We start from the raw sequence: 57,671 nt of genomic DNA on the forward strand, positions 1-57,671 counted from the left end.
TGCGTAGAGGCAATTAATTGCCTCTACTTTAAAAGCGGCAAGCATTTTCCCTTTCCCACCTGACACGGCCAGTTCATTGCCCCGCCACCGTGTTACCACCCTAACGCTTATCTAACACCTCTATCATGGCCTCAGCCACCGCCACTGAAGACAAATAGTTTTGTCCGGTGATCAATCTGCCGTCGATTTCAACAAATGGTTTGTTCCGTTCACCATGCAAAAACTCGCCTCCTCTGGCCTTTACTCGCTCACCGATAAAGAATGGGAACGCCTTAAGATACGGTGCGCCCTGTCGCTCAAAAGATTCCGGATAGCCACTAACACGTTTATTGGCCACCAAATACGCACCCGACTTCAGTTTTAAATTCACAATACCAGCGGTGCCATGACAGACCGCGGAAATAATGCCATTATTTTGCTCGTACACCGCCATCGCAATCGCCTGGATCTGAGGGTGCTCAGCAACTTCGTACATGGCATTACTTCCTCCAACATAATGCACAGCATGATATTGTGACGCATCGACCTGCTCCGGTGCCAGACTATGACCAATTGCATACATGAATTCAGGGTCGTACAAATACTGTTTGTGGATCGGCACAGACGTATTCACGTACGCCAGGCTCAATGCTCCCCCTCGAGTACTCATAAAATCCACCGTATATCCGGCTTTGATAAACGTGTCATAGGCGTACACAAGCTCAGAAAAGCTGGTTCCGGCCGGCAGTTCTGTGTCGCCGTGAAAGCTGGCACTCGATGCAATAAAGAGGATTTTTTTACTTTTATACTGAGTACTTTTATCCGTCGCAGTTTTGCTGACGATCTGCCATTTCCCGGCTATCTGCTTTAGCAGGATATGATCAACATAGGTCTTGTAAGGAGGCGCTACTGTGATTTTTAGCCGCGCCATGGCGATGTCACCATCAATTTTCAGCGAAAGTACTTTGCCCCGACGTTGTTTATCACTTTGACGATTAAACCAGTTTGCATACTGCTCGGCTGTCACCGTCCAGAACGGTTTAGTATCATGGGACAGCAACAGCTGGGCTTGCGAATGAAATGCGTTTTTGATGCGCGCAGGGTCACTCTCGCGTGTCCCCTGTAAGTAGTCATTTAAAGCTTGTAAGAGACCCGCTTTATCCGACGCCATACTATGTCCAGAGCTTATTAAACATAGCAAAATCAGGACGTATTTAAGACAGGTTTTCATGGTGTTTCTCCGGTTAACGAATTTCACCTCACCTTAAAACATAACCTTATAAAACAAGCTCCTGAATTATAATTTAGGTATTCAGCATGATAATTTGCGAGTCTGTTGCGCGCGAAACTGACTCGGGGTTTGACCTGCGTATTTCTTAAATGCGGTGTAAAATGTCGAGCTGGCATTGAAGCCACATAATTCTGCAAGGTGTTCCATCGTCAGGCTTTGCTCTTGCAGCAAAAGTGACTGAGCATGCTGTACCCTGTAACGATTAATAAATTGATTAAAGTTACAACCATAATGCTGATTTAAAAACTGTGACAACTTGGTGTGACTGACACCTAAACGTTTGGCCAATCTGGGTAATGACATACCTGGGTCGGTAAACAACAATTCTTCATCGAACAGTTGAGTTAATTTGGTTGATAGTTCATGGCTCTGCTGCGGTGATATCGTCTGCGCCGCGTACTTCTCTTTTGTTCGGCTTCCCCCCGAATAGACCACGATACTCAGATACAACACCATGGAAAATGACAGTGCCCCCATGATGTAAGACGTGTAAGCCGCAGTATAATAAGCAAACCAGATCAGCCAACCGCCACCCAACACAACAACGTGCAGATCGCGCCAGTTTGGCGTGTTTTGTCTTGACCATAAGTCGACCAATTTATGCCGATACAACCAACTTGCCGCTATTAAATACCCAAACCAGGCATAACCTGAACCTCTGTATATCCAGATTTGCCAAAGCTCCAGATTGCTATGATAAGGATAGACCGCACCAGTGAAGGCAACCACAAGCACCCAGCCTGCAAAATGCCATCGCAATATTGGGCTATTTTTGTTTGGGTTAAGATGACACGCACAAAAAGAAAACAAGCTTGGACCAATCAGGCAGCATGCACTGAGCCCCAGTTGTAAAATGTCTTTACTGAGTCCGGGGCTAAAATAAAAAGCAATCGATTTGCCAATGCGAATACTCAGCATCAGCAATAGCAGGGATAACCAGGGAGCCCCCGTTATCTCACGTCGCTTGTAATAAATCCATGCGGCAAGTAAAACCCCGTTAAATGCACCCAGCGAGGCAAAGAAGAACAAAAAGTAGCGTGAGAATTCCATTATTATGATTATTAGGCCACAGACCCTGCCACTATCGCATATCAACCAGACAACGCCAAGGATACACTTCTTTGAGTCACAACAATGCGTGCTCTAGACAGAGTCGTGTTCACGCTCAATAACCTGGATGGTTCTCTCTATAAACCGCTGATAGGCTTTTTGTGGCAAAAATGGCGATTTACCCGAGAGATTAAACCGCTCAACAAGGTCAATCACCTTTTTGTTTGTCATAATCTGCTCTACGCTTAGCCCTTGAATGCTCAGTAAACGGATGGTATCCACCCATTCGAGAGTGTTTTTTCTGAACTTTCGCAGCGAGGCTTTATCCTTAGCAGCCCCATGCCCTGGAACCACCAGGCTCTGCTCATCACCCATTCTTAAAACTGTGTCTATCGCATTGTTGAAGCCTGCAACACCGCCTGCATAAAAGGTAGGATGCCAGCTGGTATCGAACACATCGCCGACAAATATGGTATTGCTCGGCTTGTGATAGTAGATGTTATCTGTCGTGGTATGAGACTTCACGACTCGATGAGAAATCCCTTGTATACTGCTTTCGCCCACCACTAATTGAACGCCCTGGCTGGTAAAAAACGCATTACCACCGGAATGATCGTCATGAGCATGTGTATTTAGAATATGCGTGATCGGTTTGTGATGAATTTCCTTAATCACTTTTTCCAACTCAGCTAAATGTGCTTTGCCTGGCATAGGGTCGATTAAAACCAAACCATTGGGTGTCTCAACAAGGCCGATATTCGTACCGTAGTCTTTGCCTGATAGAATGTGTAAGTGCTGCGACACTGCTTGCACCTGAATGTTGGCACTCAGTGCAGCAGCACTCGTTAGGCTCAACACAAAAAGCCATAGGGCTTTTAATAAATTCAAAATCGCTCCTTTTTTGATGTTGTATTATAAAAAAGCAAAACACATTCACTTGAAAACTCGCTCATAGCTCCGCCTACCTCAGGCGAAACCTGATCTACTCTATGAGGCGCACGGGCCTCACTGTGTTTTACGCTGGCCCGACTGTGCTATCACCAAAGTGTCACCACGACTAACAACCTCAACAGAGGCGCCCTTCAGTATCACACCTATTGAATCTCCTTTTTCTGCGTAGGTTAGTAACTCCCTTGGGCGCTCTAAGCCAATAATTGTGACATCCAGCACAGCGCCACTTTTTGTAATCACCTGTGCAGAGTCACCATCGTTCACAGAACCGCTTGTCACCGTACCTGTAACATAGATCCCCCTGCCAATCAGGGTTGCGACACTTTCAATTGGTAATTCAAATGATGCGGCATACAACTTGTGACTAAAGCTGATTGTACTCAGTAACCCAATCAATAAAAACACTCTGGAAAACAAAGATAAACTCATCAATACCTCTGGTTGATTCAAAATAACGTGTAAGGCAAGCGTTTTAGTGTGTAATGCTTATAGCAAAACCTCTACACAACACCTTCAAGCTTATATAACCAACAAATACAAATTTTCACACACGCCTAATCTGAGGAGTTGATTCTACAACGCTTTGAACGTATCAAACAATGTACCTGTAAAATATTCCCCCCGTTGAGCAATTCTGCCCAGCGACATTATTTTTTTCACCTTTTTGATGCAAACTCCATATTACCTGCGTATATTGTTCTGTCCTGATTATTTGAAGTAAAGATCCTTATGCGCAGTTGCCTATTCTTAACCTTACTGGCCCCTTTTTTCGCAAACTCAGCCGCTATGCAGATCGAGTATTTAGATGAATTTATTGTTCCGGCTGATCTACGCGTCGACGGAGACAAAGTCGGTGGGTTATCTAGCATTGAATACACCAATGGACGCTATTTATTAATCGCCGATGATTCTAAAAAGCCACGCTATTTCCAGGCAAATATTGCGATTAAAGGTCAAAAAATTGAACAGGTTCAGTTCGAAAAATCCCTACCGCTGGTTAACAAACAAACCAACTCGGGTGTTGTTGATCCCGAAAGCCTTCGAATAGCGCCGAATGGCAAGGACATCATTTGGACCAGTGAAGGCAGCATTAAATATAAGCATGCACCGGCTATCTTCATGCAAACCGAACAAGGTCTGGTTGACTTTACACTGCCAAAAATGTTCGAGATCAGTAAGACAAGCGGGCCCAGACATAATGCCGTCTTTGAAGGACTCACTGTCGCACACTCAGGCAAAGGTATTTGGGTGTCTGCGGAAGGAGCACTCAAGCAAGATGGTGAAGAATCCAATATTGAGCACGGTAGCCTGGTCCGCATTTCCTATTTTGATTTTGCCTCAAAGAGTATGCAAAAACAGTTCGCCTACTACCTGGAACCTATGGTAAATCGCCCGGAGGCAAAACCCGATGCGTTTCGCACTACCGGCCTGGTCGAGATATTACAGGTAAATGAACATCAATTGCTCACCATGGAGCGTTCATACACGGCGGGTATATCAGACGGCGGGAACGACGTTAGCATCTACCTCGTTGATTTTAAAAATGTAACCGATACAAGCCAAGTGGCCTCGCTCAACCAGCAATCCGTTCGCCCTGCCCGTAAAACCTTGCTGTTAGACATGGCCAGCATTAAACAACAACTGGGCTCAAAACACATTGATAACCTGGAGGGCATGACTTTTGGCCCCCGGCTTGCCAATGGCAATATGAGCCTGCTCATGGTGTCTGATGATAATTTCAACGTACATGGCAAGCAGCTGAGTCAGATCCTGTTGTTCGAGGTTAAAACAGGTAAATAAAAGCGTCAGCAAAATAAATGCGCTAATCCTTGCCCTTTGAAAATCTGAGTATGACACGACTTTATGGGTAAAAAAGCCCCAGCAAACGGCACGGGGCTTTAATAGGGAATGTTCTTTATTAGCCAGAGGCACGCTTGCCTCTGGTCAAGTTTACAACCTTATTCGCCCTGCAGTTATTGAACAGAAGGCGCATAGCTCGGTGGCCTGTGCTCAGCAGCCCCTCCAAACGCTTTGTTAGGCGCTTCACTCAACGAAAAATCCAAAGTGACAGGCTGGTTAATATAGGTTTCATCAATCCAACTGTTCAGACTGGCTTTACCATTGACCTTAAGCGCATCAATATAAATATGCGTGTCTGATGCTTGCGGTGCGTTCAACGTCAGGTTGCCAATGCTAGCACGTTTAAACTGAGGACTGGACAAAACCAGATCGGCACGGCCCGGGTATTTAGGGTAAAGTCCCAGACTACTGAACACATACCAAGAAGACATCTGACCCAGATCGTCCTGACCTGGAATACCATCTGGCGCATCCAGCCATAACTGCTTCATGGTCTCGCGTACCGTTTGCTGTGTTTTATATGCCTCTGAGGTATGAAGATACATCCAGGGTGACAAAATGGATGGCTGATTTGAGACATCTGAAAACTCCGCTGAATCACGATACAACACCCAGGTACCATCTGGTTTGCGGAAATGGCTGTCCAGCCTTTGGACCATGGCTTTGTCACCGCCCAGGGTTTTTGCCAGTCCTGCCCCATCATGCGGGATCATCCATAAATACTGAGCCGGGCTGCCTTCGACAAATAGATGACCAGAAAACGGGTCAAACTCGTCTTTCCAGCTGCCATCTTTGTTACGCCCCTGAATATAGCCCAGCGACTCAGTGGCAGACGGGTTGTAGAGATTGCGCCAGTATCCTGCCTCATTCACAAAACGCGAAGCGTCATCATGCTTACCCAGGCGTACTGCCAGCTGAGACAAGGAGAAATAGCTTGATGCCTGTTCCAGTGTTTCCGATGCCCCTTCCCAGCTGTTAGATTGGTCTGAAATATATCCGAGTTGCTGCCATTGATCTAACGAAGGTTTTTGGCCACGACAAAATACCGGACAGCCAACCTCAGACAAATCGAACGCTGTAGGCTCTGTTGCGGCTTTGTACAATGAGTCATATGCACCGGTCACGTCAAAATCATCAGCACCAAATGCCACAAAATTTGCAATCGCGATTGTCGACGGATCACCGCTCATGACACCGGTTGCTCCCGCGTTGTGGGTCCATCGGTCCCATACGCCATTATACTGGCTCGCCTGATTAAACAATGACTGAGCAATATCGCTACCACGCTTTTTGTCTAACAAAGTAACGAGCTGCAGCTGAGAGCGGTATACGTCCCACCCCGAGAAGTTGGCATACTGATGCGTCTGGGTCCCTTCAACAGTATGAACCTGCTGATCAAACCCGACATATTGACCATTCACATCTGAATAGATGTTGGGATGATACAAGCTGTGGAACAGCGCCGTATAAAAAACTCTGAGTTTGCTGGTATCGTCAGACTCCACTTTCACTTTAGAAAGCGTGTTTTCCCAGGCTGTCTGAGCCTGCGCCCTAACCTGTGCAAAACTTTGCTCTGCCTGCTCTTTTTCAAGGTTCTCTCTGGCGTTATCAAGACTCACGTATGAAATGCCAACACGCATTTGTACGGTTTCACCCGCCTCCATATCCAGGTCAACCCAAACACCTGAACCTTTGCCTACATCCGGCCAACCATTATCACCGTAGCCCATTCCACCTTTGGCAGAGTCTTGCCCCGTAAATACCTCATCATCTTTCCAGCCACCCGAACCAGCAATGGCTTTATCCAGCTTGGCGACGAAATGCAGCGTGTAGTAGTCTCTTTGGTTGTGCTCGCCAAGATAACCACAAAAATTCCCTGAGGTTACATACCCCGTGACTTCGCCTTTTTGAGCGTCGACTTTGACATAAGCATCGCCGCTACCCAATTGTGAGTATGAGGTCCTGAAAAGTAGTTTGGCGTTGTCTGCCTGTTCAAAAGTAAAGTTTGCAATTCCCGTGCGGGTTGTTGCGGCAAGTTCAACATTCACACCATTGTCTAAGCCAACCTGATAATAACCGGGTGTGGCGGTTTCATTATCATGGCTAAAACCAGCGCTGTAGTAGGCATTGATTGGATCAGTTGCAGGGGAAAATGTTATGTCTTTGGTAAATGGCATCACAGGAATATCACCTGAGGCGCCTAAACAACCAGTTCCGGACAGGCGCGTAAAGGAAAACCCTTTTACACGACTAGCCTGATAATTGTAGCCCCCTGGGGATACAGGAACACGTTTCTTTTCCTGCAGTATTTTTTTTGAGATCCCTTCAGATTCTGCCAGCAGATCGTCAGTGTACGCATGCTCGGGACCAAAATTAAACATCCCAAATGGCACCAATGCACCCGGCGTCACATTACCGGCCTGTCTGTGGTTAAACGGCCCCTTTGTCCCAATCAGGGGATCCACATAGGATACAACGTCTATAACATAGTTAGAACTTGCTGATACTTGCGTGCCTGCGCTTTGACTGGGAGCCTGCCCACACGCAACCAAAATAGCGGATGATACTGATACTAAAGCCAGGTGCCTGACCACTTTGTTTTGTTTCATTACTGATTCCCACCCAAATGGATCGTTCCAATTTTTTAATATAGTAGTAGCGAATTGGCCATCACACTGCCATTTTTTACAGTATTTACACAAATTTAATGCGCCGATTTAAAGGTTATGAGCGATAACTTGCATTATCGAGGCGCGCGTGGTCGGCATTTTCACTTTGCATCAACCAATCACCCGCCACAGCGCTATCAAAGCCGAGATAGTCCAATATACCCATCAAGAAGCTGATTTTAAAAAACCAGAACCCACTCGAATTGTCATCAAGTAAAATGTGGTTTCGCTCAGAGCTTAAATGCTTTTGAACTACCGAGGCAGGAAAAAACCAGAGGAGTAGATGGCAGTGCACCTAATAAATTCGACACTCTTCACACTCTGAGGCAGTACAACACCACCTTCATTCTTCCATAACAAGCTCTGGTGTCGGGAGTCCGGTCCACTTTAATAATTTTCAAGCTCAAAACCGAGAAGTTGATATGCCTATGTATCCTTATATGGCACATTGGTAAAATATTTGTAAACACACACTCAGAGGTTAAAGATGAAAATCGGATTTATCTGTCTTTTGCTGTTTTGCACTACCGCACTTGCCAAAGAGCAGCTGCTCACTCCATTCACCTCATTTACCAAACATGGTGATCATACATTTGCCGTCGAACTGGCGAGTCAGAAGAATACTGGCCGACACTTACTTGAAATAGAACTCGGCTGTGCGAGTCAGGGCTGCAGCGACTGGGATTACACAGTGCGATTTGAATGGCAGAAAGACGGTACCAGTTATGAACTGGGCAGATTGATCACACCTTATGCGGGTTACATGCAACGCGCTATGCATGGTTTTGACCGCACCTGGCGGCGTACCTATACCTTTGATGTGTCGCACTTAATCCCTGTATTACAAGGGAAAGGACACTTTAATGTCCACTATGGCGGCTGGGGCGCCAAACAATCAGCATTCGGCATTTCAGCAAAACTATACTCTGACACCCAATTTAACAAACAAGAGGTTCTGAGGGCTATACCGCTGTATGAATCGGGCTCTGAAGGCTGGCCATATAAAACCTCAGAGTACTTTGATACCTTGCTAACGCAACGCGCCTTTCAATTTAAGGCCAATGAACAGCACGCCGAAATAAAAATGATCGTATCTTCCCACGGCCATGCTTTGTCATTCGATAACTCGCAAGGTGAGCCGGAGCTGTGTGGAGAATGGTGCGACCGCTTCTTTACCATTAAGCACAACAACGACACAATTGTAAAACAGCAACTATGGCGAAAAGATTGCGATATGAGTGCGACCTTTCCTCAGGGAGGCACCTATATTTTCGCCCGTTCCAACTGGTGTCCTGGTGAATCTGTTGCCCCATTCAGTTATGACATAGATACCGCGCACACAAACAACACGATTGATCTGGACTGGCAACGCTACAGCTGGCAACCCTCTCAGTATGGCAATACAGCACCTCGTTACATTGTTAATGCTGTGCTGGTTACCTATGCAAAGAAGCCAGCGACCACCGATATTGCGCTAACCCGTATTGTATCGCCCAATGCACAGACTCCTGAGCGATTTGGAATACAGTGCGGCGCCATTGAAGCTGAAATCAAGAACATGGGTAGCGCCAACATCCATGCAGTACGGTTTCACTACGGCATTGCCGGGCGACAGCGGCACTTTTACGACTGGCAGGGTAACCTCGAGCCCGGCGATAGTAAAATAGTGCGTATCCCTACCCGCTATCTTGGCCAGTTCGATACACAAACGGCCCGCATTAGCATCAGTGCAAAGGTGAAAGGAGACGAAAACATGGCGAATAATGATGCTAACGCCTTAATGCATATGCCGTTATCATTATTCAACACACCCAGGCTCAATATTCTGACCGGTAAAATCCCGGATGAAACCAAAGTGGAGTTACGTGACAGGCATCAAAATATCATACAGTCCTGGCATACCTTCAATGCACAGCAGTGGCATGAGTTGGCGCTTGAACAACCGGCGGGATGTTATGAGTTAGTTGTGTATGACGCTGCCAGAGATGGCCTGGCTTTTCCTTTTTTCAATAATCGTAAAGGCCAGGGCGCACTGAATCTGTCCTATGACTTAGACGGAAAAGCGGTCACCCATGAATTGCAACCAGACTTTGGCCGCAAGCTCTCTATCCCTTTCACGCTTGGATACAAATTTGGTGGATGCGCCGCGCAAGCATGGCAAAGCGACAAAGCCTACCGCAAAGGTGATGCGCCGGTAGCGTACAATGGCGTCATTTATCGAGCCAGACACTGGAGCTATGGATTTCAACCTGACAAATCGGGCCAATATGACGCCTGGCAGCCAGTGAGCTATTGTGACAGCAGTCCTTTAAACGAGTAGCTCAACAAAACGACATCAATGCAGGATACAAAAACTATTGAGTGATATGTCCTGCTGTTAAAAAGAACCGCGCCCGTACCAACTTTTTTGCTCTGGCGCGGTTCACCGGCGAAGCCAGAATTGACTTTCTGTCAGGATATAACCTTGCGTTAAGCTATTTTCATTTGATTTTATTAAGTATTTTCACTTTTACCTTCGCTTCAGCGTGCTGCTGGTTAAACCGGAGACTTATCCGCATAGCACCCTGTATCGATACATGTGAAATTTCTCTGGTGATCATGGATAACAGCCTACTCGCTCTTTCCATTCGACTCGGCCTAAATGCATTACCAGATTAAGTTCACTATCTCGGGCATTATGCTTGCAAACTTGAATGGGTGGCGGTAAAAATTGGGGGGAAAATCTACTGCAAAACAGTGCTAACCTTTCTGTTTTTCAATTGCTTCCCTTAACCTGTCTATTTTCTTTTCTAGCCGCTTATCTGAAAGTTCTAACTTGTTTTCCGACATTGACCTCTCCAGTTTTTTAAGTACAGATCTTTGATACTCTGTCAGCTCACGTGTGCTGATAAAGCGAAAAACCGTTAGCGCTTCGCGAGCAATCCTGACATCTATCAGGGCCTGTGAGCGCGTAGCACCGTCCGATATGATTGAGTCTCTCAGCTTCAACAACAACTCGAGCTTTTCAGCAGATAAAACATCTAAATGCTCGAAAAACTCTCTTTTCAATAGGGCTTCATATTCCAGAGTTATCGATTTTTCTTCTGGCGACAGAGCATTTTGATAGGCTTTAGACGGGGTCATTGGCTTACCGGCAAAACAAAAGAAACTCATCACCCCCAAAAAGATCATAAGACACTTCATGTTACATCGCCTTTATAAGAAAATTAGAAAACAGTAATGTAAAAAGAAAATTAAGAGTAACGGGCAAATCTTTTCCACTCATTAACCACCTCAAGAAACACCACTATCCTGCGCACCTCCGCCAAATTTATTACTATCAGGTTTAACCTCATCATCCTGGCTTTTATAAAAAGCCCACAAACCCATGGCAGCCACAACTGGGATTAGCCAAACGATGATTATCTGCGCGACTTTTTGAAACCTTTCCAGATCACGCCTTCTGCCAATAAAGACTGATACCAGCATGTTCAGTATTAAAACAATAGCGACAAAAGCATACCCGTAATTTATTTCCATAACCCGCTCCTTAGACATTTTAAAAATATCGCAGTAAGTAGAACAAAAATCGAAGTAGTCACATCTGGTTCGCCTGCCTAAATACCCACAGCATTGAAACTCAGGGACAAATAAATCAATAAAATGCACCTTAACATTAACGAAGCTCTTCACTTTGTAACGGGGTTAAAGCTACTTACCTCGCACTAACTTATTATTCTGTAGTATTAGCTTTACTCTAGTGTAGGTATCATAAGCCCTCGCGGAACCCATTTCTGATAATGACAGTAAAAAGTAATCAGGCGCACTATTGTCATCTATGTCTTTGTATCCAGAGAAAACACCTGCGTTTTTGACTTCGCTGCCATCGATAATGATGAGTACATGCCGATGCTCTGATGGTGGACTATTTCCACCCATATAAGCTTTATAGAAAAACTCTGTTTCACTGACTTTAATGACATTAGATACGTCTTTAATAAAGCGCTCATTAGCGATAAAGCTTTTTCTACCTGTCCCAATGTGTACAGCAAAAACATCATAGACAGGAAAAGGAAATAACTCATCATCGTCATTTTTCTTGGCGCATAAATAAAAAGATGCGTTTGAGTAGATTTTCTCACAATCACTCGCCTTCGCACTGACGCTTAGCAATAGCATGGAGAGTGCAATAAACAGGTACTTCATAAAGTCACGCTATCCCTAAAACCGATTGGCAGCTTGCAGGTATCGTACACGCCAGTCAACTATCCACATACCCATTTGACCAGTTTTTGGGCGTATTGTGCTGCTACTTCATTTATGTAAATTTGAAGGCTTTCAATATTATCGAAAATCATGTTTGATGGAAATTGATCTGGCTGAGCGTCTATTTTTCCGTTCCAGGTTAGGTGAATACAGTCAAATCTACCATCACCAAGTTGAACTATCACATCATCATTTGCCTCGGATTTAGCGATCACTGCTAACTCAAGTCGTTCATAACCAGAGCTAGAAGACGGACACAAAAGCCCTCATCAAAAGACCACGTACACATAAAAGGAACGGCTACTACAACCTCATAATCGCCTGCGACAAATTCTACCGTAGTTTTCAGAGGATGCCTGCCGCTCCTCTCTGGGTATCTTTATTTTCCACCTTACTTAAAGTAAAACACATTTAAAATACCCAATAAAGGGCCAAAATATCCAATTGCCCCCAAAAACCAACCACCTCAAAAAATTAAAAAATATAACTTTTCATTATCAAAAAACTTGGTTATTGTACAAACAGGCCCTGGCATATTGTTGAGAAAAAGTCAGCTTTAGTATCACATTTGGGGTTCATTTTATAAATTTAAAAATAAACAATCTAAAATAAGGAAATATAAAATGAAAGTACAACTAAAAAAGAAGAACCTAAAAACGCTTAATGAAAGCAATCAGCTTGCTAATCAAGCAACGCCACAAGTTGCAGGTGGTGCGGAGATTTCTGTCTACCCACAATGCAACCCATCAAACCCTGTTATTTGCTGGACAAATGGTGGCTGGCACGGCTGTGTAACTAAATAATACTAGTTGCCTTAACACAGGCTAAAGCCCAACCTGCTGCGCTTGTGGGAGATAGTTAGATGATTCTTCCAAGCGCAGTTTTAAACTAAATATCCCTATAACGAAAAAATCATATAGAATAAAATTCGCTAACTGATCATTGCTTAACATCGGTAAACTTGACAAGCAGTGAAACCTGAAACGTTTGGAGTCGCTCAGTTGTTTGTGTAAAGCGAATCAAAATGCAATCTTTGTATTTTACTACAGACCTCTCGTCACACTTTGTAATAATTGATTAGCAGAAGTAAGTCTCATTCAAGCTATAGAGAAAAATAAAAACTGAACGCTTCAACAGTTAAATGATCTCAAGCTATATACCCTGTGCTCAAAGGTTCGCCTGACATTCTCATAAATCTTCAACCACCCTCTCTCTGGTTATCTGCACTTGTCACTCATTACTAGCGTTTCCGTTTTTACCAATGAACTCTATTGAAAAGCCTTTACCGCCTTCTCCTGAGACAAACGCTGTAATCGTCTTGCTTTTGTTTAATTGATACTTAATTTTGTTGGGAAAATCATGCCGTGAATTCTCGAATACCGCGGAGTCAGCAGTGCAACTTGTTAATTTAAAGGCTGTCGGTAATGCATTACTGGCTACTTTGGCCAAATAAAAAACCTCTCCGGACATTTCAACCAACCGAAGCGTTTCGGCGCTCACAACTTTGTTCTTAACAATTGAATACGTTTGACCATAGCCCTCGAATGTTTTCTCACTGATCCGGCTCCATGATTCATTGAATGTCAATTTACTGTTTTCAGAATACCAATTGCCTATCAGCCAATTCAATGAGTTCAACGAATTACATACTTCCTCTTTGGCCGAGGATTGAAAAGCCAAACACAGTAGCACCAAACTCATCACTTTCATCATTACATTCAACTCCATTGATAACTAGATTTGCAAACGCAGTACGCGTAGTTCTGCATAGCATGGTTCACCACAGCCAGAACAAAGTGTAACTGTACTCTTATTAGACTTAATTTATGTTTGTTTAACAACATACAAAGATCTAGCCATTGCGATGCTAAATTTGCCTTACCGTTGTCATTAGCAACTTAACAGTCAATGCTGTATTTATTGCAAGCTGATATGTTGTGTTTGCACAGCTCTCGGACCGCAGGAACCACAAAGCAAAGGCTGTGACAGTAACACCTTTTCCCAGCTGCCCATAATCAGCAGACACTAAGCATTTCGCTCAGTAAACACCACTTTAAAACTCGCACCGCCCTGCTCATTTTTACAAGTAACGCTAAGTTTGGCGTCATGAAAATCAACGACTTCTTTGACGATAGACAGGCCCAGTCCGCTGCCGGTCAGGGTGGATTGCTCTTGTCGCCAGAAACGCTCAAACAGACGGTCGTAATACTGTGATTGGATCCCTGGGCCGTTGTCGCTTACTTCCAGCTCAGTAGTGGTCACTTTTACCTGAATTTTGGCGTTATCCTGCGAGTGTTTTAGGGCGTTTTCGACCAGGTTTTTGATCATAATGTGCACGGCGGCTTTATCAGCCAGGATCTGATCTGTGTCGGGGTCCGCATCCAGGCTTAGTTCTTTATCAAACTGCAGTGCCAATGGGGCAAGCATCATACACACTTCCTGCGCCAGTGCCGACAAACTCACCGGTACTTTGTTATACACCACAAAGTTTTGCGCACGAGACAGGTCCAGTAGCTGCTGCACCACCCGCGTCATGTACGCCACATCGTTGACGATTTCTTCACGGATCTGGGGCGCAATATCGGCCAGCTGAACCCGGGTGTTTAACACAGCCAGTGGCGTTTTAAGTTCGTGGGCCGCGTTTGCCACGAACCGCTTTTGCTCATCAAAACCGGCCTCTACCCGCTCCATTGCCTGGTTAAGTGAATTCACAATGGGCTGAATTTCATAGGGCAGGCCTTCATTACTGAGCCTGAAGCTCAGTTGCTCTGGTTTGATCTGCTTTAACTGGCCTGCCACGGTTTTTACCGGTTGCACCACTGAGCGCACAGACAAATACCCGACCAGCATAAACACCCCAAATGCCGCAAAAATGGTAATGGCGGTCACCCGGTTTAGTGCCGGTATCACAGCTTCGTTCGCCAGTTCGGTGATCAGATCATTGCGTGCCATATCCAGCAGCAGTGCCTGACCATTCAGTGTGAGTTCGGTGCGAAAACGATCGACCCCCGCCAAATGAGAGTATCCAACCGGAATAGTTTCGCTCAGCGCTTCAAGCGCAGCCGAGCCTTGCTCATTACTTACAGACTGAAGCAACACCTCGTTATTCGCAGCACGGATAACACGAAACGCAAAGTTATTATATAAGGCATCATAGCCCCATTTTTCAATCACGCTATCAGGAGCATATACCAGCTGCTGCTGTTCAAAACGCAGTGCGTCTGCTATATCTTCGCTCATCCCCTTCATACTGACTTCCAGCGCCAGGTTGGCATAGTTCATCGAAAACAAATGTAAGATCACACCAATGCCGGTAAATACGACAGAGCCAATTAGTATAAAGTGCAGGTAAATCTTGCGAGCAAGCGAGTTTTTTATGATTTTCATGCCAGTATATATCCTATGCCACGAAGCGTTTTGATAGTCACGCCAGCTTCTGCACCATCGAGCTTTTTGCGTATTCGGTGAACCGCGACTTGCAAAGCATTGTCAGTTACTTCAAACCCCATCGCATAAATAGCATCGTATAATGCGTCTTTGCCAACAGTCAGCCCGACATGGCGTAACAGATACTCCAAAATAGCCACTTCGGTTTTACCCATAGAAAGGTTTTCACCACCCACCGTCACTCTGCGAGATTTTGGGTCAAGGGCGAGATTGCCATGAGACAACAGAGTGCCTGTATACTGGCTTGGTCGACGCAGCAGAGCACGCATTCTTGCCAGTAATTCGCCAATGTCGAAGGGCTTGTTGATATAATCATCTGCGCCCAAATCCAGCCCAGCAATGCGGTCATCCACACTGCCACGCGCTGTTAAGATCAATACAGGCACCGGGTTTTCGGCTCCACGCAGTGCTGCTATCACATCCAGTCCGTCTTTGTCGGGCAGACCCAGATCCAGAATAATGGCGTCGTAGTGCCACAGGGCCATTTGATCATGTAATGCACCCGCACTGGTGGCAATATCGGCAGCATAGCCTTCCTTAGTCATGGCCTGCTGGATAAAGCTGGCCAGTTGCAGGTTATCCTCAGTGATCAAAATACGCATACTAGGTTCTCCATTGTCTGACTTGCAGTGCTTTTGCTCGTTATTCCGTGCATATATCAATCAGGCGTGGCACATCTATCGATGAGCGCTTACTATATTTAGGTAACAGCAATTGCAATAATACCGGGATGACCACCAGCACCAGTATTGTAGAGGTCACCAGCCCACCAATAACGGCCCATGCCAGCGGTGGCCACAAGGGGCTGCTGGCTGACGTTAGAGGCAGCATGCCCACTATGGTTGTAACCGAAGTTACTATAACAGGACGCACCCTGTTTTGTACCGATAACATGATAGCAGCCTGAGTATTCTGACCGGCTTGTACGTAAAGCAAAGTACCGTCGATCAATAAGATAGCATTATTTACTACGATCCCTGCTAATGCCAGAATACCCAATACTGACATAAACCCGAACGGAACCTGTGCCAGGCTCAGCATGGCAGGTGCACCTACAACGGCAAATGGAATACTCAACATCACCAGTAAGGTTAAACGCAGTGAGTTAAACTGGAGTACCAGGGCTATAAAAAGTAGCAATGCACCAACCGGCAGCGTTTTCACCAGCGCATTATTGGCCTCACCAGACTCAGCCATTTCGCCGCCAAACTCCAGTTCAAGGCCATAGCGCTGTGCAATGGCTGTTAGTGCTGGTGTCAGTTCAGTGAGCAGTTCAGTCTCATCCACACCGGGCGCCACTTCACTGATCAGTTTAACCACGGGCACACCGTTTCTGCGTTCCAGAAGCGCCGGCTGGCCAAACACCTGAATAGCTGCCAGCGCATGCATTGGTACGGGTTTGTCTATCAAAGACGTAAGTACACCAGTATTCATCATGTCCATGCTGTCATGGCTTGAATTCGGGTCGTACAATACCACCGCGGTTGGGTCATCGTTAAAACTCACTTGCGTGATCGTCAGCCCTGCACTGCGCCAGGCCAGATAGTCATTGAGTTGGCTTTCCGTCAGGCCAAACTGACTAAGGCGTTGCTGATCAAACGTCATCGTCAGCTGTGGGACGGGGACTGCGTAGTCTTTTCCCGGCGCTTCGAAGCGCGCATCTGCTTTGAGCATGGCAAATACCTCTTCACCGGCACGGCGAAGTACATTGTAATCCTCACCACTAAGCCACATCACCACAGTACTTTCTAATGGCGGTCCCTGGCCCAATTCACGGGCGCGCAACACGGCCTCTGGATACGCTTTTTGCAAGCTGGTGTTAAGCTGTTCAACCAACTGAGCCATATTTGTATTGGCTTGTGCAGTGAGCACCACACGGCCAATATGGCTTTCATCCGGCTTTTGCGCCAAATTGTAGTAAAACCTCGGGCCAGAAAAGCCATTGAACACCAAGGTACGCTGGACGCCCGCTCGGGCGCTAATGTCCTCAGCAATCTGGTTCAATATGCTGGCTGTATATAGTTTATGACTGCCCATCGGCAGCTCTACATCCACTATGGCCTGATTACGGTTGGTTTTTGGAAAAAACTCGCCATCGGCTTGTGGCAATGCCATTAATCCGGCGCATAAACCAAAAGCAGCAAACAAAGTCAGCGCTTTATGTTGCAACGTAAACTGCGATAAAACCAAAGCACCCTGCTCCAAGCGTTGTTGCAACTGCTGCTGCCAGCGTGACGCCCCGAGTTTGCGAACAGGCAAATAACGGTTAAGCAACGGCACCAATGTCAATGCAATCGCGTAGCTGGCAACAATACACAAAATAACCATCACAGGAATACTGGCAATAAAGTCTGCCACACTGCCCTTGGCCATGAGCATAGGTAAAAATGCCGCTATCGTTGTCACGGTGGCCGCGCATAAAGGGCGCCATAGCTCATGGATACTTTGGATGGCGCTGTGCAAAGGATCGGTGCCAGACGAAATATGGCGATTAAAACGTTCAGCAACCACGATACAATTATCGACCATCAGGCCAAGCGACAAAATAAGTCCTGCAATCGTCATCTGGTGTAGCACCCCATCCATTGCACTGAATGCTGCTATGGCAGATAGCGTGATAGCCACCACCGCAATACACACACTGGCTGCCCCACTTGCGGACAGGAAAATAAACAAAATAGCGGCAATGGCAACCAGGCTAAGCATTAAAGATTGCATCAGGGCATCTTTGCGCTTTTTGGCCCACTTAGGCTGGAATAACTCTATGCTCACGGCCTCAGCGCCATAGGTCTGATTAAACCGCTCAACCAGCTGGGTGACCTGCGCTCCAGCCTGAGCAATGCGGATCCGGTTAGGTACCAGAGTTACCGCCACGCCTAGTTGCTGCTGACCGTCAACCCAGAATGACTCCTGGGCTTTAGGGTCGGTACGATAGTGGACATCAGCCAAAGTTGAGAGGGGTAACTGCTGACCCTGAGCCGTTGCGATCAGGGTATTTTTTAATTCATCGGTAGAGTCTAGCTGAGCCACCGGAGATAAGATCAGATTAGCTCTGTCATCGGTGATGCTGGCTACCGAATCTGTATTATTAGCATCTGCAATACGCTGTGCAATCTGCAAAGGTGTGATACCCGTTTGCTGCATAGTCTGCTGTGAAAAAGCCACCGCTATCTGTTGACCCGGATCACCCACCAGCTGTGCATTGCGTACCGTGCTAAGTGCCAATAGCTGGTCGCGCAGCGCAATGGCAAGTTGGCGCTCCTGCAACAAATCCCCCCGGCTGCGCACTGACAAAAAAATACCTTGGGTGTCCTGCACGCGATCCATTATGGTCATCGACAACGTCGGGTTACTCTGACGTATTGGCGCAATACTTTCTTTGATCCGTTGCCAGACCTGATCTGTGTTGTACACGGTTTCTTTTAACTCAATATCCACTGACGCAGCGCCATGTTTTACCTGAGCACTGTAAGCCTGGATCTCATCTACTTGTGCTAACACGCGCTCCAGCGGGCGAATGTAACGCTGCGCCAAAGACTCGGCTTCGAGGCCACTGGCATTGAGCACAATCAGACCATTGCGATATGGAAAGGTGGGGTCTTCCTGCTCAGGGGCACTAAACCAGCCTCCCACACCAGCAAGGCACACAATACACATCAAACCCAGGATCAGGCGTGGGTTGACAAACCAGGGCGTTTTATTCACAACTTACTCCTTATAAAGCGAGGGGGTTTGCAGCGTCCGACTATCTGTAAATACCAATGCAGGTGAATCAAGCGCTTCTGCACTACTTACCAATAAATGATTGGCTCGCCCCGTTACGACCTGCACGTACTGGCGTCGTTCAGGGCTCGATTGCAGCACGACATAAGGCTGGCCTGCTTCGTCATAATGCAGGACCCCGCCAGGCAGCTGATATAAGCGCTGATCTGAAAGCGGAATTTGTAATTGTACATTCAGACCCATCCAGCTTTGCTCATGTGCTGCCAGTTGGACTTTCAAAAAAAAGAAAGGAGAGCGAGACCCCAGCGGCAGTACGCGCTCTACAATTACCCCCTTAATTGATTCATTTAACGCGGGCACAAATACCTCTACCTGCTGTTGTGCATCGACTTTTAAGGCTACTTCTTCGGGGATTGCAAAGCGGGCATGTAACGCATCGGCCGCCTGAAAGTTCATTACCGTTTGCCCAGCCTCGGCGTACTCTTTTTTACGTACCAGCAGATCGCTCACCACCCCATCAAATGGCGCGCTGATGGTCAGCTCCGCAAGTTGATTGCGCGCGGCGTTGACTTCGGCCTGCGCCTTATTTATCTGCTGATAAGCCATATCCAGGTCACGACGAAGCTTGTCCAGCTGAGATTGAGTTTGCAGGTTACGTTTTACCAAAGCCTCAGCACGCTCGAATTCGGCTTGGGTGTTGGTAAACGCTGCGTTTGCCCGCTGGAGCTCAGCCTGGGCCTGATCCAGCAGCGCATAGGCCACGGGATCGTACAGCTCCATCAAGGCTGTGCCCCGAGTCACAAATTGCCCGGCACGTACCCAGAGCTTTTCTACCCGACCCGATTTCAGGGTAGCCAGCTGAGTGTCTTCAGCGCCTTCAATCTGGCCATAAAATACTTTTTTTGGTACGTCCACAACCCGCTCAGGCAACACAGTGGCTAACTGATCGTTAGCTGGCTGATTGGAATCAGCCTCTGCATAAGCGTCACGCTGCTGATCCTGACAGCCAAGCAGCGCTATCAGACTCAGCAGAACTAGAGGTTTAGAAGACATATACATACCCCAGCAATAGTTGCGCAGCACCAGATTTATCTATCAATGGAGAGTCTTCGATCTCGCTACCGTAGGCGGTGTAGCTCAGGTCAGCCTTAATCATATGGTTTTTACCAAAAAACCAATCACTGGAGACACCCACCTCAACATTCATGGTTGCTTCGCCCACATAAGCCATACGCCCGGCGCGTTGCTCGTTGGGTAGAACACCATAGTAATAGTCAATCAGATCTTCACTCAGATAACTGGCAGACACATAGGGCACGATGCGGCCATCGCCTACGTTAAATGGTACGCCATAACTTACACTTGCCTCATACCCTTTATGGGTGCTGGTAACATCGTGCATAAAAGAAAAGCCAAACTCGCCAAACTCAGTGTCCAGCTCCCCTTCAAACCCAAAGTCGAAACTCATATCCCTGTCTTCCATGCCCAGGAAAATGTCACCATCGGCTTCTTCGTAACCATCCAGCCGTAACTGACCCACAACCGAAAACTCTATATTTTCTTGCTGCCAGACTTTATAGCTGCCACGCGGACCTAATAATGAAAAATTACCAGACTGAATGGCCAAAGCCGGCACCAGAATGGTCTCATTGCCAACATCTGTATAGCCCTGATCCTGAGAGACAATTGCTGCGCCAACTCCCCATTGAGTGCCTTGGTCCTGGTCGTCAGCCAGAGTAGAAAAGCTCATAAATGCCAGAGAAATCAAAGAAAATGTTTTATTCATTACCGTGCTCCGTTAGTCAAACTTACTGTGTCGGACAACTCATTTGTCCGGGGTTAAGTAAAACTTAAGGGAACAAACTTTCTTGAAACTTACAGCCCGGTAATTTTTTTGAAAGTTATGACTTGAGATAATCGAGGCACAGGTTGATCTGAAGGTATCGTAAATAGCTATGAGACTGTGTCGACGCCTGAGTAGGTTAACGCAGCAGTAATATGCGAAAGGTGAAGAGACTAACTTGTTTGATTAAGTGATCGCCATTTACTGTTAAACCCAGCGTGGTATTCATGCCAAAGCTGATCCCACGTTGAAACTGAGTGATCTCATTATCTTTTATGATAGCTTAGTGCGCATTGACTACCTGGATTGCACGATATTCTGGCTCATTGCCAATAGCTGGTAGTCTTATTCCCGGTGAAAGTGATTTTTCGGCCAGCTATGGTTACAGGCACTTTTGGGTGGTTTGCAGGATCAGAATGGACTTTAATGCATTGTCACTTTCGCAAGAGTCAATGAATAAACACTCGAAGTGCATGCTAAACACTTCAATACTCGTTCGCACCAGAGCAGTTTATCACGGCTGAAATAAACTGCTCTGGATTATCAAGACCAGTAAAAATGTACTCCACCGCGCCTTGCGGCTCAGCCAACTCAATTTTGACATTCGGGTTACCAGCGTAATTGTAACGCTTTACGCACTGGGCTCTTGCCACATATTCATCATGTAGTTGTATTTTGGCGATGTTCCTTAATGGGATAACCAGCGGATGATACAAGCCATAACGAATAACTAGCTCATTACCAACCAAAGAAACCGGCCTGCAGGATACCGCGCGATACACAGCAAACTAAAAGCCGCTTAACTATCTGTCAGCCATGACGTGATCTTGCTTTTGCCCGTTCTCCTGTGCCCGTTCCTGGCCTTTTTGATACTCTTGCGCGATCATCTCTTCTATCACTGACGCTTTTTCATTAAAGTCTTTTTCTGATAAATAGCCAGCTTCAAATAGATCCTCAAGCTCGTCCAGCTTCTCTTGCAGCTGTTTGATCTTTTCAAGATTGACACCCAGGCGTTGCATTATAATGGCCTCTTGCATCTCGCCCAAAAAGTTGTCGTTGCGGATCGTCGTCTGCAACTCTTTTCGCTGATATTGCAAACTAACCTCAGAGGGTTGAGACTCGGGCATTTCCATAGCAAGTTCCTGACTGAAGCCAGAGTCTGTATTTCCATTCCCCGGCAATTTACTGCCAGTGTCGACTTTGTTGTCGGCAGCCAATGGGCCAGCACCTGCCGTTTTATACATTAACATAGTAATTCCTTGATACATTTCTTATACCTGCCTGTATGTATCAAAATTTGAGCCAACTAGGAGATTGTTATATTAAGTAAGTCTGAAGCTGAGCTAAGATATGACGTTTGCCCAACAAACAACATGCACTTATTACTCCGCGACAATAATAAGGTTCTGATACCAGACACAACACCATCAATTAAGTTTTACAACTCAGGCACGCCAATTTGATCTGAACTCGCATTGCGAAGAGTAACTCTCACGCCGTTGAGAGTGTTAAAAATCAATGTCCCCACCATCTCCCTTGGTGCTGAGCAAAAAACGAAACAAACGACCCAAGCCCCGCAAAAGCCAACTTATGACATCGATTGGAGACTCAATAATCGATTCGAGGACATCCATAGTTTCACTTTCTGTCTCGCGTTTTCCGCGTTTTTTACTTGGCCAGAGCATATATGATATAAAATACAGAAAACCACCAGCCAGCAAGCTGGCCCAATGAAAATGACCGGTCAACACACCCAAAATCAAACAAGTTCCGGTGAAAAAGCCCAAAAGGGCAAAAACAACTTTTAACTGTTCCATAGTTCATTTCCTTTTATGCGCCATCTCCAAACGCAGTCAAATCAGGGAAGCTAGCAAACAAAGCAGTGAAGCTGACAAGCCTTGTTAAGATACCTTAAACTCCATAATTGAATAACTACATTCATCATCAACAACCTGGTCATCCCAGTCAACCTCAATGTTCAGTGGAAAGCCATATAATGGGTGATATTCAATTCGTAGTGCATCTGCATTCAGAATTGCTTTTTTTGCCAAATCGAAGCGCCCCTCAATAGTCACCTTTTGCTTCCCTTCTAATAATTGTGGCTTTCCTTCAACCACTTGCACTTTACTGTAGTCCAAAAACATGCAGGCATCCGTCGCAATAAATGAGTATTCCGTTAATTCAAAGCCTTTCCATTGCATGTTCTGTCTTTCTACCCTTTCAACTGTTTCTGCATTATTAACCCAATGCATAATGCCCCAAAATGAGATAATCAGGAAAATAGACATGCCCAATGTAAAAATTATGGAATATACGTTTTTTGAACTAAAAATTACCATGATTGCCCTCGAACTACTCATTAGGAAAGTTTGCCATGTCTACAGTGGTATCCCATGAACCGCATTCCTTTCACCTTGCCATCATGTAAAGACATCCTGAGTCCACCAGCCATTTGCTCATAGTTTGTTGTCTTGCACTGCTAATTTTCCCCTCAATGACAAACGACACTTTTCAAAGGGCTAAGTCCATATTATTGCGCTTTCACGCTTTGACCCAATGTACAGTCAAGTATAAATGGTTCATAAACACTGCCAATCAACAGGTGGTCTTCATAGGGCGCACCAACGCTTGAGCCTGAGATAGCCTCGCCGTTATTCAGGTATATTTCATCCACTGACATACCCTCGTTTACATTTATCCGAAGCACTTGTGACGCTGAGAGATTTGCATGATTTTTACTGTGCTCCAGATACTTGAGCATTTGTGGGTGGCCTGCAACCCACAAATTACCTTCAGAATCCCATTCGAGATTGTCTAGCCCGCTATCAATTGTCATTTCGTCAATGAGTTGCAACGTTCCTGTTTGCTTATCTCGCGCATAGGTTAACAGCCTCTCACCAGTGGACTCAGAAACATACACTTTTGACGAATCACGGCTGACTTGAATACCGTTTGGGTAGATAAGATCACTAGTTAATTTAGTAATACTACCGTTTTTTCCATATGCTATTCCACCGCGCGCCAGACGGCCGAAGGATTCCAACAGGCGACCAAAACGAGTGAGGCTGCCTTTGTCTATGGTTGCATAAAAACTGTCACTGGTAATTGCCGCAACATCATTTAGGCTATACGGTAAATCTGTTGTAAGTGTTTTTGCACGTTTGAGCGCCCCATCGATAATTTCAAAAATGATTACTTCACTATCAGAGCGCTGCTCACTGCCGGGGGCTGATGGAGGGTGATTCACGACAAAAAGCCGATCTGCTCCATGAGGGTTCTTCCACAAAGAAACCCCATGTGGGTAAAAAGTGTCGCCAAGATCGTGAGACATAAGCGTTGGCTTTGAATGGGAGCCTGTTTGATAAATATATATACCGCCACCTTTAGTCCAATTACGTCTGTCGTGTGCAGAGATATAAGCCAGGCCACTTGTTGGATCTATCGTTATGTCCTCTGCGCCTACCACACCTTCTACTGTGCTGCAGGTGCCTGCAAAATGCGGTTCGATTGTTTTATATGCTCCGCTATCAATAACTGTATCCATGACAAAAACAGCCGGAGGTAAGAGCAGGACCGTGATACCTATTAAGCACTTTTTTAGCATTCAATTTCTCTTTGTTAATTTGTCTGTTCAATTAAAGTTGGACCAATAAATAAGAACAGGTATATGTTGATAGGCCCAAACGACTAAAGCACGTGTTCCTTGTTAAGTGAGTTTCTTCTTTCTCATCTAACAGAACTTGCTGCTCAATTACTATTGCTGATTGGCATGCACCGCATACTCGCCAAAAACACATTCATGTTTTTAATGATTTTGGAGCCCAGTCTATGCGATAGGTGCAGTTAGAAGATAACCAATGGCCCTTTTTAAGTAACTAAGAGTATTGTAATAATTTGTGATGTATTTTTATCCAGATACTCACCCAGCAATGAAGTAACACTCACAAGTAATGAAGTTGCATCTTTTTGGGCTCAACCGTATGAACTGCCTTAGAAAGCCTTAATTGTGAAAAGCCAACTAATCGACATCCACCTCAGTCGTACTCATCAAAAGCGGTTTGTTTTAAATTGAAGTGTGTGATTTTCGGATGGATGATGAAATGAATATTCCTGAATCAGCACCAGTGTACCAACCTTCTTTTTCAAGATGTAAAGTTAGATCAAGCAGTTGTTCTGGCAACCTTTAAGTCAATGACAAACCTGTCATCAGGCGATTACTCAACCTTTGTCAGCACACGGCTAACGACCCAATAAAACCTCATTTTTACTCTGCAGGGCGTTGTTTCCTAAATCATTGAACTAATTTAGCCTTATGTGATCAGATCTCGAAAGCAAACACAGAGGCTGAACTTTGAAAGAAAAGCGTATCACCAACTGGCGCGAATACAACAAAGCCCTTATCGCCAGAAGTAACATCCAACTTTGGTTTTCCGAGGACGCGATTGAACAGTGGAACAACACGCAACATCTCGGCGGTAAAGGTCGAACTAATCATTTCTCTGAACTGGCAATTGAGACCTGCCTGACTTTACGGGCTGTATTTCGCTTGTCTCTTCGAGCTGCACAGGGTTTTGTTTCCTCATTAATATCAATGATGAAGCTTGATTTGGATACGCCAACTTATAGTTGTTTGTGCAAGCGTAGTGCAAAGCTGGCAGTTCGCTATAGGCCACACTCCAGTGCATCCGGAGGCATTGATATTGTGGTTGATAGCACTGGTTTGAAGGTGTACGGAAATGGTGAGTGGCATGCAAGAAAACATGGTGCAAACAAGCGCCGAACATGGCGAAAGCTACACCTGGCAGTAGTTGATTCAGATACACACCAAATCGTAGGCGCTGAGTTGTCCACAGTGTTTGTAGCTGATTCAGAAGTTTTGGGTGACCTACTCACACCATTGCGCAGGAAGATCAGTTCAGTTAAAGCAGATGGTGCTATGATACCAAAGGCTGTTATGCCGAAGTAGCCGCTAAAAAAGCCGAAGCAGTGATCCCACCAAGGAGTAACGCGCAGTTGTGGGAGGATGGACATGCTCGCAACAGCGCGGTCATTTTAACAAAGCATATAGGCAGCAGTAAGTGGAAAAAATGTGTGAACTACCACCAACGTTCACTGGCGGAAACGGCAATGTACCGATACAAACAGCTAATGGGTGACAAGCTGGTCAGTCGTGGATTCAATCAGCAACACACTGAAGCGATGATCAAAGTGAAAGTACTCAATAGAATGACTGGGCTAGGTATGCCTGAATATCAGGGAAGCAGTTGAAATCTCGGTGTTACCTAAGTTATCTGGATTTGATCAACAAGGCCCTAACGGGGGGGCAAAGGAAAAGGTATACAGAAAGAGCCCGAGAGAACAAAGCCCTGATACCAATGAAAATGCAATATACCCATATCCTATCTTACTATGACTTTTTGCGTAGGTAAGCCGAACTAACGCAACGAAACCAATTAAGCCCAGATACGCACAAATACCTATTAGCAACACAGATATATCTTTCTCCTCAAACGCAATAAAATGGAGCGTTGAAAGCACTATCCCCTGAAAAATCAGCAGGCAGATGGGGATAGCCAGTAAACCAACCATTACCTTTGAAATGACAGTCATCTGAGCCTCAATTCCGCACAAACGCTTGCAGCAAGACTATGACTACGCTTGTTATATGCCGTATTGCTGTTGATACTGAAACAGTCCTTTTAACGCATTGTAAATCCCAGCGGCCATTGTGAAATCATGCGAATCATTCTCAAATTCATCTAGTTCCAATTTTAAGTCTAAATGACGATTCCTCATAATTGTTAGCGCGAGAGAATCATAAACTTCGCGCATCTCTCCACCTTCATCGCCTATACCCATATAGAGATAATTTTGATTCGTTGTTTTGGATTTAACGTATTTCTTTGTCGCTTCAGAGGTTTCCCGAGCTCCCCACCACACAGCAGGGCTAAATGCTAAATGACTTTGAAAAAGTTTAGGTCGAGACTGAAAACTATGAATAACCAACAAGCCAGCTACAGAATGGCCTGCTAACACGTTAAAATAAGTAGTTCGATAATCGTGATTTATCTTTGGGATCAGCTCCTTTTCTATAAAATCTAAAAAGTGTTCCCCTCCTCCTCCTTCGCCAACTGGTCCCCGGGGATCCTTGTTCACCGTCGGAGCAAAATCTCTAAGACGGTTGCTACTGGTTATTCCAACAATAATATGTTCGTATGACCCGTTTGAAAGATGTAATCTATGAAGCATCCCTTTTACTAACTCACCATTAAGCTCACCATCAAGCACATAAAGAACTGGATATCTTTTTGTTGAATTTGTCGTATACGATGAAGGCAGCGCAACGGTAATACTTGGTGTTTCGGCTAAATATTTTGAATTAGGTAGTTTCGCTGCTATGAAATTCGAAGCATCAACTAATGTCGAAATAAAAAATAGAAGTACTACAATAAAAATTCTCAAAATGTAAATTTCCTTTTATGATTTAGTATTATTAAGGCGTATAACAGCCAGATCTGAGTATCTCACAAATACCCATATATAAAATCAATGTAGCGAACACACACGATATTGCTTGTTCTAATTTATTTCGATTAAAACCAATTAGATTAACAACACCATGCTTGATACCCCCATCCTACACGATATATAAAGAGAAAACTGCCCCAAATTCATGCCCCGCGCCTTGATTACTTAATGCTGGCAACTGAGACATTGCTCGATGACAATCATCTTTCGTTTACCGAGCAGGGTCGGACCAAACACTATATTAAACGAGTTGCGCCGGGCTATACACAAATACGTGCGCTTGATACATTGGCTTGAGAGGCCTCAATTATGAGGGGATCCCCCAGCGCCCTCAATAAGCGGTGCGAATTGCCAGGTTAATTAAGCAACGAGGGAGCACAAGTCTAGCTTTTTGCGTCCACTGCTTGGTTTGTTTGTTATGTGCCCTCAACTATTAGATAACCCAAACCGATTAGCAGAGCTGGAAAACACAAGGCAAATGGTCGATGCAGTACAGTACCGGAAATTAACTTTGCCACTTTAAAACTACTGCGGCTGAAAAAGTTAAATATATGCTCCGCGGAATACAAGATGAATATGCCTGCCACTACCAAAGACTCTATGTCGTAACCAAAGTGGAGAAAAGTGACAAACAAGATAAAAATCACGCAACCCACTAGAATAAGTAAAAAATTGCCCATTTAGTGAATTTCTCCCCGCTCCTTGAAGCACATAACGCACACGTATTGGACACGGGCTCGCGGGCGTCCTAGTTGACTCGCTTGTTATATGTTATTTTCAATTTCATCTTGTAGTTTTTCAAGCTCATCAAGGACTTTCATAAATTTTGCACCGAAATCAGTGACTTTATACTCCACCCTTGGTGGCACCTCATTGTAAGAAATTCGCTCCAGGATCCCAAACTCCGTATTTTTACGCAGGCACTGGTTCAGAACTTTAGTGGTTAAACCTTCAATGCTGCGCACCATTTCACCAGGTCGATTGATCCCATCGGCCAAGAGCTGATAAACCGTAAGAGACCATTTACAGCCATAAATAGTCTCCACCATCTTTGCACTTTCAGTCGGTGCGTTTTTTCTCAAATATTTTTTTTCTCTATCTTTCATAAAGATGTACCAAAAAGTACCTACCTTACCAATTTGTACTTACTTTTTAACGCTAAAGTGATTCGATAAATTATCTCCGTACCTTAACATATATCGGAGAATTTCTATGACAACTTCAAACATTGCATTAATCGTCGGCGGTTCGAGCGGAATGGGCTTTGCAACAGCAAAACAACTCGTCGCTCAAGGGAGTAGTGTTATTATCTTAGGCAACAACGCTGAAAAGCTGGAGTCGGCAAAGTCTCAATTAACCGCAATAGCGAGCAATGACATTAGTATTGAGACACTACAAGCCAATCTCTATGAGCAACAAGATGTTGACAGAGTCATTCAAGCGCTAAACTCGGACGAAAGGCATATCCAATACCTTGTTAATTCGGCAGGTTACTTCAACCCTAAGCCATATTTAGAACACGGATCAGAGGATTATGATGCTTATGCTCTACTGAATCGGGCCATCTTCTTTATAAGCCAAGCCGTATCCCAAAATATGCGTAACAATGGAGGTGGCTCCATTGTTCATATTGGTTCAATGTGGGCTAAGCAGGCGATCAAAGCAACCCCCTCTTCTGCTTACTCCATGGCAAAAGCAGGATTACACGCGTTAACGCAGCATATGGCAATGGAACTAGCCGATCATAACATTAGGGTAAATGCTGTGTCACCTGCGGTAGTGAAAACGCCTATTTACGAAACTTTTATCGACCCGGCAGAAGTGGATGATGCCCTTGCAGGTTTTGACAGTTTCCATCCCATTGGTCGTATTGGCACACCAGATGACGTTGCCAACGCTATCATGTTCCTTTTGAACGAGAGTTCAAGCTGGATAACAGGCGCGATTTGGGACGTTGACGGCGGTGTTATTGCTGGCAGAAATTAAGCAACAATCTTTATTGGAGGTCAACATGACTACTTTAATCAATGCAGATTTCAAGCAACGTGTCGTCATTCAGCCCGCCGACTATAAATGGGTTGACTCCCCAATGCCTGGCGTTGAGCGCATGATGCTTGATCGCGTTGGCGATGAAGTTGCACGAGCGACCTCTATCGTTCGTTACGCACCATACTCTACGTTTTCGTCACACACTCATAGTGGTGGAGAAGAATTCTTAGTACTTGATGGAGTGTTTTCGGACGAGCATCAAAACTACGCAAAGGGGAGCTATGTGCGTAACCCAATTGGTACATCTCACACACCAAAAATAGGTAAAGAAGGTGCAACTATATTGGTAAAGCTACATCAATTTGCTCAGGACGACACAGAGCAAAAAATGATAGACACTCAAAACCACCCGTGGCACCAAGGGCTTGTAGATGGGCTAACGGTGATGCCATTGCATGAGTTTAAAGGTGAGAAGGTCGCCTTAGTTAAATGGTCACCTCACACTCGATTTCAATCGCACACTCATTGGGGAGGGGAAGAGATCTTTGTACTAGAAGGCACATTTTACGATGAGCATGGCCAATATCCCAAAGGCACCTGGCTTCGTAGCCCCCACATGAGCCAGCATACGCCTTTTACGAAAGAGGATGGCGCATTGATTTATGTAAAGGTGGGTCATTTGTAAATACAACGCTCGCATGAGGCCCTAATACGCTTGCTGGTATTTTGGGGCCTGTTACCGGTCCAGCAAGTGTGTAATGGGTCGGTTTTAATGCATTTGTTAGGTATTTCTGTGCTGTATTTGGCTTTCAATCTTCTGCATAAAGCTCTGTGCGCCAAAGCATCTAAATTTAAAGATCCCGTACGGTGTTGTGACAGCGATGATTTTCGTCAAGAAGCCAAATTCAAGGTCAATGTTGAAGATATGCGCTAAAGGAATGCTAAGAGCATTGTCGCCCTTGTGGAATATTTCGTTCAAGGTGTTTGGGGTAAAATTAATATGATCTTGAGTAAGGATGGCCGCTCCCCCAACCCAAAGGCCACCATATGCTTCCTTAAACTGATTCAGGACTGATTCAACTACCAGCCCGTGGAAATCGAAGCCTGACAGATCTGCAAGATTTCCGACCAGAGACAGATCTTCTTTTGCATCTTCGATTAAAAAGTTACAAAGCTTTTTAGCTATTTTTAAATTTGACATATGCTTCCGTGATGTATGCCCAGCGCCCGCCTAAGCGGGAAAAATTTTGGTGCGTGTTTTTGAAAAAGAGACAGGATTTTGCATCCGAATTGCAGCGCCTGCTATAAGTCTACTTCAAATATTTGACTAATATTGCTTTAAAAACCAACCAATAACAACCAGCAATGCAAATGGCACTCGAATAGAACTGGAATGCGACATTAACGCCACCTGTTGAATTGATGAAATGAACCCCAGGAAAAACCAACAAGAAAATTGGGATAATTACATTCAGAAGCTTATAATCTTTTCGCCATAAATAAGGACTAACAATGCCAATAATTAGCCCTATAAGAATACCAATTAAAATTGCTAAATCGGCTCTATCATAATTAGTAAGAAGAGCAATCAATGTACATAAGCCAAACGTGGTAATCCAAACTGATCTTTCAACAAGCTTTAAGTTATGTCTCGCTAAATCCGAATTCATCATCTATGTTCCATGGGCTTATAACGCCGTTGTCCACGGCTAAAATAGTTGATTAAAAAGTGGCAAAGCACGAACAAAGCCAACTGGTTGTACCAACGTTTACGACTTTATTATGTTTTCATTTCATAAACAAATTTAAAAGCGCTACCTTTCTTTTCAGGTTGCCAACCAGTTTGAAGAGCAGACCTGATGCAATTTTCAGTATCTTCTGGTGTTACAGGTAGTTCGGGGGTTCCAACCCAATTCTCACAACGTATTCAAGGAAACATTATAGATAAAACAGCGCCAGACTTTTTGGTTGACTCTGCTGCAGCGATCGTGTGGTTTCCAAAAGCCCCCTGACTATATGCCGGTTTGCTTCGAATCGGTCATCTGCACTCTACAGAATCAACAACTAATTTACGTGAACCTTTCTTCGGGATTGCCATAAGTCAACGGCCTTGTTGATCAAATCCAGATAACTTAGGTAACACCGAGATTTCAACTGCTTCCCTGATATTCAGGCGTACCTAGCCCAGTCATTCTATTGAGTACTTTCACTTTGATCATCGCTTCAGTGTGTTGCTGATTGAATCCACGACTGACCAGCTTGTCACCCATTAGCTGTTTGTATCGGTACATTGCCGTTTCCGCCAGTGAACGTTGGTGGTAGTTCACACATTTTTTCCACTCACTGCTGCCTATATGCTTTGTTAAAATGACCGCGCTGTTGCGAGCATGTCCATCCTCCCACAACTGCGCGTTACTCCTTGGTGGGATCACTGCTTCGGCCTTTTTAGCTGCTACTTCGGCATAACAGCCTCTGGTATCATAAGCACCATCTGCTTTAACTGAGCTGATCTTCCTGCGCAATGGTCTGAGTAGGTCACCCAAAACTTCTGAATCAGCTACAAACACTGTGGACAACTCAGCGCCTACGATTTGGTGTGTATCTGAATCAACTGCCAGGTGTAGCTTTCGCCATGTTCGGCGCTTGTTTGCACCATGTTTTCTTGCGTGCCACTCACCATTTCCGTACACCTTCAAACCAGTGCTATCAACCACAATATCAATGCCTCCGGATGCACTGGAGTGTGGCCTATAGCGAACTGCCAGCTCTGCACTACGCTTGCACAAACAGCTATAAGTTGGCGTATCCAAATCAAGCTTCATCATTGATATTAATGAGGAAACAAAACCCTGTGCAGCTCGAAGAGACAAGCGAAATACAGCCCGTAAAGTCAGGCAGGTCTCAATCGCCAGCTCTGAGAAATGATTAGCCCGGCCTTTACCGCCGTGATGTTGCGTGTTGTTCCACTGTTCAATCGCATCCTCGGAAAACCAAAGTTGGATGTTGCCTCTGGCGATAAGGGCTTTGTTGTATTCGCGCCAGTTGGTGATACGCTTTTCTTTCAAAGTTCAGCCTCTGTGTTTGCTTTCGAGATCTGATCACATAAGGCTAAATTAGTTCAATGATTTAGGAAACAACGCCCCAGATAATTATATTTCAAATCAATGTGATGGACACGCACGGCATTGTTTGATCTAATTTATTTCGCCAAAAACTAACCAGATAACAACACCATGCGTGATATCACCATCCTACACGATATGCTCCGAAAAAACTGCCCCCATATTCATGCTCGGCGCCTTGATTCATTAATGCTGGCAACTGAGACTTTGCTCGATAGCAATCAACTCTCACTTACCGAGCTTGGCCGGAATATGAAGGGCCCTGTCGCTGCTAAGCACAATATCAAGCGCATGGACCGGCTGCTTGGCAATACAGCCATGCATAACGACCGACTTGCTATTTACCGCTTCCATGCGCGCCTGATATGTGGCGCTAATCCCATGCCCATTTTACTCGTCGACTGGGCCGATGTGCGTGAGCAACTGCGGCTGATGACGTTACGTGCTTCCGTCAGCATTCAGGGACGCTCAATGATAGTGTATGAACGTACCTTCACGTTTGCTCAATACAACTCACCTAAGTCCCATCAGCTGTTCCTTGACGAACTTGCCGTTATCCTTCCATAGAGGGCCTGCCTGATAAATGTATTCCACTCATCGTGACCGATGCCGGCTATCGAAATACCTGGTTTCGACAGGTCGATAAAAAAGGTTGGTTCTGGCTGGGACGGGTGCGTGGCAAAGTCACTTATCAGCATCAAAACAGTGAAGATTGGCATGTAAATCAGGCACTTTATCCATCAGCCACTCCCCGTGGACGTTATATTGGAGAAGTAAAACTTGGCCGAAAAAGTCCTATCAACTGCCACCTGCATTTATATAAAGCCAAACAAAAAGGTCGTACTGACAGGCGCTCTTCAAAAGCTGGCAGGCATCATACCGCCCAAAAAAGTTATCGAACTGACAGTAAGGAGCCTTGGCTATTGGCCACTAACCTACCCGCTGACTTGTTCAAACCCAAACGTGTTGTCTCACTTTACGCCAAGCGCATGCAAATCGAAGAAAGCTTTCGAGACCTGAAAAGCCCCCAATACGGGATGGGTCTGCGGCATAGTAAAAGTCGATGCCCCAACCGGCTCGATATATTGTTATTACTCTCTTTGCTGGCGACCATTATTCTCTGGTGGATAGGCCTGTATGCCCAACACTCAAATTGGCAACGAAAGTTCCAGGCAAATACCATCAGAGATCGTGCTGTGCTGTCGACTGTCAGGCTCGGCAAAGAGGTTAGGCGACGAAGCGATTATGTTATGACGGGGAAGCAGCTGCGCTGGGCTATACGTGAATACGTGCGCTTGATACATCTGCTCGGGAGGCCTCAATTATGAGGGGATCCCCCAGCGCCTCAATCAGAGGCAATAAAATAGCTGGCTAAAATTAGCGACGAAGGAGCAAAAGCCAGCTGTTTTTTGTCCTTTGAATTGACTTGTTAGGCTAATAATAATCACTCTATAGTTTTAAGCTCAAAACTATCAAAATGAGAGAAGCACTGCATGCCATAAAGGTTCTAATCTCATTTGATTTATTCCAGCGAGGCTCAAATTCAATGCGAACTGCTTTAAGCTCCTCTTCGCTGGAATTATCGACGTCTACTTTCTGCAATTTATTGTTCAGTGGCAGATGTATAATAATTGTAGGCATCTGAACACCTAAAATATATGTAGCTAAAGCCAATAACATCAGGAAAAAATCGATACCATCTAATTTTCCAAAACTACTGACAGCGAAAATAATAATAGAAACTGCTGAACCGAGCCAAACTAGAAGAAACAGGGGGTGATTATCCTGAATAATACGATCTGTGACTTGAAAGGCCTTGATAAAACTCTTGTCATCTAGCCCTTTTAAACCTGGCATTACCACTATCGCATAGGAAAAAAGGAGTCCAGCGACTAGCGAACACATCAATGTAGAGAAAACTAATGAAACATCCGAAATAACCAACATTCTACCTCTCTGCTAGATTCTTAGCCTAACGCCTCGCTTAACCGGCGTAAAATAGCAGGCTAAAATTAGCGACGAAGGAGCGCAAGCCTGCTGTTTTGCGTCCTTTGGTTTAAGCGTTTGTTATGAGTAAATAGAACTCCATTCTATAATTGAGTCCCATTCTAATTCTGACTCGACTACTTTACCTTTTGCGTGGTAATTCTTACGGTAAGAAAAGATATTATTGTTTAGCTTGAAACTACTAACGAAACCTTTTTCTACAACCTCTAAACGAGATACTAATTTATTTTCTAAATCAAAGATCGCAACTCTAGTTATTGGACCCTTTTTATAGTCAGTTGTCAGCCACTCTTCAATAGCTAAATAACGGCCATTTAATAATTCACTACGAGAGAAGCCATAAAAGAAGTTAGGAACTTTTTTTCCTTCAATCTCTAATGAGTAATATGCTGGACCAAACCTAATTTCATTCTCGTAGTTCAATTGATACTGCATACTCGAATTTACTCATAACGCCTTGCTCTGGGGGATCCCCTCATAATTGAGGCCTCCCGAGCAGATGTATCAAGCGCACGTATTCACGTATAGCCCAGCGCAGCTGCTTCCCCGTCATAACATAATCGCTTCGTCGCCTAACCTCTTTGCCGAGCCTGACAGTCGACAGCACAGCACGATCTCTGATGGTATTTGCCTGGAACTTTCGTTGCCAATTTGAGTGTTGGGCATACAGGCCTATCCACCAGAGAATAATGGTCGCCAGCAAAGAGAGTAATAACAATATATCGAGCCGGTTGGGGCATCGACTTTTACTATGCCGCAGACCCATCCCGTATTGGGGGCTTTTCAGGTCTCGAAAGCTTTCTTCGATTTGCATACGTTTGGCGTAAAGTGAGACGACACGTTTGGGTTTGAACAATTCTGCGGGCAGGTTAGTGGCTAATAGCCAAGGCTCCTTACTGCCAGTTCGATAACTTTTTTGGGCGGTATGATGCCTGCCTGCTTTTGATGAGCGCCTGTCAGTACGGCCTTTTTGTTTGGCTTTATATAAATGAAGATGGCAGCTAATTGGGCTTTTTCGGCCAAGCTTTACTTCTCCAATATAACGACCACGGGGAGTAGCTGATGGATAAAGAGCCTGATTTACATGCCAATCTTCACTGTTTTGATGCTGATAAGTGACTTTGCCACGCACCCGTCCGAGCCAGAACCAACCTTTTTTATCGACCTGTCTAAACCAGGTATTTCGATAGCCAGCATCGGTCACGATGAGTGGAATACATTTATCAGGCAGGATGCTGGCAAGTTCGTCAAGGAACAGCTGATGGGACTTAGGTGAGTTGTATTGAGCAAACGTGAAGGTACGTTCATACACTATCATTGAGCGTCCCTGAATGCTGACGGAAGCACGTAACGTCATCAGCCGCAGTTGCTCACGCACATCTGCCCAGTCGACCAGCAAAATAGGCATGGGATTAGCGCCACATATCAGGCGCGCATGGAAGCGGTAAATAGCAAGTCGGTCGTTATGCATGGCTGTGTTGCCAAGCAGCCGGTCCATGCGCTTGATATTGTGCTTAGCAGCGACAGGGCCCTTCATATTCCGGCCAAGCTCGGTAAGTGAGAGTTGATTGCTATCGAGCAAAGTCTCAGTTGCCAGCATTAATGAATCAAGGCGCCGAGCATGAATTTGGGGGCAGTTTTTTCGGAGCATATCGTGTAGGATGGTGATATCACGCATGGTGTTGTTATCTGGTTAGTTTTTGGCGAAATAAATTAGATCAAACAATGCCGTGCGTGTCCATCACATTGATTTGAAATATAATTATCTGGGGATTCCTCAGCGCCTTGCTAATGGGCGTAGAAAGCTTGGCTAAACTTTGCGACGAAGGAGCGTAAGCCAAGCGTGATACGTCCTTTTGAGCAACTTGTTATATTTACTGTACAAATTCAGTAACAGATACTTTTGAACCTTTAATATTTATACGAATCTCCGTTTCAGGAAAAAGCCAAATTACTGAAGAATTTCCTTGCGCATTTAACTCAAACTCTCCGTACATAGCGGTACTTTTTTCTTCATCTGAATAGATTTGACCTTTTACAACAATATCTGATTTGCAAACTCTAGGACACTCTTGTTGAGACCATTCTACTTTCCAAAACCGCTCAGAGGGAACAGTGTACGTTTCTTCTCTTTCTTCTTTGAGTGTCACTAATCCTAAGTTAGCACCGGACTCATAATATTCATTAAATTTTTTATCGTAACCCGATTTAATAATATCGGTACACTGTTTTTCCCATGAGCCATCTAATCTATTTTCGAGATTGATTTTGGCTTCTTCACTATTGTTTTTTGCAGCTAAACAGTACCAAAATTTTGACTTTTCACTGTTATAGCGGTGACTAGAGTAGTGGCCATAGCTAAAGGCTAATTCGCTCTGAGCAGAATGGTCACCACCATTGGCTTTTCGAAATAACTCGGCCCTATCGTTTTGAGCATAGCAAACCGATGTGCTTGCTAGAATAAGGAATAGAATATATCGCATGACTTTCCTGTAGATATAACGCCGCAAATAAACGGCTAAAAATAGTTGGCTATAATTTGTGAGGTACGAACAAAGCCAACTATTTTTTGTCCGCACTTTTTAATTTGCCTTGTTATATGCCGTTTGCAGACATGGCCTCTGCACCTTCTTTTACTTGTTCATTTGATAAAAACACACCACTTTGCGGTTCGAATGTAGCGGAGTTTTTTTGATATCCGAGAAGATAAGCAGAGTTTAAAGCCACAACCATTTCATTCATGTCACCGCCCCATCGAAATGTTACCACTACTGGCTCTATAAAAGCGGAGGAATCGAATGCAGGAAAGTAATCTGAGAACTCTGATAAAGGCGACATATATGTTTCCACTCCAGAGTCTTCGCCTTTCAGTTTGACAGGGAGAAACCCAGTATGCTTTTTTAAATCTACATTTTCTAAATATTGAACAGGAGTGCTTAACTGTTCTGATAATTCGTTTAGTGAGTTCGTATTTGGAACATCACTAAGAGATAAGATTACGTACATAGTCATCGACATTGATAGGTCCCTCTCAAGTTAACCAAGGCATATAACGCCTCGCATAACGGGCTAATAAAACTTGGCTATAAATGGTGAGGCACGAACCAAGCCAATCTTTATTAGTCCATGCGTTGATGCGTTTGTTATACCTACGGCTCTTCACAAAGTTCGATTTTAACTTCAGAAGACAGGACATTTTGTAATTCGCTATCAATTTTCATTAGAGGAGCTTTTAAGTCTAATTTTCCAAACCATTTTTGGATCAATACTTTGAAATTGAAAAAAGGCACTTCTATAACAGAGAAAGTATGCCAAACAACTTCGGTTCCTTTCGGAGGTTTACCCTCTTGATAGTTTTCCAAGGATTCCTCATCTTGCATTGAACCACAACCAAGCCAAAGTAAATAACCATTTGACTCGCACATTACACACCATCCCCAGTCTTCGGGGATGACATCAGTCTCATAACCAAGTTTAGTAAACTCATCGCTCAACCAGAGCGCTAGCTGCTTTCCATAACAACCTGGATTCGTTTCTTCATCTTCACTTTTTTCAATTTCAAATTTCGTTGATTTGAACCAATATCCTGAATCCAAAACTTACTCTCCATAGTAGGTATAACGCTCGCCTAACCGGCGAAAAATGCTTGGCTAAAATTAGCGACGAAGGAGCGCAGCCAAGCATTTTGCGTCCTTTGGTTTAGGCACTTGTTAGGCATTTGCATGACTATTTATTCGAATTGGGCCCATATGAAGACCAAAAACAATTGTAAGTTTCCTCTTAGGGTTATGAAAGAAGATCATAAAACCTGTGTCATTGGGTTCTTCGAATTCATCAACCGTACCGTAGTAATTAATAAACCAATCAAGTTTTTGAGCTTTCTTCTTGTCATTGTCATTAAACTGTTCACTAAGATAATTTACAAATGAGATCTTATCAGCAGAAAAACCAACGTTAATACGGGTTTCATGATTCTCTGCAACATACTCAAAATCGACACCTTTCTCTTGTGACTTTTCAACTCTTTCTACTGAGGAGAATTTAGAGAGAAGGTCTTTTACCTCTTCAGGTGAAGCTTCCAATTCAATAATTGGGAAGTTTGGTTCAAATTTTTTCTTTTTGAATAATGACAACATAGATGCCTAACGCCGCCGTAAGAGGCGGAAAATGCTTGGCTATAGTTAGCGACGAAGGAGCGAAAGCCAAGCTTTTTACGTCCTTCTTGACGGCTTTGTTAAGCGCTTATTCTCCATCATCCCACGAGTTAAGAAAGTCAGCTAAAACATCGCCGTGACAAGCTTCAGGTTTGCAAAAACAACCCAGCCTTTTTCCTTTGAGCTTGAATACTTCTGATTTTTCTTTATTTGGAAACTTTTCATAATCAAAGTCATATTTGAACTTACGGATAACCTCTTCTCGGCTTTCCCCTTCCTCGTGCATCGAATAAGGATTTCCCCAATATGACCCTCTACCTATGTATTCATAATTGGGAGTGCTTTTTTCATTCTGATATTCTGTTTCTCTTTTAATATTTATAACGCGTGTAATGGATATCTTTATTCGCCTAATCGGCTTCCCACTAGCTTTTAACTTTATTGTTTCTTCTAGGAATTCTTCACCATCATCAAAAATCAACGCATGAGTGATATTGTCATCTTCCCACGTATCTTGTTTTCTGCACAACACGCCGAAATCATGACAATACTTTTCAATAAAGCCATTAGGGTCTTGATAGTAAATGAATGTACATTCATCTAGATTGGAAGTAATTTTTTCAACCTTTCTAACGAACTTGGTGTAACAATTAAAAAGAGCTGGATAAAGTAATAATACATTTGCCATTAGAATAAGTGCTTAACTTTTAGGTCTAAATCAGAATGCTCATTAAGATATTCCACTACCAACCTCCTATGACACAAGTGTGGTTCGTGCTCGCTGCATAACAAACAGCCATGATCTAGTAACGCTGGCTTTACAGATTTTTCAATATTCCTCTGGCTCATCAAATTTATGAATTTGTCTTCATACACTTCCCAAGTCATATCACCTTTTTTATAGGCATTTAATATATCCTTTGTAGGTGCCATTTCCGGTAAATGAACATAATCCGTACTGCACAGCTCTTTCAAAAAGAACTTTAGATCATCTCTTTTTGCAAACCCTGCCAACTGAGAAACGTTATTCAAACGTACATCAATTAAGGTCTTTATATTTGCATCCCTTAAAAAATTGAAAAATGTTTCAGCATTCTTCTTTGTAAATCCGATCGTATAGATGTCAATGTCACGATCCATAGCTTCTAATCTCCTCATGAAAATCTGGAAACGAATAAATTCCATTAACCTGAAGCCAATAACCATTCCTGTCGCCAACTTCCCATACCCTGCTGAGTCCTACTCTTAGGTAGATCGAGTCCTGTTGGCTAATTAAATCTGTAACCTCGTTAAGCCTGCCATCATCCTGATGAGCTTTAGCATAGTCATGAAAGCCTCTGTCTGTAATAGATAAGTAACTGTATCTGTGTCCGCTATTATCAGTAAATGTTGCTTTTACCTTTCCTGGCTTGTATTGATCTTCATGAATTGTTAATTGATGAGGGGCGATTTTAATAGTTATTATCGAGCAGTTCGCCTCTTGATCGTGTGGAATGTGCTTTTGGTTAACATCGAAATCAAAACCGAAACCATCAGAAACAGAATCACTTAATGAATTCTCTAAGATTTGAAGAAATTGATCGCCACTACATGCCCCATGAAAATTTAGATTTGAATAGTTTGCATCCTCTATATGAGGATTTTCTCTATCTGGTTGTAGGCTAAGGTTCCCTTTGAGGATTGCTCCTGGATGAATGCCTAACTCCTGACATCTTGAGCTTTTCAAGTAAGGCATTGGTCGTAAGCATTCGCCCGTATTTATATCGATAACCGCAGTACAGACATTTTCATCGCTAGAGAATCTAGTTAGGTCTGTGATTATTACTTCTCTCATATTTACTCCTTGAGGTTGATGCTTACTTGCGCTTAACGCCTTGCTAATGGGCGTAGAAAGCTTGGCTAAACTTTGCGACGAAGGAGCGTAAGCCAAGCGTGATACGTCCTTTTGAGCAACTTGTTATATTTACTGTACAAATTCAGTAACAGATACTTTTGAACCTTTAATATTTATACGAATCTCCGTTTCAGGAAAAAGCCAAATTACTGAAGAATTTCCTTGCGCATTTAACTCAAACTCTCCGTACATAGCGGTACTTTTTTCTTCATCTGAATAGATTTGACCTTTTACAACAATATCTGATTTGCAAACTCTAGGACACTCTTGTTGAGACCATTCTACTTTCCAAAACCGCTCAGAGGGAACAGTGTACGTTTCTTCTCTTTCTTCTTTGAGTGTCACTAATCCTAAGTTAGCACCGGACTCATAATATTCATTAAATTTTTTATCGTAACCCGATTTAATAATATCGGTACACTGTTTTTCCCATGAGCCATCTAATCTATTTTCGAGATTGATTTTGGCTTCTTCACTATTGTTTTTTGCAGCTAAACAGTACCAAAATTTTGACTTTTCACTGTTATAGCGGTGACTAGAGTAGTGGCCATAGCTAAAGGCTAATTCGCTCTGAGCAGAATGGTCACCACCATTGGCTTTTCGAAATAACTCGGCCCTATCGTTTTGAGCATAGCAAACCGATGTGCTTGCTAGAATAAGGAATAGAATATATCGCATGACTTTCCTGTAGATATAACGCTCGCCTAACCGGCGAAAAATGCTTGGCTAAAATTAGCGACGAAGGAGCGCAGCCAAGCATTTTGCGTCCTTTGGTTTAGGCACTTGTTAGGCATTTGCATGACTATTTATTCGAATTGGGCCCATATGAAGACCAAAAACAATTGTAAGTTTCCTCTTAGGGTTATGAAAGAAGATCATAAAACCTGTGTCATTGGGTTCTTCGAATTCATCAACCGTACCGTAGTAATTAATAAACCAATCAAGTTTTTGAGCTTTCTTCTTGTCATTGTCATTAAACTGTTCACTAAGATAATTTACAAATGAGATCTTATCAGCAGAAAAACCAACGTTAATACGGGTTTCATGATTCTCTGCAACATACTCAAAATCGACACCTTTCTCTTGTGACTTTTCAACTCTTTCTACTGAGGAGAATTTAGAGAGAAGGTCTTTTACCTCTTCAGGTGAAGCTTCCAATTCAATAATTGGGAAGTTTGGTTCAAATTTTTTCTTTTTGAATAATGACAACATAGATGCCTAACGCCGCAAATAAACGGCTAAAAATAGTTGGCTATAATTTGTGAGGTACGAACAAAGCCAACTATTTTTTGTCCGCACTTTTTAATTTGCCTTGTTATATGCCGTTTGCAGACATGGCCTCTGCACCTTCTTTTACTTGTTCATTTGATAAAAACACACCACTTTGCGGTTCGAATGTAGCGGAGTTTTTTTGATATCCGAGAAGATAAGCAGAGTTTAAAGCCACAACCATTTCATTCATGTCACCGCCCCATCGAAATGTTACCACTACTGGCTCTATAAAAGCGGAGGAATCGAATGCAGGAAAGTAATCTGAGAACTCTGATAAAGGCGACATATATGTTTCCACTCCAGAGTCTTCGCCTTTCAGTTTGACAGGGAGAAACCCAGTATGCTTTTTTAAATCTACATTTTCTAAATATTGAACAGGAGTGCTTAACTGTTCTGATAATTCGTTTAGTGAGTTCGTATTTGGAACATCACTAAGAGATAAGATTACGTACATAGTCATCGACATTGATAGGTCCCTCTCAAGTTAACCAAGGCATATAACGCCGCGCTCTGCGGCAAATTTGGAGCGCAGCGGAAAATTTGTCCGGCAGCAGCGCCTTGTTATGCAATGCTCGATTTAAAAAAATATTGAGACTCCCAATATAAATACGAGAACCCATATTGCAAACACAATACTATTTAATGGCTTTTGCATGTGTAACAGCACCTGAACCAATTCACGATACGACTGCTGTTCCGGTGATAGCTCTTTTGGCTCATCAATATCATCATATTGGTACTCTTCTTCCTCATCGTCTTCGCTCTTTTTAATGGTGTGCGTACCAATCTTGGATGCTAGACCTATACTAGAAACGAAAGCGTCTGAGTGGTCATAAATGAATATATCGCGAGGGTGATAATGCTCGCGTAGCGAATCGTCGACCTCAAAGCTAAAAGATAGTAATTCAACGTATAGATCAATGGTTGAGGAAGGGTCTGATTGTAGATTACTAGCTATAGTGTTCAGTTGTTCCTCAGGAATCGTCATTTCGAATATGATGTCATCCTCACCCGGATCATAGTTCATGCGAAAACAACTTCCAAAGAAAACACCTTCAGGGAATTTCTCGCTCTCCTTAATCGGTTCACCGGACTTTAATATTACCTGTGTTTCACCCCTTGGGCGCTCAAGTGTAAAAATATCATCGTCATCACCATCTTGCTCAGCACAATATATGGTGTCTCTCATCTGATCTTCATCGACGATCGCCTTGATAGCAAAGCTAGTTTTAATATCAGGCTTAATGAGCTTTACTGGATTGTCTTTGAAATCACCTTTTATATCCCAGTCTTTATCGTGAGTATTAACTTGCGTGATTATCTCTATATTCTTGAGTGGTAATGACAATCCATTGAAGCTTCTTCGCCATTCAAGTGGTCTTGAACGATCCTTAGGAACGTCTGCCTCTTGGAAAATTGAGTCCGATGCTTTTTTTAATTTCGTATTAGAGCGAAACAATTTTCGATCTCCTTGAGTGCATAACAGCTTATTAGCGTGAATACCGGTTAGATCCAGTTCCTAAAACCATACAGCTCCACAGCTAAATTATTTTATTCATAATAAGAACAATAACCTACCACCATTGCTCTCATTGCTCAAGCCAAAATGGCTTTGTTGAAACCGAGCCTTGTTCATAGCGAGACTTGAAGTCTCGCTATGCAAAACTATTAACATTATGAATATAAAGAACTTAAATTGGTGTTTCACTTAAACGAGACCTTTAAGCACGGAGAAAACGAGAAATTTGACTTGATAATTGGCCGCATTCACTTATAACTGTATAAATAAACAGCATTCGGAGTAAAGATGTCTTATTCACCTTTTTTGGAGTCTGTACGCGTTGAGCTCAGAACTAGGCACTACAGTCTGAAAACAGAGAAAAGCTATCTGTACTGGATCAAATGTTACATTTTATTTAATGAGAAAAAGCATCCTGATGAGATGGGCAACAGGGAAATAGAACGTTTCCTCAACCACTTGGCCGTTAACCGTGCAGTGAGCGCTGCAACGCAAAATCAAGCGCTATGCGCCATCATTTTTTTGTACCGTTTTGTTATAAAACGAGACATCAAAGGGTTAAACTATTCATTCAGTAAGCGAGATGTCGCATTACCCACCGTTTTGAGTGCAGATGAAGCGCAAAAGGTGATAGCTAACCTTCACGGCGTACACAAACTCATCGCGTCACTTTTGTACGGCAGTGGTTTACGTATCAATGAAGCTTTAAAACTTCGAGTTAAAGATCTAGATTTTGCCAATAAGTCTATTTTTGTTTTTCGGGGTAAGGGCCGCAAAGACAGATATACCTTGCTGCCTAAGTCATGCTTGCAGGCACTAGAAGAACAAATGGCCGTGGTTAAATCGCTTCACCAAAAAGACCTGAACGCAGGATTTGGACTGACTTCGCTGCCACCGGCTCTGATCCGTAAATACGGACATGCTGTGAAAGACTTCTCCTGGCAATATCTATTTCCCTCTTCCACTCGATGTATTCACCCGACAGACGGGTATGTCTGCCGTCACCATTTACATGAAACGGCATTTCGCAAGCAACTCAGGACTGCGGTGCTGGCTTCCGATATCACTAAGCGAGTTAAGGCGCATACTTTCAGGCACTCATTTGCCACGGAACTGCTGCGAAATGGTGCTGATATAAGGACAGTACAAGAGTTGTTAGGTCATACAGATATCAGAACAACCGAGATTTATACCCATGTTATGGGTGATAAGTTCGCCTATACAACAAGCCCGATTGATAAACTCTGATATTCGCGCGCACCACTTACTAGTCCAGATATTTAAGAATTGAGTTGCGGTAGATCCCGGCTCGCACGCGTACGGGATGACGGGGTTGTTTGTCAGGTTTATCTTTATCGAGAAACTACTGCGTGGTGTTCAAGTAGATCCCGGCTCGCACGCGTCCGGGATGACGGAGCTGTTTGTCAGGTTTATCTTTATCGAGAAACTACTGCGTGGTGTTCAAGTAGGTCCCAGCTCGTAAGCGTCCGGGATGTCGGAGCTGTTTGTCGGGTTTGTCTTTATCGAGGAACTGCTGTGTGGTGTTCAAGTGGCTCCCGACTCGCACGCGTCCGGGATGACGGAGTTGTTTGTGGGGTTTACAGCACTACTGTGTGGTGCTCAAGTAGATCCCGGCTCGCACGCGTCCGGGATGATGGAGTTGTTTGTTAAGTTTGTCTTTATCAAGGAACTGCTGCGTGGTATTCAGGTCGATCCCAGCTCACACGCGTTTGGGATGATGGAGTTGTTTGTTAAGTTTGTCTTTATCAAGGAACAGCTGTGTGGTGCTCAGGTCGATTCCAGCTCGCAAGCGTCCGGGATGACAAGATATATACAGGAGTAAGAAATCTAACTCAGCGTTAAGCGAAAACCCAAAGCCCGTTCACTTATCCAGCCCATAGAGAGCATCGGCAGTTTTACGTAAGTCGACTTCGTCAATAAAGTCATCGCTGAGCGTAAGAATGGCATTGAGGTTATTTTTGAGCTTTTCCTGGCTGAGTCCATTAGGTTTAAGTGCGGTTTGCAGAAGGTGCAGTGACATATCTGCCAACAGCAGTTTTTGTTTTTCTGTCCAGTTATCGTCGCCCTGTTTGGCGCTGTCTTTTAATATGGCCTGCTCTACTTCGTCGTGCATGCTCCAGCTCAGTTTGAGCAGCTCTCGGCGTGTTTCCTGATCCATGTTTCCCTCCGGTTATTCGCTGTTTATCTTGGCGGAGGACGGGCCGATGTGCAACGTGCGTTTTGTTATATCTTAGTCGTAGACGGCCTCATTCAGCCCTGTGCAGCAGCCTTTGGGTCTTTGGGATAAAAGTGATCCCGTTGCCTTGCACATAAGGCAAATTCGCGGGTGTTTTTATAAGGTAATTTCATAAAACCTGCAACGCCAAAGTCCTGAATGCTCATAGCATATTGCATAATACGAGTCAGCAGTACTTTAAACTCCCGCTCCTTACTGGCATCCAGCAGGCAATAATAATGGTGAATTTTAAGGCGATCGTTGAGCGATTCGAAGATAATACAGCCTGTATGATGGATCTGGTTTAGCTCAAATACGCACTGCACTATCTGCCGCGGTAATTGCAGTTGCTCGTCGGGGTCTTTGCCATCTTCAAAGTAAGAATGCGGCCTGGTGATTTCGCTGGTACCAATGTCCGATACCGTATATTGCAACTCAGGAATCTGATCAAAAATAAACGCACCTGTGCCATCGCGCTGAAGCTGAATGGTCTGTCTGGCATCGAACAGGCAGCATTTAAATAGGCCTTTCTGCTCTATGCCTTGAGCCAGCATCACAGTGGCATTTACCGCATCGGTAAAAGCACTTTGCAAGGATTCATCGTGCAGTACCAGGCTGGATTCAACAAACAACGAAGCATCTTTCCAGTGAAAACTCAGACCACCTACTACCGGGTATTTTGCCAGCCGGCTGATCGACGCCAGAAATGCTTTTTCACTGTCGCCGGTATCAAATAAAAACTCTTTATAGTAACGGTCAAGCTGAGCGTCGTTCACATCCAGCAGTTGCTGATTATGATCGGCCCGGCGTAAAAACTGCTTACGAGAGCTGTACACAACTGTGTCTGGTTCTTCGTCGATTTCAGTGAACCAGAATGGGATGCTGGCCTTGCTGGGCGCCGTTTCAAGTTCAGGCAAATACATACGCGCCATTGCCGGCATATTACGCATAAAGTAATCGCCGGCCTGATCGCGTGTGACTTTGTCTTTACTCAGCATGGCATCGATCATTCTGGCAAATGCCTGCGGCAGGCCTAAGCTGGTTGCAGGAATTACAGCGGCACCAAAACGGCAGGACTGAGCGCTCGCCAGTGCATAGATAGTGGATGCCACGCCCTGCTCGTCAAAGCGCGGCGAAGAACGCGCGCCCGACATCTGCTCATCTCCGATAAAATACACATCGCCCATTCGGGCATTGGTGCTACTAATGTCAGAAGACATCAGGTCCATGATATTGCTGGCAATGGGCTCGCCGTGAGCATCAAGCTGTGCATACACTGAGCTACCCCAGTCAACCAGCGAGAAGCTATCTGTTTGTTCATCCCAGACGATGTTAGAGGGTTTAATATCGCCATGCACCACAGGCTGCGGCGACATACCATTTTTACGGTCGCGTAAATCAACTAAAACGTTGCGTAGCTTGTTGGCCAGGTGCACCAGCTCATGCGGTTTAAACCGGCCACGTTTTAACGACCACTGCTCCAGGTCTTCGCCTTTTGCGCGGGCCATCATCAGGATCCCCTGCTTTTTTACCCGTTCAAAGGCGTAAAATTCGGGCACCATAGGATTATGGATCTGCGATAGCATATACGCTTCGTCTTCAAGGCGGTCGCGCACACTTTGTGCCAGTGTAATGCGGGAAAACTTGAACACCCATTCCCTGTCCTGCTCATCAATACCGGCAAAGACAAAACCAAAAGCCCCAGAGCCAATCACTTCCACATCCCGATAGCCCAGCAAAGTCAGTTGCTTTTGGCAGATGTTGAGCCACTGACGGTGTTTTTTTGCATCTTTATGTGAGAGCAAATACACCGACTGCTGTTCATTGATGTAAAAGTTGTGGATCGACTTTTCTGCCATATAACTGTCCGTTTAATGCTATCCGTTTAGTGTACGACTGGAATACTCACTTCTGTAGCGACCAATGGGTGTTCATCGACTGCTGCAAGCGTATGTTATCAAACCGGTTATGAAGATCGGGCATGATAATTAAAAAAGGCCGACATAAGCCGACCTTTTTATTATTTGCACGTGTTAGGCGTTTTCGATTTTCGCCCAGGAGTCACGCAAACCAACCGTCTGGTTAAACGTTAGCGTGTCACCCTTGTTATCACGGCAGTAATAACCTAAACGCTCGAACTGGAAGCCCTGCTCAGCTGCTGCTTCTGCCAGAGACGGCTCTAGTTTAGCATTTGCAATGATCACCAGTGAGTCCGGGTTCAGCGTTGTTGCAAAGTCTTCCGCTGCTGACGGGTTAGGTACATTGAACAGGCGGTCATACTGACGTACTTCTGCATCAATACAGTGACTTGCAGAGACCCAGTGGATCACCCCTTTCACTTTACGACCATCAGCCGGATTTTTACCCAGAGTATCTGCATCGTATGTACAGTAAATCGTGGTGATGTTACCCGCGTCGTCTTCTTCAACGCGCTCTGCTTTGATCACATAGGCATTACGCAGACGCACTTCTTTACCCAGTACCAGGCGCTTAAACTTCTTGTTCGCTTCAACACGGAAGTCATCGCGCTCGATGAAGATTTCACGTGTGAACGGTAGCTGACGTGAGCCCATATCCAGCGTTGGGTGGTTAGGCGCATCAAGCATTTCAACCTGTTCGGCGTCATAGTTCTCTATGACGATCTTAACCGGATCAAGCACGGCCATCGCACGGGGTGCATTTTCGTTCAGATCGTCACGGATACAAGCTTCTAGCATGCCCATTTCAACCATATTATCTTGCTTGGTAATACCAATGCGCTTACAGAATTCTCGGATAGACGCAGGGGTATAGCCACGACGACGCAGGCCAGCAATAGTTGGCATGCGCGGATCGTCCCAGCCTTCTACCTGACCATTCACAACCAGGTCATTCAGCTTACGCTTTGACATCACGGTGTATTCAAGGTTCAGACGAGAAAACTCAATTTGCTGCGGATGACACTCAAGACTAATGTTGTCCAGTACCCAGTCGTACAAACGGCGGTTATCCTGGAACTCCAGCGTACACAGTGAATGGGTGATCCCTTCCAGTGCATCCGAAATACAATGAGTAAAGTCGTACATTGGGTAAATGCACCACTTGTCACCCGTCTGATGGTGGTGAGCAAAACGAATACGATAGATGATAGGGTCACGCAACACCATGAAAGAGCTGGCCATATCAATCTTAGCACGCAGTACACACTCGCCTTCTTTGAACTCACCGTTCTTCATTTTTTCGAACAACGCCAGGTTTTCTTCTGGTGAGGTGTCGCGATGCGGGCTGTTTTTACCCGGCTCAGTTAGGGTGCCACGGTATTCACGCGCCTGCTCTGGCGACAGGAAACACACGTAAGCAAGGCCTTTGTTGATCAGCTCAACCGCGTACTCATATAACTTGTCGAAATAGTTAGACGAATAGCAGATCTCACCGTCCCAGTTAAAGCCCAGCCACTGCACGTCTTCTTTGATTGAGTTTACGTAATCCAGATCTTCTTTCTCTGGGTTTGTATCGTCAAAGCGCAGATTACACAGACCCTGGTAGTCGCGGGCGATGCCAAAGTTCAGACAAATAGACTTAGCATGGCCTATATGTAAGTAGCCGTTCGGCTCTGGTGGAAAGCGCGTGTGCGTACCGCCATGCTTACCGCTGGCCAAATCCGCATCAATGATATTTGTTATAAAATTTGTTGGGCGATTTTCTGCTTCCGCCATAGGAACTCATTCCTCTGAAAATTTAGTACCAGTTAACTGAGGCATTATTACAAAAAGTTAGCGCAACGAACAGCGTAAAACTAAAGCGAAAACAGATTTACCTCGCAATTGTCTATACCTGGGCATAAAACAGCCAATTCAAGTGCAAAATAGCGCGTCATTTTTATGACAAATTTTGTTCTAGCGCAATATATTCGTCATACGGTCGCTCTATCATAGGCGTCAACAACAGAGGTATCGCAAGGAAAAACCTATGGCATCAATGAATCTTAACCGCGTTTACATTCCAACGAACGCACGCAACAACCATTATATTCTGGCTGAGTTTAAACCCAGCGACGCATTCTTCGATTGTTTTGATGATGTAGAAAGCTGCTACCAACGCCTGGCCCGAAAATTGTTTGCCATTTGCGACGAACATGAATTATTTAACGTCCACGTGATTGCTAATGACAAGCTGCCCGTCGTGCGCTATCACGATGAGGCCTACACCCTGCAAACGGATAAGCAGATCCTGTTCTTTTACAACCCCAAATATCACGAAGGTCACAAGATACACTACGAAGCGGATCACAGAGCGCGCAAAATCCGCTTGTTATTCCTGGCAACGGGTGACGAATTACGCGCCAACGCGGCCAGCTTTCACAGCAAAGTAAAAAAAGCGCTGGACGATTTAAAAGAGCAGTATGAACCAGAAGGCCTGTCCTATAAAGTACGCGATCATCAGCATCTGACCTATGATATTTTCGCTAAGGTGAAAGGTCACAGGGAAAGCTATGGATACAAGCTGCGTAGTTTATATCCGCGTTATCAGGCACGTAACTGTAGCTTACCAGAGCAACACTCAGAGATGAGCTATGTGTCATTTTCTGTGCCTATCACCCGTGCAATCAAAACAGAATATCAAAGTCAGATGCGCCCGGGCGACTATGCTCAGTTTTATCGCAGCATTGAAGACAGCTTTTTGACTTTATGCGACCAGTTACAACTGACCCATGTTGGTTTTATCGCAGATGGTCGCCTGCCTCTGGTGCGCAGCAGTCAGATAGATAAGTCAGACGCAAACCGCGAATTACAAAAGCTCAGCTTTGATACTTCGGCGATCGATGGCCAGGTGCGCTCTATTTGGGCAGGTGAACACCTGTGCGATACTATGCATTTTGTGGTTGTTGCCAGCGACAAAGATAAAAAAGACGTTGGGTATGGTAAGTTCATGAACAACGCCGAAACCATGATCCGTCGTTTAACCGGCAAACTGCCAATTAACCCTGAAAAGCAAGACGTGATTATACGCTTCTTCCAGCATATCAGTTATCAGGATTAAACCTGTTCAGCGGGGGCCTCTCCCCCCGCATTTAACGGATTTAGCACTGCCCCGCAAAACAGCAAGTTCGCACCTGTTCTTCTCCCTGGCTTACTCACAGCCCGCTGGTTTACCTCAAAATGGGCGATAAGATAACTCGATAATAGCAATAAGAATCTAGCAATATACTAATGGGTGATTGAGATGGACGCTCCTAAATCGGCGTCAATGCGCCAAACTGAGAGTGATATTTACAGTTAACAGGAGCATCCATCATGAATCAAGTTAGCACATTATCCATTGACCTGGCTAAAAACGTTTTCCAATTACTCGCCGTGGATAAGCACGGCAAGCCCTGTTTCTCACGCCGGGTGAACCGCCAGAAGTTGAAAGAAACCATTCAAAATATGCCGCCTTGTAAAGTCGTTATGGAGGCCTGTGGCTGTGCCCACTACTGGGGAAGAATGTGTATCAAAGCAGGTCATAAAGCACATTTGGTACCTGCGCAACATGTCACCCCTTTTGTCAGAGGGAATAAAAATGATAAGAATGATTGCCTTGCTATTTATGAAGCAAGCCAGCGGCCTTACATTCGCTTTGTGCCTGTGAAATCAGAATCACAGCAAGCCGTCTTATTACTGCACCGGATGAGGGAAAGGTTGGTTAAGGCGCGTACCGCATGCCTGAATCAGACCCGGAGTTTTTTGCTTGAATTTGGTATTGAAACACCTAAAAGTTATCGCGCTTTTTACAGCCACATTCAGACTTTGCTCGACCAACAATTGCAACCGGTTATTCTGCTGCTTATACACGAAACTTGCGCCGAGCTGAGAGCGTTTGAACGCCAGTTAAGACAACTCGATTCTCTGTTTCGAGATGCGAACCAACGCAACCCGGCTGCTGAAATCATGCAATCCCTGCCAGGTGTCGGCCCAATCATCGCGTCTGCTTTTAGTGCCAGCATAGATAAAGGCCAGGCATTTAACAGTGCCAAAGAGTTTGGTGTCTGGTTAGGGCTCACACCCAGACAATATGCTTCCGCCGATAAGAGCGTTCTGAGCCATATCACCAAGCGCGGAGATAGGTATCTGTGTAAGCAATTAATCCACGGTGCTCGTACTGTGGTCACACACGCACATAAAAAAGACGACGATTTAAATCGCTGGGTCTGCACATTGAAAGAGCGAATTGGTATAAATAAAACCATTGTGGCCACTGCCCACCGGCTGGCCAGATTGATGTGGATATTACTACAGAGAAATGAACCATATCAGCCGCAATATACACAATCGGGGGCGACACAATGCATCAAGGGTTAGGTTGTCAGGTGAGCTCGGCACGGACAAGGGTCACTGAACCCGTGTGGGTGTAGTGAGCCACTGACAACCGCTTATCTGTTTGCCAAAGTACGATGAAAAAAGGGTCCAACCCTGCCAGCGCAAAACCCGACGAAGGCACGGTCGTTACAGACCGAGTGGGTGTATTAATTTTAGGGTGTGCAGGCTCGGAACTCATTAGGGGCGCTGGATAGTCAGTTAAGCCCGGATATATGTCAGAGCAACAAATTTACTGCGGACTGGACCAAACATCAGGCATGGCAAAGCAGATAAAATAACGAACAAGATAACGAAATTCGCTATCTTGCAGGCCCACTCGGCTTGACACTGTTGGAGCGTCCATATATGTCTGTGCAGACATGCCCTAATGGGTGTCTGTGCAGACATGCCGACATCTGTGCAGACATGCCTTTGTGAACATATGGCAGAGTAAAAAAAAAGGCGCCCTCAGGCGCCTTTTTGAAATCATTTTAATTGCTGGAGTAGTAGCATACATCACATACACGTAAAAACTGCATGTTATGAGTAATACGACTATTCCATTGCTGATTGTCGTCCTGGCTGTAATGGGTATGCTCTCGCATAAACCAATACCCTTCCCTTTGTTTATATAGTAACTTAAAATTCAGTACATTCTTCTCGGTCTGGGCACTCAGGCACTCTGCATAGGTATCTTCATTACATGGCAGAATAAAACTCATACTGTTGTCCTCTTCCATCTGCCAACGGCCATTAGGGCCGAAAATACCGCCAGTGTATATAATCGCCCGACCATCAGACTGAGGCTCAAGTACCAGGTGTCGGCCTTTGTTATTCAAATCCATGGTATCGATGTAAAAAGTACGCATGTAATCTGCTTGCGTTGGCTCAACCTGACCAGGTAGTTTTGCTATGCTTGCCAGAATAAAAGGTGAATCCCCGCCACGCTCTCTTATATAAGCAGATTGGTTGTTGAAAAACTGTCCATATCTGACCGTCTGCGTGTAATCAGCAAATGTATAACTCAGTGTATCTTGTGTTTTGCTTACTGATACATCTAAACGGTGCTGCTCCCCCGTTACACCATCTGTTGCGGTATAAACCCCCGCTGTAGCAGAGGTGAATTCGAGTGTAGTATTCACAGCACTGAATGTTCCCCCCGTCGACAACTCTCCACTGAGAATCGGCGAGAGCCCCAAAGTTTGACTGCCCGCAGAGAGCTCAGGAATGTCCATCATCTCCAGGCCACGGTATATTTTATAGCTGCGCCTGGGGACCATAACATCGTCGAGCCCTTCATAATTACCCCATTCAGCTTCTGGTACTATGCCTGAATCCAATGTCGGCACAATTTCAAAACGATACACAAACTCCAGAGCCACAAAGTCGCCCTTCGCAGCTGCAATTTTTGCGCTGAGAATATTGGGGTCAAAACTTAGCTTTTTAAATGTTTGTGTACTGGTATTCAGAAATTCTTTCTCTAATGAACGGCCGAAGAGGTTTCGCTCCGGTCCGCCGCTCAAAATCAGATAGTTATCACCATCATAGTAAGGGGCATAATGAAACGGCACTTGTTGTTTGTAGTCTTCATAGTCAATAGTCAGAACTCCACCTATCAGGCTAGGTAAGCTGGTACTTGTAGATAGCTTACTGACGTAAATGTCATCAGATAGACGTTGTTCAATGTAGTAGGTGTGTTCGAGTGACTTCACATCCCCTTTTGTTAACACAACCAACTCGTAGTCTTGCTCACCGGCATGTATTTTTACCGCTATTTTGTCGCCTTGTTGTGCAACAACCTCAATAGGTAAAAACTGAGTACGACTACAGTGTGCGATACATTCGGCTTCTCGTGTAGTCAGTTCAATGTCATCCAGGTTGTTCCAGTCAAATGCGAAGCCCTGATCCTTATACAGCCCCAGCCCCTTATTATCATCCGTAAAGTGAAATAGCACGTCGCCAGATTGGTTAGACCAGGTACCCTGTACAACATCGTCGGATAAAGTGATTGTCTCTGAAGGGTGAGATCCGGGATCAGCAGTTACCTGAATGACGATAGTCTGAGCAGACCTGTCTTTAGAATCCGACAGCACTAGCGCTATGCTATGAGTGTCTACATCAAAGATACCTGGCTCGGCAGTTAAAGAAAATGCATTGCCTGTTTGATCCAACTTCAGCCATTCAGGCAGGTCTTCTGGTGAAACACTAACAGAATCCCCTTCTCTATCACTTAATTCAAAGCGCTTGGTGCTCTGCACATTGGCAGAAATGACCCATGTCCCCTCGTCGCTCTTCAGGGTCGGAGCAGTATTATGAGTTGAACTTTGACCACCCTGAGTGCCCGGCGTAGCATTACCAGTTGATTCAGATGACCCACCGCCGCATCCAGCGAGTAAAGCAATCACTAACGATCCCAATAAAAATCTCATACAATTTCCTATAAGCAAAAAATAGCGACATGATAAAAAAATGGTGCTTTATGCTGCTTACCAAACAAGGTCAAATAACAATGCTGAGACAGACGCAGTTAGGTAGCTATACCAATTTCACTTAATACCTGTTCAATTTGACGGAGCAAATATGACGCTAACTGTGTTAAAAATTTCTCATTTAGTACAACTAAATAGCAAAATTTTTGCCTTGTTATCGCCCCTATTTTCTCGCCTCAAAATAGAACACTTGATTGAGCAAATTGGTATTGCCTTCTAAAACAAAGAGGTAAGACAAGCAAAAAATCGAACGCGGATTATACAGAAAAATACATCAAATTAGACAATAAGCTATCAGAAGAATTGTAAAGAAAAGATCAAAAAAGGCGCCCTGAGGCGCCTTTTTTACAGTACAGGTAAAGTGATTACCAGCCTGCTTTTTCTTTTAGTGCAGAACCGATCTCAGCAAGTGAGCGAACGGTCTTAACGCCAGCAGCTTCAAGTGCAGCGAACTTCTCGTCAGCTGTACCTTTACCGCCTGCGATGATTGCACCAGCGTGACCCATACGCTTACCTGGAGGCGCTGTAACACCTGCAATGTAAGAAACAACTGGTTTAGTCACGTTGTGCTTGATGTATTCTGCCGCTTCTTCTTCAGCAGTACCACCGATCTCACCAATCATTACGATTGCTTCAGTCTTAGGATCGTTCTGGAACATTTCCAGTACGTCGATGAAGTTAGTACCTGGGATTGGGTCACCACCGATACCTACACAAGTAGACTGACCGAAGCCAGCGTCAGTAGTTTGCTTAACCGCTTCATAAGTCAAAGTACCTGAACGAGATACAATGCCTACTTTACCAGGAAGGTGGATGTGACCAGGCATGATACCGATCTTACACTCGCCCGGAGTGATAACACCTGGGCAGTTAGGACCAATCATGCGAACGCCAGTTTCTTCCAGCTTCACTTTAACATCAACCATATCAAGTGTTGGGATGCCTTCAGTGATACATACGATTAGCTCGATACCTGCGTCGATCGCTTCAAGGATAGCGTCTTTACAGAATGCAGCTGGTACGTAGATTACAGATGCAGTTGCACCAGTAGACTCTACCGCTTCACGTACAGTGTTGAATACTGGCAGACCCAGGTGAGTTGTGCCGCCTTTACCAGGAGAAACACCACCAACCATTTGCGTACCGTACTGGATAGCTTGCTCAGAGTGGAAAGTACCCTGGCCACCAGTGAAACCCTGACAGATTACTTTAGTATCTTTGTTAATTAGTACAGACATTATTTGCCCTCCGCAGCAGCAACTACTTTCTCAGCAGCGTCAGTTAGAGACTCTGCTGCAATGATGTCAAGGCCAGAGTTAGCTAGTACTTCACGACCCGCTTCAGCGTTAGTACCTTCAAGACGTACAACTACTGGTACGTTTACGCCAACTTCTTTAACCGCACCGATGATACCTTCTGCGATCATGTCACAACGAACGATACCGCCGAAGATGTTAACTAGTACAGCTTTAACGTTGTCATCAGAAAGGATGATCTTGAACGCTTCAGATACACGCTCTTTAGTTGCGCCACCACCTACGTCAAGGAAGTTAGCTGGCTTACCGCCGTGCAGGTTTACGATGTCCATTGTACCCATCGCTAGGCCAGCACCGTTAACCATACAACCTACGTTACCGTCTAGTGCAACGTAGTTCAGCTCGAAGCTTGCTGCGTGAGCTTCACGCGCGTCTTCTTGTGAAGGATCGTGGAATTCACGGATCTTAGGCTGACGGAACAATGCGTTGCCGTCTACACCGATCTTGCCGTCAAGACAGTGCAGGTTACCTTCGTCAGTGATTACCAGAGGGTTGATCTCTAGTAGTGCAAAGTCGTGGTTGATGAACATGTCAGCAAGACCCATGAAGATCTTAGTGAACTGCTTAACTTGAGTTGGGTTCAGACCTAGTTTGAACGCAAGCTCACGACCTTGGTAAGCCTGAGGACCGACTAGTGGATCGATCTCAGCTTTGTGAATTAGTTCTGGTGTGTTGTGAGCAACTTCTTCGATCTCAACACCACCTTCAGTTGATGCCATGAACACGATTTTACGTGAAGCACGGTCAACAACAGCACCCAGGTATAGCTCATTTGCAATATCAGTGCAGCTTTCTACTAAGATTTTAGCAACTGGCTGACCTTTCTCGTCAGTTTGGTAGGTTACCAGGTTTTTGCCTAACCAGTTTTCAGCAAATGCGCGGATCTCGTCTTTGCTGTCTGCTAGTTTTACACCGCCCGCTTTACCACGGCCGCCAGCGTGTACTTGACATTTTACAACCCACTTGTCACCACCGATTTTACCAGCAGCTTCTACAGCCTCTTGAGGCGTGTCACAAGCGTAACCCTCTGATACAGGTAAACCATATTCGGCAAAAAGTTGTTTTGCCTGATACTCATGCAAATTCATGATGCTTTATCCAATTTTTTATACTAAAAAAGCTGAATATTTATGCAAATAATCAGCTATCCCAAATTGCGCCCATAGTATAGATCTCAAGGCCTTGTATGAAAACCCCAGTAAGACTAATGGCGCAAAAAAAAAGCTGTATGCGGACATTATGCTCACATACAGCTTAATCTTTAATCTAGATGATTAAACGTCCAGAAGCAGACGTGTTGGATCTTCCAGAAGTTCCTTAATTGTAACCAGGAAGCCAACCGATTCTTTACCATCGATTTGACGGTGATCGTAAGATAGCGCCAGGTACATCATAGGCAGGATCTCAACCTTGCCATTGACTGCCATTGGACGTTCCTGGATTTTGTGCATGCCCAGGATTGAAGACTGTGGCAAGTTGATGATAGGCGTAGACAGTAGTGAACCAAATACACCACCGTTAGTGATGGTGAAGTTACCACCAGTCATATCGTCAACAGTCAGCTTACCGTCGCGGCCTTTAAGTGCCAGCTCACGGATACCTTTTTCGATTTCAGCAACAGATAGCTTGTCACAATCGCGTAGTACTGGTGTTACCAGACCACGTGGTGTAGATACAGCGATGCTGATGTCGAAGTAGTTGTGGTAAACGATGTCATCGCCGTCGATAGACGCGTTTACTTCAGGGAAACGCTTCAGTGCTTCTGTAACCGCT

56 protein-coding genes and 2 pseudogenes (1 of these 58 only partly in view) are annotated in these 57,671 nt (G+C 44.6%); 12 read left to right on the plus strand and 46 right to left on the minus strand.

All coding sequences use genetic code 11. From position 1 onward, the window contains the following. Positions 1-100: 100 nt before the first annotated feature. The 4 genes from AT705_RS03870 to AT705_RS03885 form a co-directional block, all read right to left on the minus strand. Complete coding sequence (locus tag AT705_RS03870) at positions 101-1,150, minus strand: nuclear transport factor 2 family protein (protein WP_237113781.1); 1,050 nt, start codon at positions 1,148-1,150, stop codon at positions 101-103. A 141-nt stretch (positions 1,151-1,291) separates the two neighbouring features. Next, complete coding sequence (locus AT705_RS03875) at positions 1,292-2,320, minus strand: helix-turn-helix domain-containing protein (RefSeq protein ID WP_058795572.1); 1,029 nt, start codon at positions 2,318-2,320, stop codon at positions 1,292-1,294. Positions 2,321-2,413: 93 nt separating this feature from the next. After that, a complete protein-coding gene (locus AT705_RS03880; RefSeq protein WP_058795573.1) occupies positions 2,414-3,208 on the minus strand; it encodes an MBL fold metallo-hydrolase in 795 nt (264 codons plus the stop codon). 117 nt (positions 3,209-3,325) lie between these two features. After that, positions 3,326-3,700: an EF-Tu/IF-2/RF-3 family GTPase gene (locus AT705_RS03885; protein ID WP_058795574.1), complete on the minus strand. Its 375-nt coding sequence runs from the start codon at positions 3,698-3,700 to the stop codon at positions 3,326-3,328. Between the two features lie 300 nt (positions 3,701-4,000). Between AT705_RS03885 and AT705_RS03890 the strand changes: the two genes are divergently transcribed. Continuing rightward, positions 4,001-5,071 (plus strand): esterase-like activity of phytase family protein, encoded by a 1,071-nt coding sequence (locus tag AT705_RS03890; protein ID WP_058795575.1) that lies wholly within the window; start codon positions 4,001-4,003, stop codon positions 5,069-5,071. 173 nt (positions 5,072-5,244) lie between these two features. Here AT705_RS03890 and AT705_RS03895 read toward each other — a convergent pair whose 3' ends face one another. Beyond that, positions 5,245-7,740 (minus strand): GH92 family glycosyl hydrolase, encoded by a 2,496-nt coding sequence (locus AT705_RS03895; protein WP_058795576.1) that lies wholly within the window; start codon positions 7,738-7,740, stop codon positions 5,245-5,247. 547 nt (positions 7,741-8,287) lie between these two features. Between AT705_RS03895 and AT705_RS03905 the strand changes: the two genes are divergently transcribed. Next, the gene (locus tag AT705_RS03905; RefSeq protein ID WP_058795578.1) at positions 8,288-10,120 is read left to right on the plus strand and encodes a peptide-N-glycosidase F-related protein; all 1,833 of its coding nucleotides are present in this window, start codon (positions 8,288-8,290) and stop codon (positions 10,118-10,120) included. 419 nt (positions 10,121-10,539) lie between these two features. Here the strand turns inward: AT705_RS03905 and AT705_RS03910 are convergent, their stop codons facing one another. The 3 genes from AT705_RS03910 to AT705_RS03920 all read right to left on the minus strand — a co-directional run bounded on the left by AT705_RS03910 (position 10,540) and on the right by AT705_RS03920 (position 11,985). After that, complete coding sequence (locus AT705_RS03910; RefSeq protein WP_157576655.1) at positions 10,540-10,971, minus strand: hypothetical protein; 432 nt, start codon at positions 10,969-10,971, stop codon at positions 10,540-10,542. A 102-nt stretch (positions 10,972-11,073) separates the two neighbouring features. Next, positions 11,074-11,319 (minus strand): hypothetical protein, encoded by a 246-nt coding sequence (locus AT705_RS03915; RefSeq protein WP_058795580.1) that lies wholly within the window; start codon positions 11,317-11,319, stop codon positions 11,074-11,076. Between the two features lie 171 nt (positions 11,320-11,490). Beyond that, on the minus strand, positions 11,491-11,985 hold the full coding sequence (locus AT705_RS03920; RefSeq protein ID WP_058795581.1) for a hypothetical protein: 495 nt from the start codon (positions 11,983-11,985) through the stop codon (positions 11,491-11,493). A gap of 683 nt (positions 11,986-12,668) precedes the next feature. On the opposite strand from AT705_RS03920, the gene AT705_RS03930 reads away from it, so the two are divergent. Continuing rightward, positions 12,669-12,848, plus strand: coding sequence for a hypothetical protein (locus AT705_RS03930; RefSeq protein WP_049863092.1), 180 nt, complete (start codon positions 12,669-12,671; stop codon positions 12,846-12,848). A 427-nt stretch (positions 12,849-13,275) separates the two neighbouring features. Here the strand turns inward: AT705_RS03930 and AT705_RS03935 are convergent, their stop codons facing one another. From AT705_RS03935 to AT705_RS03985, 12 genes are all read right to left on the minus strand, one after another. Further along, positions 13,276-13,758, minus strand: coding sequence for a DUF6265 family protein (locus tag AT705_RS03935; RefSeq protein ID WP_058795582.1), 483 nt, complete (start codon positions 13,756-13,758; stop codon positions 13,276-13,278). A gap of 312 nt (positions 13,759-14,070) precedes the next feature. Next, entirely contained in the window at positions 14,071-15,432 is a 1,362-nt protein-coding gene (locus tag AT705_RS03940; protein WP_058795583.1) for a sensor histidine kinase, read from the minus strand. Next, positions 15,429-16,094 carry a response regulator gene (locus tag AT705_RS03945; RefSeq protein WP_058795584.1) on the minus strand — a complete coding sequence of 222 codons (666 nt, stop codon included), beginning with the start codon at positions 16,092-16,094 and terminating at the stop codon, positions 15,429-15,431. Before AT705_RS03945 ends, AT705_RS03940 begins: the two co-directional genes overlap by 4 nt. A gap of 40 nt (positions 16,095-16,134) precedes the next feature. Continuing rightward, the gene (locus tag AT705_RS03950; protein WP_058795585.1) at positions 16,135-19,197 is read right to left on the minus strand and encodes an efflux RND transporter permease subunit; all 3,063 of its coding nucleotides are present in this window, start codon (positions 19,195-19,197) and stop codon (positions 16,135-16,137) included. Positions 19,198-19,200: 3 nt separating this feature from the next. Continuing rightward, on the minus strand, positions 19,201-20,268 hold the full coding sequence (locus AT705_RS03955; RefSeq protein WP_058795586.1) for an efflux RND transporter periplasmic adaptor subunit: 1,068 nt from the start codon (positions 20,266-20,268) through the stop codon (positions 19,201-19,203). Beyond that, positions 20,258-21,001, minus strand: coding sequence for a MipA/OmpV family protein (locus AT705_RS03960; RefSeq protein WP_058795587.1), 744 nt, complete (start codon positions 20,999-21,001; stop codon positions 20,258-20,260). The genes AT705_RS03955 and AT705_RS03960 overlap by 11 nt, the downstream gene beginning before the upstream one ends. A gap of 542 nt (positions 21,002-21,543) precedes the next feature. Next, complete coding sequence (locus AT705_RS03965) at positions 21,544-21,807, minus strand: hypothetical protein (RefSeq protein WP_058795588.1); 264 nt, start codon at positions 21,805-21,807, stop codon at positions 21,544-21,546. Between the two features lie 54 nt (positions 21,808-21,861). Further along, positions 21,862-22,308 carry a hypothetical protein gene (locus AT705_RS03970; RefSeq protein WP_058795589.1) on the minus strand — a complete coding sequence of 149 codons (447 nt, stop codon included), beginning with the start codon at positions 22,306-22,308 and terminating at the stop codon, positions 21,862-21,864. A 258-nt stretch (positions 22,309-22,566) separates the two neighbouring features. Further along, on the minus strand, positions 22,567-22,875 hold the full coding sequence (locus tag AT705_RS03975) for a hypothetical protein (protein ID WP_058795590.1): 309 nt from the start codon (positions 22,873-22,875) through the stop codon (positions 22,567-22,569). 84 nt (positions 22,876-22,959) lie between these two features. Continuing rightward, on the minus strand, positions 22,960-23,259 hold the full coding sequence (locus AT705_RS03980) for a DUF6174 domain-containing protein (RefSeq protein ID WP_157576657.1): 300 nt from the start codon (positions 23,257-23,259) through the stop codon (positions 22,960-22,962). A gap of 208 nt (positions 23,260-23,467) precedes the next feature. Next, positions 23,468-23,566: a DUF7684 family protein gene (locus AT705_RS26060; RefSeq protein WP_420492111.1), complete on the minus strand. Its 99-nt coding sequence runs from the start codon at positions 23,564-23,566 to the stop codon at positions 23,468-23,470. 22 nt (positions 23,567-23,588) lie between these two features. Next, positions 23,589-24,662 carry an SMP-30/gluconolactonase/LRE family protein gene (locus AT705_RS03985; RefSeq protein ID WP_058795592.1) on the minus strand — a complete coding sequence of 358 codons (1,074 nt, stop codon included), beginning with the start codon at positions 24,660-24,662 and terminating at the stop codon, positions 23,589-23,591. 747 nt (positions 24,663-25,409) lie between these two features. On the opposite strand from AT705_RS03985, the pseudogene AT705_RS03990 reads away from it, so the two are divergent. Next, positions 25,410-26,326: pseudogene (locus AT705_RS03990) on the plus strand (IS5 family transposase). 393 nt (positions 26,327-26,719) lie between these two features. Here AT705_RS03990 and AT705_RS04000 read toward each other — a convergent pair. Then, positions 26,720-27,520 carry an alpha/beta hydrolase gene (locus AT705_RS04000; RefSeq protein WP_058795594.1) on the minus strand — a complete coding sequence of 267 codons (801 nt, stop codon included), beginning with the start codon at positions 27,518-27,520 and terminating at the stop codon, positions 26,720-26,722. Positions 27,521-27,754: 234 nt separating this feature from the next. Here AT705_RS04000 and AT705_RS26065 point away from each other — a divergent pair, with 234 nt between their 5' ends. Beyond that, the gene (locus tag AT705_RS26065; RefSeq protein ID WP_420492112.1) at positions 27,755-27,883 is read left to right on the plus strand and encodes a hypothetical protein; all 129 of its coding nucleotides are present in this window, start codon (positions 27,755-27,757) and stop codon (positions 27,881-27,883) included. 467 nt (positions 27,884-28,350) lie between these two features. On the opposite strand, the gene AT705_RS04010 is transcribed toward AT705_RS26065, so the two are convergent. After that, positions 28,351-28,692: a winged helix-turn-helix transcriptional regulator gene (locus AT705_RS04010; RefSeq protein ID WP_058795596.1), complete on the minus strand. Its 342-nt coding sequence runs from the start codon at positions 28,690-28,692 to the stop codon at positions 28,351-28,353. Positions 28,693-28,792: 100 nt separating this feature from the next. On the opposite strand from AT705_RS04010, the gene AT705_RS04015 reads away from it, so the two are divergent. After that, positions 28,793-29,572 (plus strand): SDR family NAD(P)-dependent oxidoreductase, encoded by a 780-nt coding sequence (locus AT705_RS04015; RefSeq protein WP_058795597.1) that lies wholly within the window; start codon positions 28,793-28,795, stop codon positions 29,570-29,572. 25 nt (positions 29,573-29,597) lie between these two features. After that, the gene (locus AT705_RS04020; protein WP_058797899.1) at positions 29,598-30,260 is read left to right on the plus strand and encodes a cupin domain-containing protein; all 663 of its coding nucleotides are present in this window, start codon (positions 29,598-29,600) and stop codon (positions 30,258-30,260) included. 96 nt (positions 30,261-30,356) lie between these two features. Here the strand turns inward: AT705_RS04020 and AT705_RS04025 are convergent, their stop codons facing one another. The 3 genes from AT705_RS04025 to AT705_RS04035 form a co-directional block, all read right to left on the minus strand. Continuing rightward, positions 30,357-30,776: a hypothetical protein gene (locus AT705_RS04025; RefSeq protein ID WP_058795598.1), complete on the minus strand. Its 420-nt coding sequence runs from the start codon at positions 30,774-30,776 to the stop codon at positions 30,357-30,359. Between the two features lie 109 nt (positions 30,777-30,885). Continuing rightward, positions 30,886-31,248, minus strand: coding sequence for a hypothetical protein (locus AT705_RS04030; protein ID WP_058795599.1), 363 nt, complete (start codon positions 31,246-31,248; stop codon positions 30,886-30,888). Positions 31,249-31,725: 477 nt separating this feature from the next. After that, positions 31,726-32,640, minus strand: a complete 915-nt coding sequence (locus AT705_RS04035) for an IS5 family transposase (protein WP_058795600.1) — start codon at positions 32,638-32,640, stop codon at positions 31,726-31,728. Between the two features lie 168 nt (positions 32,641-32,808). Here AT705_RS04035 and AT705_RS04040 point away from each other — a divergent pair. Continuing rightward, positions 32,809-34,025, plus strand: a pseudogene (locus AT705_RS04040) (IS4 family transposase). A gap of 121 nt (positions 34,026-34,146) precedes the next feature. Here AT705_RS04040 and AT705_RS04045 read toward each other — a convergent pair. The 14 genes from AT705_RS04045 to AT705_RS04110 form a co-directional block, all read right to left on the minus strand. Further along, entirely contained in the window at positions 34,147-34,644 is a 498-nt protein-coding gene (locus AT705_RS04045; protein ID WP_058795601.1) for an anthrone oxygenase family protein, read from the minus strand. 120 nt (positions 34,645-34,764) lie between these two features. Beyond that, positions 34,765-35,139, minus strand: coding sequence for a hypothetical protein (locus tag AT705_RS04050; protein ID WP_058795602.1), 375 nt, complete (start codon positions 35,137-35,139; stop codon positions 34,765-34,767). 40 nt (positions 35,140-35,179) lie between these two features. Continuing rightward, on the minus strand, positions 35,180-36,382 hold the full coding sequence (locus AT705_RS04055) for an IS4 family transposase (RefSeq protein WP_058795531.1): 1,203 nt from the start codon (positions 36,380-36,382) through the stop codon (positions 35,180-35,182). A 196-nt stretch (positions 36,383-36,578) separates the two neighbouring features. Beyond that, on the minus strand, positions 36,579-37,187 hold the full coding sequence (locus AT705_RS04060) for a hypothetical protein (RefSeq protein WP_058795603.1): 609 nt from the start codon (positions 37,185-37,187) through the stop codon (positions 36,579-36,581). Between the two features lie 112 nt (positions 37,188-37,299). After that, complete coding sequence (locus tag AT705_RS04065) at positions 37,300-37,722, minus strand: hypothetical protein (RefSeq protein WP_058795604.1); 423 nt, start codon at positions 37,720-37,722, stop codon at positions 37,300-37,302. 131 nt (positions 37,723-37,853) lie between these two features. After that, positions 37,854-38,300, minus strand: coding sequence for a hypothetical protein (locus tag AT705_RS04070; protein ID WP_058795605.1), 447 nt, complete (start codon positions 38,298-38,300; stop codon positions 37,854-37,856). A 114-nt stretch (positions 38,301-38,414) separates the two neighbouring features. Further along, the gene (locus AT705_RS04075) at positions 38,415-38,840 is read right to left on the minus strand and encodes a hypothetical protein (protein ID WP_058795536.1); all 426 of its coding nucleotides are present in this window, start codon (positions 38,838-38,840) and stop codon (positions 38,415-38,417) included. A gap of 106 nt (positions 38,841-38,946) precedes the next feature. Beyond that, positions 38,947-39,546, minus strand: coding sequence for a DUF4326 domain-containing protein (locus AT705_RS04080; RefSeq protein WP_058795606.1), 600 nt, complete (start codon positions 39,544-39,546; stop codon positions 38,947-38,949). Continuing rightward, positions 39,546-39,998 (minus strand): DUF488 domain-containing protein, encoded by a 453-nt coding sequence (locus AT705_RS04085; RefSeq protein WP_237113782.1) that lies wholly within the window; start codon positions 39,996-39,998, stop codon positions 39,546-39,548. The genes AT705_RS04080 and AT705_RS04085 overlap by 1 nt, the downstream gene beginning before the upstream one ends. Then, positions 39,988-40,692, minus strand: coding sequence for a dual OB domain-containing protein (locus AT705_RS04090; protein ID WP_058795607.1), 705 nt, complete (start codon positions 40,690-40,692; stop codon positions 39,988-39,990). The genes AT705_RS04085 and AT705_RS04090 overlap by 11 nt, the downstream gene beginning before the upstream one ends. Before the next feature lie 129 nt (positions 40,693-40,821). Next, complete coding sequence (locus AT705_RS04095; RefSeq protein WP_058795603.1) at positions 40,822-41,430, minus strand: hypothetical protein; 609 nt, start codon at positions 41,428-41,430, stop codon at positions 40,822-40,824. 108 nt (positions 41,431-41,538) lie between these two features. Then, positions 41,539-41,964 carry a hypothetical protein gene (locus AT705_RS04100; protein ID WP_058795536.1) on the minus strand — a complete coding sequence of 142 codons (426 nt, stop codon included), beginning with the start codon at positions 41,962-41,964 and terminating at the stop codon, positions 41,539-41,541. Between the two features lie 103 nt (positions 41,965-42,067). Beyond that, entirely contained in the window at positions 42,068-42,490 is a 423-nt protein-coding gene (locus AT705_RS04105) for a hypothetical protein (protein ID WP_058795604.1), read from the minus strand. A 111-nt stretch (positions 42,491-42,601) separates the two neighbouring features. Next, entirely contained in the window at positions 42,602-43,483 is an 882-nt protein-coding gene (locus tag AT705_RS04110) for a hypothetical protein (protein ID WP_058795608.1), read from the minus strand. A 348-nt stretch (positions 43,484-43,831) separates the two neighbouring features. Here AT705_RS04110 and AT705_RS04115 point away from each other — a divergent pair, with 348 nt between their 5' ends. Both AT705_RS04115 and AT705_RS04120 read left to right on the plus strand, forming a co-directional pair. After that, entirely contained in the window at positions 43,832-44,791 is a 960-nt protein-coding gene (locus AT705_RS04115; protein ID WP_058795609.1) for an integron integrase, read from the plus strand. Between the two features lie 244 nt (positions 44,792-45,035). Continuing rightward, entirely contained in the window at positions 45,036-45,386 is a 351-nt protein-coding gene (locus AT705_RS04120) for a hypothetical protein (RefSeq protein ID WP_058795610.1), read from the plus strand. Positions 45,387-45,425: 39 nt separating this feature from the next. Here AT705_RS04120 and AT705_RS04125 read toward each other — a convergent pair whose 3' ends face one another. From AT705_RS04125 to glnS, 3 genes are all read right to left on the minus strand, one after another. Further along, complete coding sequence (locus AT705_RS04125; RefSeq protein ID WP_010381464.1) at positions 45,426-45,722, minus strand: hypothetical protein; 297 nt, start codon at positions 45,720-45,722, stop codon at positions 45,426-45,428. Between the two features lie 92 nt (positions 45,723-45,814). Beyond that, on the minus strand, positions 45,815-47,638 hold the full coding sequence (locus AT705_RS04130) for a protein kinase domain-containing protein (protein ID WP_058795611.1): 1,824 nt from the start codon (positions 47,636-47,638) through the stop codon (positions 45,815-45,817). A gap of 174 nt (positions 47,639-47,812) precedes the next feature. Then, positions 47,813-49,474: a glutamine--tRNA ligase gene (gene glnS, locus AT705_RS04135; RefSeq protein ID WP_058795612.1), complete on the minus strand. Its 1,662-nt coding sequence runs from the start codon at positions 49,472-49,474 to the stop codon at positions 47,813-47,815. 253 nt (positions 49,475-49,727) lie between these two features. Between glnS and AT705_RS04140 the strand changes: the two genes are divergently transcribed. Both AT705_RS04140 and AT705_RS04145 read left to right on the plus strand, forming a co-directional pair. Then, entirely contained in the window at positions 49,728-50,798 is a 1,071-nt protein-coding gene (locus tag AT705_RS04140) for a DUF3083 family protein (protein ID WP_058795613.1), read from the plus strand. Positions 50,799-51,052: 254 nt separating this feature from the next. Next, a complete protein-coding gene (locus tag AT705_RS04145) occupies positions 51,053-52,096 on the plus strand; it encodes an IS110 family transposase (RefSeq protein WP_058795614.1) in 1,044 nt (347 codons plus the stop codon). A gap of 488 nt (positions 52,097-52,584) precedes the next feature. Here the strand turns inward: AT705_RS04145 and AT705_RS04150 are convergent, their stop codons facing one another. The 4 genes from AT705_RS04150 to odhB form a co-directional block, all read right to left on the minus strand. Next, positions 52,585-54,522 (minus strand): hypothetical protein, encoded by a 1,938-nt coding sequence (locus tag AT705_RS04150; RefSeq protein WP_058795615.1) that lies wholly within the window; start codon positions 54,520-54,522, stop codon positions 52,585-52,587. 425 nt (positions 54,523-54,947) lie between these two features. Then, complete coding sequence (gene sucD / locus AT705_RS04155) at positions 54,948-55,820, minus strand: succinate--CoA ligase subunit alpha (RefSeq protein WP_010381473.1); 873 nt, start codon at positions 55,818-55,820, stop codon at positions 54,948-54,950. Beyond that, a complete protein-coding gene (gene sucC / locus AT705_RS04160) occupies positions 55,820-56,986 on the minus strand; it encodes an ADP-forming succinate--CoA ligase subunit beta (RefSeq protein WP_010381475.1) in 1,167 nt (388 codons plus the stop codon). The genes sucD and sucC overlap by 1 nt, the downstream gene beginning before the upstream one ends. A gap of 186 nt (positions 56,987-57,172) precedes the next feature. Beyond that, positions 57,173-57,671 carry the end of a 2-oxoglutarate dehydrogenase complex dihydrolipoyllysine-residue succinyltransferase gene (gene odhB, locus AT705_RS04165; RefSeq protein ID WP_049865971.1) on the minus strand. Its footprint extends 986 nt past the window's final position, so 499 of the gene's 1,485 nt are visible here — the last part of the coding sequence; its start codon lies beyond the right edge, outside the window; the stop codon is at positions 57,173-57,175.

Source organism: Pseudoalteromonas rubra (assembly GCF_001482385.1).
Taxonomy (GTDB): domain Bacteria; phylum Pseudomonadota; class Gammaproteobacteria; order Enterobacterales; family Alteromonadaceae; genus Pseudoalteromonas; species Pseudoalteromonas ardens.

What these genes read in the sequence shown, in the direction of transcription:
- AT705_RS04030 (WP_058795599.1), bottom strand. Translation starts at nt 31,248, where the DNA reads ATGATGAATTCGGATTTAGCGAGACATAACTTAAAGCTTGTTGAAAGA.
- sucC (WP_010381475.1), bottom strand. Translation starts at nt 56,986, where the DNA reads ATGAATTTGCATGAGTATCAGGCAAAACAACTTTTTGCCGAATATGGT.
- AT705_RS04050 (WP_058795602.1), bottom strand. Translation starts at nt 35,139, where the DNA reads ATGCAGTATCAATTGAACTACGAGAATGAAATTAGGTTTGGTCCAGCA.
- AT705_RS04075 (WP_058795536.1), bottom strand. Translation starts at nt 38,840, where the DNA reads ATGTTGTCATTATTCAAAAAGAAAAAATTTGAACCAAACTTCCCAATT.
- AT705_RS04145 (WP_058795614.1), top strand. Translation starts at nt 51,053, where the DNA reads ATGAATCAAGTTAGCACATTATCCATTGACCTGGCTAAAAACGTTTTC.
- AT705_RS03980 (WP_157576657.1), bottom strand. Translation starts at nt 23,259, where the DNA reads ATGCAATGGAAAGGCTTTGAATTAACGGAATACTCATTTATTGCGACG.
- AT705_RS04100 (WP_058795536.1), bottom strand. Translation starts at nt 41,964, where the DNA reads ATGTTGTCATTATTCAAAAAGAAAAAATTTGAACCAAACTTCCCAATT.
- AT705_RS04065 (WP_058795604.1), bottom strand. Translation starts at nt 37,722, where the DNA reads ATGTCGATGACTATGTACGTAATCTTATCTCTTAGTGATGTTCCAAAT.
- AT705_RS03940 (WP_058795583.1), bottom strand. Translation starts at nt 15,432, where the DNA reads ATGAAAATCATAAAAAACTCGCTTGCTCGCAAGATTTACCTGCACTTT.
- AT705_RS04105 (WP_058795604.1), bottom strand. Translation starts at nt 42,490, where the DNA reads ATGTCGATGACTATGTACGTAATCTTATCTCTTAGTGATGTTCCAAAT.
- AT705_RS26065 (WP_420492112.1), top strand. Translation starts at nt 27,755, where the DNA reads ATGCTGGCAACTGAGACATTGCTCGATGACAATCATCTTTCGTTTACC.
- AT705_RS03915 (WP_058795580.1), bottom strand. Translation starts at nt 11,319, where the DNA reads ATGGAAATAAATTACGGGTATGCTTTTGTCGCTATTGTTTTAATACTG.
- AT705_RS04115 (WP_058795609.1), top strand. Translation starts at nt 43,832, where the DNA reads ATGTCTTATTCACCTTTTTTGGAGTCTGTACGCGTTGAGCTCAGAACT.
- AT705_RS03875 (WP_058795572.1), bottom strand. Translation starts at nt 2,320, where the DNA reads ATGGAATTCTCACGCTACTTTTTGTTCTTCTTTGCCTCGCTGGGTGCA.
- AT705_RS03890 (WP_058795575.1), top strand. Translation starts at nt 4,001, where the DNA reads ATGCGCAGTTGCCTATTCTTAACCTTACTGGCCCCTTTTTTCGCAAAC.
- AT705_RS04130 (WP_058795611.1), bottom strand. Translation starts at nt 47,638, where the DNA reads ATGGCAGAAAAGTCGATCCACAACTTTTACATCAATGAACAGCAGTCG.
- AT705_RS03970 (WP_058795589.1), bottom strand. Translation starts at nt 22,308, where the DNA reads ATGTTAATGTATAAAACGGCAGGTGCTGGCCCATTGGCTGCCGACAAC.
- AT705_RS04055 (WP_058795531.1), bottom strand. Translation starts at nt 36,382, where the DNA reads ATGCGTGATATCACCATCCTACACGATATGCTCCGAAAAAACTGCCCC.
- AT705_RS03955 (WP_058795586.1), bottom strand. Translation starts at nt 20,268, where the DNA reads ATGTCTTCTAAACCTCTAGTTCTGCTGAGTCTGATAGCGCTGCTTGGC.
- AT705_RS03985 (WP_058795592.1), bottom strand. Translation starts at nt 24,662, where the DNA reads ATGCTAAAAAAGTGCTTAATAGGTATCACGGTCCTGCTCTTACCTCCG.
- sucD (WP_010381473.1), bottom strand. Translation starts at nt 55,820, where the DNA reads ATGTCTGTACTAATTAACAAAGATACTAAAGTAATCTGTCAGGGTTTC.
- AT705_RS04120 (WP_058795610.1), top strand. Translation starts at nt 45,036, where the DNA reads ATGTCGGAGCTGTTTGTCGGGTTTGTCTTTATCGAGGAACTGCTGTGT.
- AT705_RS04125 (WP_010381464.1), bottom strand. Translation starts at nt 45,722, where the DNA reads ATGGATCAGGAAACACGCCGAGAGCTGCTCAAACTGAGCTGGAGCATG.
- AT705_RS04140 (WP_058795613.1), top strand. Translation starts at nt 49,728, where the DNA reads ATGGCATCAATGAATCTTAACCGCGTTTACATTCCAACGAACGCACGC.
- AT705_RS04085 (WP_237113782.1), bottom strand. Translation starts at nt 39,998, where the DNA reads ATGGATCGTGACATTGACATCTATACGATCGGATTTACAAAGAAGAAT.
- AT705_RS03920 (WP_058795581.1), bottom strand. Translation starts at nt 11,985, where the DNA reads ATGAAGTACCTGTTTATTGCACTCTCCATGCTATTGCTAAGCGTCAGT.
- AT705_RS03870 (WP_237113781.1), bottom strand. Translation starts at nt 1,150, where the DNA reads ATGGCGTCGGATAAAGCGGGTCTCTTACAAGCTTTAAATGACTACTTA.
- AT705_RS03945 (WP_058795584.1), bottom strand. Translation starts at nt 16,094, where the DNA reads ATGCGTATTTTGATCACTGAGGATAACCTGCAACTGGCCAGCTTTATC.
- AT705_RS03960 (WP_058795587.1), bottom strand. Translation starts at nt 21,001, where the DNA reads ATGAATAAAACATTTTCTTTGATTTCTCTGGCATTTATGAGCTTTTCT.
- AT705_RS03910 (WP_157576655.1), bottom strand. Translation starts at nt 10,971, where the DNA reads ATGATCTTTTTGGGGGTGATGAGTTTCTTTTGTTTTGCCGGTAAGCCA.
- AT705_RS03975 (WP_058795590.1), bottom strand. Translation starts at nt 22,875, where the DNA reads ATGGAACAGTTAAAAGTTGTTTTTGCCCTTTTGGGCTTTTTCACCGGA.
- glnS (WP_058795612.1), bottom strand. Translation starts at nt 49,474, where the DNA reads ATGGCGGAAGCAGAAAATCGCCCAACAAATTTTATAACAAATATCATT.
- AT705_RS04060 (WP_058795603.1), bottom strand. Translation starts at nt 37,187, where the DNA reads ATGCGATATATTCTATTCCTTATTCTAGCAAGCACATCGGTTTGCTAT.
- AT705_RS04095 (WP_058795603.1), bottom strand. Translation starts at nt 41,430, where the DNA reads ATGCGATATATTCTATTCCTTATTCTAGCAAGCACATCGGTTTGCTAT.
- AT705_RS03935 (WP_058795582.1), bottom strand. Translation starts at nt 13,758, where the DNA reads ATGATGAAAGTGATGAGTTTGGTGCTACTGTGTTTGGCTTTTCAATCC.
- AT705_RS04010 (WP_058795596.1), bottom strand. Translation starts at nt 28,692, where the DNA reads ATGAAAGATAGAGAAAAAAAATATTTGAGAAAAAACGCACCGACTGAA.
- AT705_RS04020 (WP_058797899.1), top strand. Translation starts at nt 29,598, where the DNA reads ATGACTACTTTAATCAATGCAGATTTCAAGCAACGTGTCGTCATTCAG.
- AT705_RS04150 (WP_058795615.1), bottom strand. Translation starts at nt 54,522, where the DNA reads ATGAGATTTTTATTGGGATCGTTAGTGATTGCTTTACTCGCTGGATGC.
- AT705_RS04025 (WP_058795598.1), bottom strand. Translation starts at nt 30,776, where the DNA reads ATGTCAAATTTAAAAATAGCTAAAAAGCTTTGTAACTTTTTAATCGAA.
- AT705_RS03905 (WP_058795578.1), top strand. Translation starts at nt 8,288, where the DNA reads ATGAAAATCGGATTTATCTGTCTTTTGCTGTTTTGCACTACCGCACTT.
- AT705_RS03930 (WP_049863092.1), top strand. Translation starts at nt 12,669, where the DNA reads ATGAAAGTACAACTAAAAAAGAAGAACCTAAAAACGCTTAATGAAAGC.
- AT705_RS04080 (WP_058795606.1), bottom strand. Translation starts at nt 39,546, where the DNA reads ATGGCAAATGTATTATTACTTTATCCAGCTCTTTTTAATTGTTACACC.
- AT705_RS04090 (WP_058795607.1), bottom strand. Translation starts at nt 40,692, where the DNA reads ATGAGAGAAGTAATAATCACAGACCTAACTAGATTCTCTAGCGATGAA.
- AT705_RS04045 (WP_058795601.1), bottom strand. Translation starts at nt 34,644, where the DNA reads ATGTTGGTTATTTCGGATGTTTCATTAGTTTTCTCTACATTGATGTGT.
- AT705_RS03895 (WP_058795576.1), bottom strand. Translation starts at nt 7,740, where the DNA reads ATGAAACAAAACAAAGTGGTCAGGCACCTGGCTTTAGTATCAGTATCA.
- AT705_RS03885 (WP_058795574.1), bottom strand. Translation starts at nt 3,700, where the DNA reads ATGAGTTTATCTTTGTTTTCCAGAGTGTTTTTATTGATTGGGTTACTG.